Consider the following 57,671-nt stretch of genomic DNA (forward strand, 5'->3'; position numbering starts at 1 on the left):
CACCGGCAAGGGGCGGAGAAATCGGCTGATCCATGGTGTCATTCATCCTGAACGTTTTATTATTGATTTTAATCATCGGCGGCGAGTGTGCCGGAATACTCTGTGACGTTCATTGATCAGATCGACAGATTTCCATGTACCACCGACTACTGCCCGAAGCGGGAGCCACCTTTAAGATATTCTTTTTCTTCTTCCGTAGAGACACGACCCAACACTTTATTCCGGTGAGGAAATCGACCAAATCGCTGAACAATGTCACGGTGATCTTCAGCCGATTCCACAAAACTGGTAAGGAAGTCCGCTAACAACCCGCCTTGCGATGCCGCCAGCTGTTGATAGCACTTCATGGCAGTGTGTTGATCGGCAAGTTTCTCCGAGTGCTGCAACGGCATATACACAAATGCCCTCATAACCGCAGGCAGCTCTACATCCTGCCCGCGACGCATGGCCTGCCTGCAGAGCTTTCGGGCCAGCCGGTCCTGCTCGAATGCCAGCGACGTGCCCCGGAAAATATTCCTGGAAAACTGGTCCAGCAGAAGGATTTCCGCCAAGGCGCCACCAGGCTGATCGCGCCAGTGCTCCAGCCCGTCCTCGGAAGCGAACAGAACCAGCGATGAAAAACGTCGCCGAATTTCCTGATCAAACCTTCTGTCGGACCGGAACCATCGGTTCCGGTGATCGCTGTCCGGCAAACCCATTTCATCCAATTTGCCAAACCAGAAATCCAGAAGCTCTTTCCAATCGAACATTACTAAGCTCCCTGATACATTAATACCAACACTCAACTGACCATACCGGAGATTACATGAGCAATCCGCATCAGATCATTCTGCTGGCACACGGTAGCAGCGACAAACGTTGGTGCGAAACGTTCGAGAAGCTTGCCGAACCAACCCTGAGGTCTATCGAGAACTCAGCCATCGCCTACATGGAGCTGGCAGAACCCTCTATGGAAACAATCGTTGCCGAGGCCAAAGAACAAGGAACCGAGCAGTTTACCGTGGTACCACTGTTTTTAGCCGCTGGCAGGCATTTGCGCAAAGACGTTCCTGCCATGATTGAAGAGATCGTCAAACAACACGGTGTGAAGATGAGGCTTGCCGACCCAATCGGCTTCAATCCCCACCTGGGCGACGCGATAAGAGACGTGGTTCAGGAAGAGCTGGCAAAATCAATCGATTGAAATACAAACTTGCTGCGTATCGTCGGAGGCAGATATGTCACAAAGAATTCTTATCACCGGAGGTACCGGCTTTATAGGGCGAGCGCTGTGCAAGGAGCTTTTGGCGAAAGGCCATTCATTGACCGTGTATAGCCGTCAGAAACCAGAGGTGGTGACTGCCGTCTGCGGCGCGGTTGAAGCCACTGCTGACTTGAACCTGCTCAAAGCCCATGTCGGCTTTGATGTTGTGTTCAACCTTGCAGGGGAAGGCATAGCCGACAAACGCTGGAGTGATGCGCGCAAACAAGCCCTGCTCGACAGCCGGGTCGCGGTCACCCAGACACTGGTCAACGTCATAAGAACCTGGAGGAACCTGCCCGGCGTGCTGATTTCAGGATCAGCGGTAGGCTATTATGGCGACCAGGGCGAACGGCTTGTCACCGAGGACACGCCTCCGCATCCGGAATTCACACATAAGCTATGCGCAGACTGGGAGCAGGCAGCCCTGTCCCTTGAGGCTGACGCCGTCAGGACATGCCTCTCACGCACCGGCGTGGTGGTTGGCAAAGGGGGAGGTTTCCTGCAGCGAATGGTATTGCCATTCAAGCTTGGCCTGGGCGGAAGGCTTGGCTCCGGACGACAATACATGCCGTGGGTTCATCGGGATGACGTTGTGGCGTGCCTGATCTGGATGATGGAAAGCGAACAGGCCGAAGGCCCCTACAATGTGGTGAGCCCCGCCCCCGTGACAAATGCCGAGTTCACCCGCACCTTGGCCGAAGTGTTGCACCGACCCGCCTTGTTCCCGGCGCCCGCACCCGTGTTAAAGGCGGTGCTCGGCGAAATGGCCGGCTTGCTCCTGACGGGCCAGAATGCGGTGCCTGCAAGGCTTCAGGCCGAAGGATTCACATTTCGCTATCCAAACCTGAAGCCCGCATTACGGGAGAGCGTGTCACGCTAACTTTTTTTCTAAAAAGCGTTGACACCACCCCGGGCCTTACTTAATATACGCGCCACCTCGACGAGGCAAGCTTTTGAAAACGTTGCGTCCCCTTCGTCTAGTGGCCTAGGACTCCGCCCTTTCACGGCGGCAACAGGGGTTCGAACCCCCTAGGGGACGCCAATTTTCAAGCTGATCACGCTAGCCGCTATGACTACCGTGATTGATTTTCCTACCCTTATCGCTATGATTCTTCTGGTCTCTTACCACGAAGACACCCACACCGACAAAAAAACCGATCATCAGTAACACAGTCAGAATTCCCGCAATTACAACGACGTCCATATACATAACACACCTCCAACGCTTATCTAACTTGATTAAACTCAGGTTACGCCGACGTTGAATTTTCGGTATTGATCTGCATCAAGGCCGAGATCGCAACCCGTCAAACTCTCAAGTTGAGAAGCCGTGCTGTTTTTCCCGATTTTTCCTGCATTTGCAGCGCATTTGAAAAAGACTGCTGCTATAGTCAATTGCTAGGGAATTTCCAGAAAAGCACGACCCAGGAATTTCGACTATTCAGCGGTTATATCCGGTACTTCATGTGGTGGCCAAGTCAGAAACATGCCCGATATTACAAGTCGTCTGAAACGCTTTCGCAGCACCTCTCCCCTTTCTTTCAAGCTATTGGCGTGGATTCTCGTCTTCAGCTCCGCACTGACTCTGCTGGCATCCGGCGTACAAATCTACTCTGACTACCGCAAAGACCTCGATGATATAGAAGAACGCATGGCGGTGGTCGAATCCGGATATTCATCCAGCCTGGCCCGCAGTTTGTGGGCACTGGATCAGAAGCTTCTGCAAAGCCAGATGGAAGGCATACTCAGCCTTCCAGACATCGCACATCTACGCCTGCGCATAGAGCCTGACTCTGAACTGGTGATGGGAGAAATACCCCGAAACGCCGACACCCTGTCTCACAGCTTTCCGCTTGTTTACGATGAGGGTGAGCATTTTAACCTGGGGGAGTTGACCATCACGGCAAATTTACACCGCGTTTACAGTGACCTCCAGACCAAAGTCGGCGTAACCCTGGCCACCCAGTTCTTTACGATTTTCATTGCATCCATTCTAATCCTATGGATTTTCAGGCATCTGGTGACACGCCACCTCGCCGTCATGGCACAGTACACCCGCGACCTCTCACTGAAGAATCTTTCACGCCCGCTTCAGCTTGACCGACAAGAAACGCCATCCAATCAACGCGACGAACTGGGCATGGTGACCGATGCCATAAACCAGATGCGCGAACGGCTGAACGATGATGTCGACCGTCGAGAGCGAGATGCCGCAGAAATCCTCAAATTCTCCAAAGCCATTGACCAAAGCCCGTCATCGGTGCTGATCTGCGACCGACTTTGGCGCATCGAATATGCCAATCGTAAGTTCAGCCAGCTTACCGGGCACGACCCGTCGGACATCAAAGGCAAGCACCCTTCCACACTGATAGAACAAAGCATGGACTCTCAGGAGGCAAAACACCTCTGGCAGTCGATCCGGCTTCAGGTTCAAAGGGTCGGTGTATGGCAAGGCGAGGTAAACAGTGCACGCCGAAATGGCGAACGCTATTGGGAACAACTGGTCGTCACCCCCATTAAAGACAACAACGGCGAAACCACCGGCTACCTCATTCTGGGCGAAGACATCAGCATTCGTAAACGCTACGAACAACAGCTACTCAGGCAAGCCAACTACGATATTCTCACCGGGCTGCCCAACAGAATGCTGGCCCTGGATCGCCTGAAGCTTGCTTTGGCGCAAGCCCGCCGGGACGACACACAGGTCGGCGTCATGTTCCTCGACCTGGACAACTTCAAGCACATAAACGATACCCTCGGCCATGATGCGGGCGACACACTGCTGATCGAGGCTGCAAGGAGGGTGTCCAGCTGCCTGCGCGGAACCAGTACAGTGGCCAGACTGGGCGGCGACGAATTCCTGGTTATCCTGCCGGGCCTTACGGGCTCAGATGCAGCCTGCCAGGTTGCCGAGCGGATTCTGCAAACATTCTCAACCCCGTTCATGCTCAATGCCCAGGAGGTTTTCGTAACCACCAGCATTGGCATAGCCACCTTCCCGAATGATGCCGACAACAGCGGAACGCTGCTCCAGCATGCAGATGCCGCCATGTATGAAGCGAAGCACAAGGGTAAGAGTTCGTTTGCCCGCTTTACCCCCCAAATGACGGAAGTATCGCACGAGCGTCTGCATATGGAATCCCATATGCGCAAGGCCCTTGAGCTGAACGAATTTCAACTCTGCTTTCAGCCCATTGTCGACACCGCCGACGGTCGGCTGGTCGCAGCGGAAGCCCTGCTTCGCTGGAACAACCCGGCTCTGGGCCTGGTCATGCCGGATCGTTTCATACCATTGGCCGAAGAAACCGGAATGATCATCCCCATCGGCGAGTGGGTCATTCAGGAGGCCTGTAAGGCCGCTCAATGTTGGCAGGCGATGGCCGGTTACGATATCGGTATTGCGGTAAACGTATCCCCCCGACAGTTTCGCGACCCGGGCTTTACAGATATCGTCATGCGCGCCCTGAACGCCAGCAACCTTAAGCCTGAGCTATTGGAACTTGAGATTACAGAAAGGCTGATCCTGGACAACACCATAGAAACCGCCGACATCCTCCGGCAACTTGACCACGCCGGTATCAGGCTGTCCGTGGATGATTTCGGAACCGGTTACTCCGCGCTGAGCTACCTCAAGAGCTATCCTTTTGATACTCTTAAGATTGATAAATCCTTTATTCAGGACGTTATCAACGAATCCGAAGACGCCTCACTGGTCAGAGCCATCATCAACATGGCTCACAGCCTCGGCCTGAGAGTGATCGCCGAAGGTGTCGAAGAAGAAGCGCAAACCCATTTTCTGAAGATGGAGAACTGCGATTTTTCTCAGGGCTACTTCTACAGTCGCCCCCTGCCCGAGCAGGACTTTATTCACTGGCTTGAAACCAACGATCGGGCCACCGTTTAGCAATCAACACGGCATTACCCATGGATGAATCTATACTGGTCGTGAACTGCGGCAGTTCCTCCCTTAAACTCGCTCTGTTCGACAAACACCTTCAAAAAAAAGCCTCGGCTTTAGCTGAAAAACTGGGCAAGCAGGATGCAAGCGCCCGTATTTCCGGCGATCAACAGCCCGTTCAGCTCCCAGCCGATGCTAATTACAAACAAGCACTTCAGGCACTGATCGAAGCCTTCCGTAACAGGGACCTTCTCTCCGGTGAACCCATGGCGGTTGGTCACAGGGTTGTTCACGGAGGGGAAACCTTTCGGGAGGCAGCCTTAATCTCCCCGGCCACCATCTCTGCCATTCGCGGCTGTGCCGACCTTGCACCGCTGCACAATCCGGTAAACCTGGCTGGCATTGAAGCCATGCGGGCACTGTTCCCGACCACCCCCCAGGTTGCCGTATTCGATACCGCCTATCACCAAACATTGCCGCAAAGGGCCTATCGTTACGCGCTGCCGGAGCACTGCTACAAGGACTGGGGTATTCGTCGTTATGGCTTCCATGGCACCAGCCATTACTTCATGGCTCAGGAAGCGGCCAGGTTGCTGAACAAAACACCGGCAACCACGTCCATCATCTCGGCTCACCTGGGCAACGGCTGCAGTATCACCGCCATCAAAGACGGGCTGAGTGTCGATACCAGTATGGGGCTGACACCACTTGAAGGACTGGTGATGGGAACACGAAGTGGCGATGTTGACCCTGGCCTGTTTGACTATCTCGCAAGCCGGGGGGTCAGCGCGGACCAGGCACATCACATGCTGAACAACGACAGTGGTTTGCTGGGCCTGTCCGGACAAACCAACGACATGCGCTCACTGTGCGAGCTGGCAGACCATGGCCACGAACCCTCCAGCCTGGCCATCGATGTTTTCTGCTTCAGGCTCGCACGCTATCTAGGCGCTATGACCGCGTCACTCACTCACCTGGATGCCGTCGTATTCACTGGAGGCATTGGTGAAAACAGTGCCCGAATTCGCGCTGAAACCATCCGGCATATGCGCCTGATGGGGCTTGAGCTTGACCCGGAACTGAACCGTCATAACGGGAAGCTGAGTGATGGCCGAATCAATAGCCCCGATTCCCGTTTTCCCGTTCTCGTTATTCCAACCAACGAAGAATTGGTCATTGCCCGTGAAGCTGGCCGGATGGCCGCAATTTAAAACCCAAGGATGAATACTGGAACTAGCCATGGCAAAAAGTCTATTTATTGCGCCCACCTCAATGAACTCCGGCCTGACCTCCGTCTGTCTCGGCCTGCTTCGAGCACTTGAGCGGGAGGGTGTAAGTGTCGGTTTTTACAAACCCTTCAGCCAGTCCGTCCACCGGGGTGAAGCCCTCCATAATGATGGCAAAGATTCGTCGGTCGCATTTGTACGATCACACAGCCACCTTGAGCTACCGGACCCGATTCCACTCAAGCAGGCCCAGCAGCTGTTAAACCACGGCAAGGCTGACCTGCTAATGGAAACCGTTGTAGGGGAATACCAGAAAGTCTCCAGCGAAGTAGACGTGGTGATCATTGAGGGGCTGGTTCCTGACCGTAGCGAAGCCTACATCGCCCGGTTGAACGTCGAAGTGGCTCGTAACCTGGGCTCTGAGGTTATCCTGGTTAGCACGCCAGAAAGCTGCACCCCCGAGGAGTTGGACGAAGACCTGGACTTCTCCGCTCGCCTGTTTGCAGCGCCATCGGACCCGGATGTGATTGCGGTTATTCTCAACAAGGTAGGCGAACCCAAAAAATCTGGCATGGCGCTGGATTTCCAGACACAGGAAGATGTGCAAGCCATTGATTTCCAGTCTGCCTGCAAAGTATTTTCCTCTGGCCGATTTCACCTGCTGGGACAGATCCCCTGGCAACCGCAACTTCTGGCACCGCGTGTGTCAGACGTTGCCCGGGAGCTGGGTATCAAGGTTCTGCATGAAGGCCAGATGCACAGCCGTCGTGTTCAAAAGGTATCTGTGTGTGCCCGCACCATCCGCCACATGACCGACACCCTCAAACCCGGCACTCTGCTCGTTACGCCGGGCGACCGGGAAGATATTGTCGTCACCACCGCTGTTGCTGCCCTTAACGGCGTGCCGTTGGCCGGGCTGATGCTGACAGGCGGACTGATGCCGGATGACAAGGTTATTGAGCTGTGCCGCCGTGCACTGGATACCGGCCTTCCGGTTCTCAGCTCCGAGAACAATACCTACGAAACCGCACACATGCTGGCAAGCCTGTCTTCAGCCATTCCCATTGATGATCCGGAGCGGGTTGAACAGGCGATGGAATCGGTTGCCCGAACCATAGACACTGCCTGGCTCGAAGAGCACCTGAAAGTTCAGCGCCAGCGCCGGTTGTCTCCGCCGGCGTTCCGGTATCAGTTGTCGGAGCGTGCCCGAGCGGCCGACAAACGGATCGTGTTGCCCGAAGGCAGCGAGCCAAGAACGGTCCAGGCGGCCATCATCTGCCATCAGCGCCGACTGGCGCGCTGTGCGCTGATCGGCAATCCTCAGGAAATAGCATCTGTGGCGGCCTCTCTCGGTGTCGAAATACCCGACGACATGGAGATCATCGACCCCCCGACGGTCCGTGAGCGCTACATTGCGCCCATGGTGGAGTTGCGCAAGCACAAAGGGCTCACGGCTGATCAGGCAGAGGCCATGCTGGAAGACAACGTGGTACTCGGCACCATGATGGTTGCCATGGATGAAGCCGACGGGCTTGTATCAGGCGCGATTCATACAACCGCAAACACGGTGCGCCCTGCCCTTCAGCTGATTAAAACCCACGACAACGCCAAAGTTGTGTCGTCGGTGTTCTTCATGCTGCTGCCACAGCAGGTTCTAGTGTACGGCGACTGCGCCATCAACCCTGATCCGGATGCTGAAGCGCTGGCGGATATCGCGATACAAAGCGCGGAGTCTGCAGAAGCTTTCGGCATTGAGCCGGTGGTTGCGATGATCAGTTACAGCACGGGTGAATCCGGTACCGGCGAGGATGTGGATAAGGTTCGCGAGGCAACGCGTATAGCCCGGGAGCGCAGACCAGACCTGCTGATCGATGGTCCGTTACAGTACGATGCGGCCGTCATCGAAAGCGTGGGAAGATCAAAAGCGCCCGGCAGCAAGGTGGCAGGAAAGGCCACGGTCTTCGTGTTCCCTGATCTGAACACCGGCAACACCACCTACAAGGCCGTACAACGGAGCGCCAATGTCGTGAGTGTTGGTCCTATGCTTCAGGGCCTGCGGAAACCCGTCAATGATCTGTCCCGCGGTGCGCTGGTGGAGGATATTGTGTTCACCATTGCACTGACAGCCGTACAAGCCAAACAGGTGGCCGACGCCGGAGCGGCATAAGCTGCGCTCCGGCACCAGGCCAGCAACCCGGCTGATCAGCGTTTGACGCTTTTCTGCCGGGTTTTCTTTACCGTACGGCCTTTCTTGATATCGTTATCTTTTTTCACTTTCTGCCTGGGCGTAAGCCGATCGACCTTATGGGCGAACGGGTTTTCACCACCCCGGAATTCAAACCGGATAGGCGAACCAACCACCTTCAAAACTTTTCGGAACGTGTTCTCAAGATAGCGTTTGTAAGCCCCGGGCAAAGAATCCACCTGGTTGCCGTGAACCACCACGATAGGCGGATTGGAGCCGCCCTGGTGAGCATAGCGGAGCTTGATGCGCCGTCCGTGCACCATCGGCGGCTGATGTTGGGCCACCGCATCTTCAAGAATGGCGGTCAAACGATTGGTTGGCCACTTGGCCATCGCGGACTCATAGCAGGCCTGAACCGAATCATACATCGTGCCAACGCCCGTGCCGTGCAGCGCCGAAATATAGTATTTATCTGCGTAATCGAGAAAATCCAGGCGACGAGCAACCTGCTCTTTGACCTTGGCCCGGTCCTCCGGGTCCATGCCGTCCCACTTATTAACCGCAATCACCAATGAGCGGCCGGCGTCCAGAACAAAGCCAATCAGGTGAAGATCCTGATCCACCAGGCCTTCGCGAGCGTCGATAACCAATATGACAACATGTGCATCATCAATGGCCTGCAGCGTTTTGATGATGGAGAACTTTTCAACGGTTTCCCGCACATTCTTGCGCCGCCGGACACCCGCTGTATCAATCAGCGTGTATTGATGCCCATGCCGCTCATAGGGAATGTAAATGCTGTCCCTGGTAGTGCCCGGCATGTCATAAACAACAACCCGCTCTTCACCCAGCATCCGGTTAACCAGTGTGGATTTCCCGACATTCGGCCGGCCTACAATGCCAATGCGAATTCCGGGATAGCGGTCTGCCCTATCCTGCTCATCGAGGTCTTCAGGCGCAGGAAGTAACAGTTCCAACATCGATCGAATACCACGGTTATGGGCCGCAGCAATCATGAAGATGGATTCAAATCCCAACTTATAAAAATCGGCGGCGGCAACGTCCGGATCCTGCCCGTCGGTCTTGTTTACCACCAGGTGCGCCGGCTTGCCAGAGCGACGCAAGTGGTCGGCAATAACTTCGTCTCCGGCGGTCAGGCCTGCACGGCCATCCACCAGAAATAACACGATATCCGCCTCTTCGATGGCTTGAAGAGACTGGCGCGCCATCTCGGAATCCAGCCCTGCTTCCTGACCTGTCAGACCACCGGTGTCGATGACGATGAACTTGCGCTCCTCAGAGTGTCCCTCGCCGTACTTTCTGTCACGGGTCAGGCCCGGGAAATCGGCGACCAATGCATCACGGGAGCGGGTCATCTGATTGAACAGGGTGGACTTGCCTACGTTTGGGCGTCCTACAAGGGCAATAACTGGGGTCATAATTGTCTGCTATACAGAGAAACAGAAACCCGGCCGTAGCCGGGTAAATTCAGTGGGCGGTCAGTCGTTCTGTTCAAGTTTCAAAACCGACATTTTGCCGCCGTTGCCATAAACCAGAAGGTTACCATTACTCAGCACCTGAACGGGTACGCGGATACCGTCACTGTCAAATTTCGACTGCCCCACCAAGCTGCCATCTTCCATCGACAAAACGTGCAGGTAACCTTCAAAATCCCCAACCACGAGGTAATCGCCAGAGACCGCAGGCCTCGTGATCTGACGCCAGGCCAGATCACTCTGCACCCATAACTCCCGGCGGTCACTGCCTCTCAAGGCGACTACATCGCCGTTGGCAGCGGCCAGAAAAATATTGCCGTTGCCGATTGCCGGGGCGTAGAAACTTGAGGCGCTGCGGCTCCAGATTTCCTGACCGGTACGAATATCAATCAGTGCCAGCTTGCCCTGGTAACCAACCACCATAAGCGCGGAATCAAGTACCAGGGGCGTGCCACCGATATCCACCAGGCGCTCAAGCTCAGTACGCCCCTGGGGCTGACCTACTTCGTATTGCCAGACCGGTTGACCCGATGCCGCTGTCAGAGCAATCACACGGCCATTGGCGAAAGACGCAATTACGATGTCCCCGCCAACCAGGGGCGCCGCCGCTGCACGCACGGTAAGCACCGGAACCTGCGCTTCATACTGCCAGAGCCGTTCACCTTTGTTTGTGTCAAACCCGATCACACGACCGTCGGTTGTCTGAACCACCACCAACGACCCATTGGACTGTGGCGCCGCCAAAACTTCTGTTGGCAAACTCACACGCCAGGCTTCGCTGCCATCTTCACTGGATAACGCGATCAGCTCGGCATCTCGGGTCACCAGATAGAGCTGACGGGCATCAGCTCCCGGGCCGGCAAAAATCCGGTCATCCAGCTCCTTTTTCCAGACGGCCTTACCGTTGTCCGCGCCAACCGAAACCACCACGCCATCTGCCGATGCCGCATAGATCACATCGCCGGCATACAGGGGTGCCAGTTGCAGGAATTCATCATCGTGACCATCACCAACAGATAGGCTCCAGGCCCGATCAAAACCGACCGTCGCTTCAATCTCCGGCACCGGAACCGGCTGCTCAAACGTATCGTTTGTGCTGCACCCGGCAAGCACCAGCATCAGAACAGATACTGCCGAAAGAATGCCAAGCCGTCTGTTCAGCCTAAAAGGCATCAAGCGCCCTCCCCGACACCGAGGTCAGAAAGCTTGAGTTCAAGCAAACCGCCATTGCCTTGTTGCCCCTGTTCCCGGGCATCGAGATAGGCTTTCCGGGCACCTTCGGTATCACCCATGGCCATCAGTATGTCACCTCTGAGCTCAGAGAAAATGGCCGTGAAGGCATCCGCTTCGCCGGCACTCTCCAATGTCTTGAGAGCCACTTCGTTCTGACCAGCCGCAAACTGTGCTCTGGCGAGACGGTTACGGATAACCAATGACAAAGCCTGGTAATCCTTCGCCTGGTCCAACGCCCACTGCAAAGATTCCGCTGCAGCCTCCGGATCATTCTGTTCCGCCATCTGTTGGCGAGCCAGAACCAGATTTCCGTAGATCGCATAAGCACTGGTAGCATGCTCGTTTCGCAAGGTCTCAGCCACAAACGCCACGGTTTCATCGCTGGACTCATCACTCGCCGTGAATGCGCTCAACAACGTCGTAAACTGGTTTGCCGCTTCTGCACGCTGCTGGTCTTGATGGCTTTGCCAGCCCTGCCAGCCAAAGACAATCGCAAGGGCTGCACCGATACCAATCAGCAGCGAACTGCCGTTCTTTTTCCACCAATCTTTGATCGCCTGAACCTGTTCTTCTTCGGTGCGCAACTCAGCCATGAAAACTCCTGTTATTGATTTATAGTTGCCTGATAGCAGTTCGGTTAATCACACAAGCTCTGCAAGTACCCTGGCCAGGTCTGCCTGCGGCACGTCCTGCTGAGGTTGGTCATCCCGCAGTGGTTTGAGCCCTGCGGTTCCATTCGCCAATTCGTTTTCGCCAAGAATAACCGCGTAACGGGCTCCGCTGCGATCCGCTTTTTTCATCTGGCTTTTAAAACTGCCACCACCACAATGAGTGACTACAACTCTCCCCGGAAGCTCGTTACGAAGCCTGTCCGCCACGGCCATCGCCGATGCAATCACCGGGTCTCCCATGGCAGTAACATAGATATCCGCTGCGTTATTCACCTCGTCGGGCACCAGCCCCAGGGTTTCCAGCAGCAGAATCAACCGTTCCAGACCCATTGCAAATCCGACCGCCACTGTTGATTTTCCACCCAACTGCTCAACCAGGCCATCATAACGGCCACCGGCGCATATTGTGCCCTGCGCGCCGAGGCTTTGGGTGACCCACTCAAATACCGTTTTCCCGTAGTAGTCCAGGCCCCGAACCAACGCTGGATTGACCGTATAAGTCACGCCTGCGGCATCCAGCAGTGCTTTGAGCTGCTCAAAGTGACGTTGGGACTCATCGTCCGGATACTCGCTGAGACTGGGCGCGCCTTCGAGAAGTTTGCGGGTCTGAGGGTCTTTGCTGTCGAGAATTCGAAGCGGATTGGTGGTCAGCCGGCGCTTGCTGTCTTCATCCAGCTGGTCCCGGAATTGTTCAAGGTAGCTGACCAGCGCGTCCCGATAGACTTTGCGGGATTCACTGGTGCCAATGGAATTGATTTCCAGGCTCGCGTGGTCCTCAAGCCCGAACGCCGCCCACAGACGGGCCGTTAACACCAGCAGTTCGGCATCAATGTCCGGACCGGCCATGCCGAAGCATTCCACTCCGATTTGATGAAACTGACGGTACCGCCCTTTCTGTGGACGCTCATGACGAAACATCGGGCCGGTATACCAGAGCCGGCGCGTCTGATTGAACAGCAGACCGTGCTCTTCCGCAGCCCGGACACAACCTGCCGTGCCTTCAGGCCGCAAGGTAAGGCTGTCACCATTCCGGTCGTCGAAGGTATACATCTCTTTCTCGACGATGTCCGTCACTTCGCCAATGGAACGCTTGAACAGTTCGGTCTGTTCCACAATCGGCATGCGGATTTCCTGATAGCCGTACTGAGCGAGAACTTTTCGAACCGTTGATTCAACATACTGCCAGACGGGTGTCTGGTCCGGAAGGATATCGTTCATCCCCCGAATTGCCTGAATTTTAGCCAAAGTAAAACCCTGATTGCTTCTTGAATTAGTGTGGAGCGCTCAATCTGTCGACTTTGCGATAACCAACTCTTCCTGATCCTGTCGCCGCGAAACTTCTTCGCGAATCAGTCGCTCCAGGTCATCCGTCAGAGTGGCGTTGTCCAGCTTTTGGTTCGGCTTGCCCGCCAGATAGAACAGGTTCTTCGGAGTGCCACCGGTCAGGCCGATATCCGCTTCTCTTGCTTCGCCGGGCCCATTGACGATGCAGCCGATAATCGCAACATCCAGGGAGGTATTAACGTCTTCCAGGCGTGCTTCCAGATCATTCATGGTCTGGATCACATCAAAATTCTGCCGTGAACAGCTCGGGCAAGCGATAAAGTTGATACCGCGACTGCGCAACCGAAGGCTTTTCAGGATGTCAAAGCCGACTTTGATTTCCTGCACCGGGTCTGCCGCGAGAGACACCCGGATCGTGTCGCCAATACCGTCCATCAACAACATACCCAGACCAATAGACGACTTCACCGTGCCGGAACGAAAACCACCGGCTTCGGTAATGCCCAGGTGCAGAGGCTGCTCAATCTGGGCCGCAATCAACCGGTAGGCCGCCACTGTCATAAACACTTCCGAGGCTTTCAGGCTGACCTTGAAGTTCTGGAAATCGTGACGATCCAGGATATCAATGTGCCGCATGGCAGACTCTACAAGTGCTTCCGGTGTAGGTTCACCGTATTTTCGCTGCAACGCTTTTTCCAGGGAGCCGGCGTTCACACCGATTCGAATGGGAATATTGCGGTCCTTAGCGGCATTGATCACCGCACTTACCCGGTCATCCCGGCCGATGTTGCCAGGATTGATCCGCAGGCAGTCAACGCCCAGCTCCGCGACCCGCAATGCTATTTTATGATCGAAATGAATATCGGCCACCAAGGGCACAGAGACCTGCTGCCGGATTTTACCGAAAGCCTCAGCCGCATCCATGGAAGGAACCGATACCCGTACGATATCCGCTCCAGCTTCCTGGATTGCATTGATCTGGGCCACGGTTGCAGCGACATCGCAGGTATTTGTGTTGGTCATGCTCTGAACCGCGATGGGCGCATCACCACCTACCGGCACATCACCAACCATGATTTGCCGGGATTTACGTCTTTTGATCGGGGAATCTTGTTTCATTGACGGGAACCAACAATCTGTCCGGGCGTTAGGTTCAGGGTTCGAGCGTGAACTCTGATCTGTTATTCACTACACGAAAACTGTCCATTTCAAGGGGTTCTCCCTGAAACTGGATAGCTTCGACGGCGTTCATTGCTCCGACAACCACCTTGAGAGGCGGCACACCGGTTACATCCAGCCTGTCACCTTCTCGCCTCAGCGCACTGGCCAGACGCTGTCCGGTCGCATCGGTCACCTGAATCCAGCAATCCGCACTGAAGGTCATTTCCAGGCGCGCAGTGGATGACGAGGCTGATTGTGCGACTTCGGGCTCAGCAGGCACTGCTTCAGGCTCGATAGCGGACTGTTGCTCAGCGGTAACCGGCAAACCTGTTCCTTCCTGCAGGTCCACGTCATCACCGCTCACCATTGTAGGCTCAGGCTGTTCAAGTTGTTCTTCGCTCGGTGCACCATCAACAACCGGCGGCACTTGTTCAGAAACCTCGTTAGCCGATTCCTCTACCGAAACCGAAAACTCCGTCTCTTCAGCCGGGCCCGCTTCCTCTTCGGAGCCTTCGGTCAGGGGGCTACCGGCAACGGCCTGTTCGGAAGGCACTTCAACAGAGTCCGTGGCTTCTGCCGGCTCTTCGGCCAGGCCAGCGTCTTGCCCTGACAAAAAGTAAAATGCGCCATAGCCCGCCAAAGCAAGCAGAATAACAACCAGCAAAGCCTTGGCCAACTGCCGCTTTCTTTCTCTGCGGCGTTCAATATTAGCTAAAGGGTGAGCTTGTTGCTCCTCCTCCCTCTGCTGGCGGATGGGCGCCAATTCTGCATCCAGGTCACGAATCAGTGCGTCACCATCCAGATCAACCTGGCGAGCGTATGCTCTGATATAACCTTTCAGAAACAGTTCTGTATCTATCTTGCTGTAATCTCCGGCTTCAATCGCCTGGATAATTGACGACCGGAGATGCTGCTGGTCAGCAATCTCGGAGATACTCAGCCCTTTGAGCTCTCTCGCTCGCTGTAACTGCTGGCCGACGGGCCCTGCCGCTACCGATGTTTCCTGCTGTTCACTGCCCATTAGCAATCAGCACCTTATATTGTTGGAACTCCGACGACTCAGGAAATTCGTTTTTCAACAAAAGCACCAGGCTGGCCTCCTGGTCTCTGTCCTGAAAGTGGCGCGCTAGGCGAATACCCGTAAACAGGCTTTCGGCGGAATGTGTCAGCCTCGGATTCTTTTGAATCATGGTCTGAAGGCGGGCGTAGTAGCGTGAGGCGGCAGAATAATCCTCTTGCTCTACCAGAACGCGCGATAATGAAAGCACTGTGCGCGCCTCACCGCGGGTGAGCTCCACAGCCCTGCGGTATGCCTCTTCAGCCGGCTCCAGGTTACCCAGCCGTTCTTCGGTCATGCCCAGGTTATAGAAAACGCCGCCGCGATCTTTGTAACTGGTGTTTTCTGACGCAGCCCTGAACTGGCCACGGGCTTCTTCAAAACGGCTTTTACTGTAAAGGAAAGCGCCATAGTAAACACGACCGCGGGTGTAGCCGCCATCGGACGAGACCGACTTTTTGAAGCTTTCTTCCGCTAACCTGTCTTCCCCTTCCGAACTGTAAACCAGCCCCATGGCGGCATGGGCCGCCGCGTAGTCTTTGTCTAGCTCGAAAGCACGGTCCAGATGATGACGGGCCCGGCCAAGGTTACCCTGCCCTATGTAGGCTGTCGCCAGCTGTACATAATTCTCAAGGGCTTTATCCCGGTCGGCTTCCCGGGTGAAACGGCTGTCTGTTGTGGTCACGCAACCGGAAACCAGTAGCCCCAGCAGCACCAGAAACAGGGCGGTCAGTTTTACGGCTGTGTTCTTCACCATCAACAAACACCTTTATATTGCGACGTTGCACTGCCGTTCAATCAGGGGTTGACCTGCTGAACCGCAATATAGCGCTGGCTTCTGCGAGTACGATCTTCTACCCGACCCACCAACTGACCACAGGCGGCGTCGATATCGTCACCCCGGGTCGTGCGAATGGTTGCGACGTAGCCAGCCTCATTGAGTACAGTCTGAAATCTGCGCGTCGCATTCATGCTCGGCCGTTTAAAATCGCTCTCAGGGAACGGATTGAACGGTATCAGATTAATCTTGCAAGGCAAATCCTTGAGCAGAACCGCCAATTCCTGGGCGTGTTCCGGCTTATCGTTAACGCCTTCAATGACCGTGTACTCGATCGTTGCCTTTCGCTTCTCCGGCAATCTCGCAAAGTACCGCTTCGTGGCAGCCAACAACTCTGCGATCGGATACTTTTTATTCAATGGAACCAGCTTGTTGCGCAATTCATCATTGGGCGCATGGAGCGAGATGGCCAGTGAAACATCGGTAACCTCAGCAAGCTTGTCAATTGCCGGAACCACCCCTGAGGTACTGAGCGTCACCCGGCGCTTGGAGATCCCGTATGCGAGGTCTTCCATCATCAGGTTCATGGCATCGACAACATTGTCGAAGTTCATTAACGGCTCACCCATGCCCATCATCACCACGTTTGTGATCGGGCGGTCCTTGATATCAAACGGCATGAACGCCTTGCGAGCAACCCATACCTGACCAATCACTTCGGCAGCCGTCAGATTCCGATTAAACCCGCGTTTCCCGGTAGAGCAGAAAGTACAGTCGAGGGTGCAACCAATCTGTGAAGATACGCACAAAGTACCGCGCTCACCGTCCGGAATCAGTACGGTTTCAACACTGTTGCCGTTGTCCATCCGCATGACCCACTTACGCGTGCCATCCTTGGAGGTTTCATCAAACACCACCTCCGGACCACGCACCTCAGCCACTTCTTTGAGCTTTTCCCTGAGCGCTTTGCTCATATTGGTCATTTGATCGAAGTCATCGATGCCCCACTGATGAATCCACTGCAGCACCTGCTGGGCACGGAAGCGCTTTTCTCCCAGCGTTTCGAAGAAGGCCTCAAGTTTTTCCTTTGGCATTCCCAGAAGGTTGGTTTTTTCGGCAGGGGCAGTCATGGCATAACCTCGATCAGATAACCAATTCAGGGGCAACAGATGTCACCCCTGAACAGACAACATCAACCGCGCGGGCAGATTTCGTTGTCGTTAAAGAAATACGCTACTTCACGCTCTGCAGAAGCAGCAGAGTCGGAACCGTGAACGGCGTTGGCATCAATGGAAGAAGCGAAGTCTGCACGAATAGTACCCGCCTCGGCTTCTTTCGGGTTGGTAGCACCCATCAGTTCACGATTCTTCAGGATTGCGCCTTCGCCTTCCAGGGCCTGTACAACAACAGGGCCAGACGTCATGAACGCAACCAGATCGTTGAAGAAAGGACGCTCTTTGTGCTCGGCGTAGAAGCCTTCGGCCTGCTCCTGGGTCAGGTGCATCATCTTGGCAGCAACGATTTTCAGGCCCGCTTTCTCGAAACGGCTGTAAATTTCACCGATAACGTTCTTGGCGACCGCGTCGGGTTTGATGATTGAGAGCGTGCGCTCGTTTGCCATGCTATTTCTCCAGTCTGGTTAGGGTTAAAAATCAGGGGTTAGATTATACGCAGTCGGGGGCCTACTGCCTACCGCACCGTGCGAAGTCGCGTAACGACATCAACAATTTGCGCACTGGCAAACTCGATTTCGTCATGGGTACTGAAACGGCCAAACGAGAATCTCAGTGCACGATGCGCGAGCTCATCACTCAAGCCGATGCCTCTCAGTACAAACGACGGTTCAACCGTCGCCGATGCGCAAGCGGACCCAGAGGAAACCGCCAGATTTCGCAACCCCAACATCAATGATTCGGCCTCAACACCCTCAAAGGACAGGTTAACAATACCCGGCACCCGGCACTCCGGACTGCCATTAAAGTGGACGCCTTCCAGGCCGCCGAGCCCATCAAGAAACTTCGTCCGCAGCTGTTCCAGGCGTGTCATCTCAGCTTCAAAGGACTTGCCAGCCAACTCAAATGCCTTTCCCATACCGACAATCTGGTGAGTCGCCAGTGTGCCCGAGCGCATTCCTCGCTCATGCCCACCCCCGTGCATTTGCGCCTGCACCTGAACATCCGGTGACCGGCGCACATAAAGTGCACCAATGCCTTTGGGGCCGTATACCTTGTGGGCCGACAACGACAGCAAATCCACATTCAGGCTGGCAACATCCAGTGGCATCTTGCCGGCCGCCTGAGCCGCATCCACGTGAAACAGCACACCACGCTGACGAAGCAAAGCACCGATAGACTGAATGTCGGTAATACAGCCAAGTTCATTGTTGACCATCATCAGGCTGACCAGCCTGGTATTCTCTTTGAGCGCTGCGGCAACAGATTCCAGAGAAATCCGCCCATCCGCTTGCGGTGCCAGCCAGGTTACCTCAACGCCTCTTTGCTCGAGCCACTTGCAGGTGTCTACCACCGCCTTATGCTCTATGGTCGAGGTCACAATATGCGAACCCGAAGCTTCAACAACGCCTTTGATAGCCAGGTTGTCCGACTCGGTGGCACCAGACGTCCAGACAATTTCCCTTGGATCGGCATGGATCAGCTCAGCCACTTGACGCCGGGCATTCTCCACCGCAGCCTCAGCCTGCCAACCATAGCCGTGGGTGCGGGAAGCGGGGTTACCGAAAACACCATCGATCGTGAGGTGCCTGGCCATTTCTTCAGCAACAAGGGGATCAACGGGCGTCGTTGCCGCGTAGTCGAGGTATACAGGTTTTTTCATATGTAGGGAGAGTATGCTGTTGTCAGGCCGTAGCCTGGTCTTTCAGTTGGCGGGTGTTTATCGCATCCGCACCGGATTCTGACTGCTTACGATTTTGGCGATCGGCAACTAGCTGGATCTCACGCTTACGCATCAGATCTCCCAGGCTGATATCGCTCAGGAACTGGTGAATCTGATCCGTGAGATCAGACCAAAGATGGTGAGTAAGGCACTTTTCACCGTTCTGGCAATCGCCCTTGTTGCCACAGCGCGTGGTATCCAGCGACTCGCTGACAGCATCGACTACCTCGGCGATATACACGTGGTCGGCACTCCGGCTCAGCCTATAGCCGCCACCTGGCCCCCGAATACTTACCACCAGTTTCTGGCGCCGCAGTCGGGAGAAAAGCTGCTCAAGGTATGACAGGGAGATTTCCTGACGGGCTGAGATGTCCGCAAGGCTCACCGGCCCCTCACTGCCATGCAGAGCCAGATCCAGCATTGCTGTGACGGCATAGCGGCCTTTTGTGGTGAGTTTCATATTCTCAGCCCCGGTAATGGGATTGACTATCGATTCGCATCGCCGAGTATGGATTGACCTACCAAAACAGTCAAGTATTCAACCTTTACCTTCGGTATCCGTCTCATCGCGAACGCAATCGAAATCTTCCTCATGCAACGGCGGCAGCTCGCCATTCTGATACTCAGTATTAACCTTTCGGATCGCCTTGCACATGGTTTCAATACGCTCATCCACCGCGTGCATGTGGTCCAACAAAGAGCGCATAGCTCTGGCCACAGGGTCCGGCATTTCTTCGGTTACACCATAGGCGTCGAAGCCCATCCGCGCTTCCATTTCCTTGCGCCTGGCGTCGTCTTCTTCCGTTTTACGCTTCACTATAATCCGCCCAGGGATGCCAACCACGGTGGCTCCGGCCGGCACTGCTTTGGTCACCACGGAGTTGGAGCCTATCTTGGCCCCCTCACCCACCTCGAACGGCCCCAGAATCTTGGCTCCGGCGCCAACGACCACACCGTCGCCAATCGTCGGGTGCCGCTTGCCTTTATTCCAGCTTGTACCGCCCAGGGTAACCCCCTGATAAAGCGTTACATCATCGCCAATGATGGTTGTCTCACCAATAACCACGCCCATTCCGTGATCGATAAAGAAACGTCGACCGATGGTGGCACCGGGATGAATCTCAATACCGGTAAACCAGCGCGCCAGCGTCGACAGTGTTCGGGCCAGCCACTTAAGCCCCAGGCTCCACAACCAATGGGCCAGTCTGTGAAACAGCAAGGCATGCAGCCCGGGGTAATTGGTCAACACCTCAAAGGTGTTTCTCGCCGCAGGGTCCCTGTGAAAAACGCTTTTGATGTCTTCGCGCAAACGTTCAAGCATATTTATTCCCGCCCTTCATCTTTGGACCCAGCCGCCACCGGCTTTTGCTGGTCGCCACCCCTATGGGCTCCGGTTGCCTTTTGAATGGCAGCAAGAACGCCCCGGAGAATGTTCACTTCCATCTGATCCATTCGTGCTCTCTGGAACAACCTTCGCATACGGGCCATCAGGTGGCGCGGGTTATCCCTGCGATGAAAGTCCACATCCACCAGTACTTGTTCAAAATGCCCGAAAAAACCTTCCACCTCACCGACCGTTGCTGGCGGCACATCCCATCCCGGGTCTCCCGGCGCAACCATGGGCTCAAGGTGGGGGCTGGACTCACTGTCTTCAAGTCCTGCCAGATACCGCATTCGCAACTCATAGCACATGACCTGCACGGCCATAGCCAGGTTCAGCGAGCTGTAGTCCGGGTTTGAGGGAATATGAATGTGGTAATGACAGCGCTGCAGCTCATCGTTGGACAGTCCGTGGTTCTCGCGGCCAAATACCAGGGCCACATTCCCCTGAGCAGTATGCTCCGACGCGGTTTCGGCGGCCTGCGGCGGCGCAATGACCGGCCAGGGAACCTTCCGGCCCCGAGCGCTGGTACCCATCACCAAAACACAGTCGGCCAGTGCTTCGTCCAACGACTGCACAACATGTGCGCGGTCCAATACATCGGAAGCACCCGCTGAACGCGCATAGGAGGTTTCGTCAGGAAACGACGCAGGATTAACCAGCCAAAGATTCCCGAGCCCCATGTTCTTCATAGCCCGGGCAACCGCACCAATGTTGCCTGAATGAGAGGTTTCTACCAGAACGATACGAATCTGGTTATTAAAAGTATCGTTTCCTTCCGGCGACAGCGCGGGTTCGTGCATGGTTTTCAGGCCTGTTGCTCATCATTGATTTGAGAAATGAGCCGAATCATACCAGAAAGCGGAGGGTTTTAGCTCTCCGGATATGCCGCAACCCGGTGGTATCCGTGGATTTGCTGAGCCAAAAAACAGACAAGCACCATGAGTTTTTGCTATGCTGTGCGGCCTTCATACACCCGGATAATGAACACTCAGATGCAACCAGCAATTAAAATGGCCCTGCGCGTTGCCCGCCAGGGGTCTGACTACCTGAAAGCCCACTTCGAGCGACAGGAACCCAACGGCAAAGACGAATCCGAGCGATACCGACAGCTGGAACGGGTTGAACAATCCATCTACGACAACTTCGTAGAGCAGCTTGCCAAAGCCTACAAAGACCACACCATCGCGCCGATGGGTGAGGCAGATGCTAACGGCAGCGAAAGAAGCTGGCACATTTTCCCGGTTCTTGGCCGTGACAATTTTGTGCGGGGCATACCCGAGTTCGCAATGGCCCTGTCCCAAAAGAAGAACAACCGCACTGAAAACCTGCTGATCGTTAACCCGATCACCGGAGAAGAATATTCCGCAAGCCGGGGACATGGAGCGGCCCTGAACAGTCGTCGTGTTCGCGCATCAGAGGTGAAACTGCCCGCTCGATCGGCGCTCGCAACCAACCTGCTGGACCAGGCCCGTCAAGGTGACGACCCAATGATCTGGGGCGAAATGGCGGCAACCCTGGCCCGCGAAACCGGCATCTTTCGCACCTCAGGCTGCGTGGTACTGGACATCGCCCGGGTTTCTGCAGGACTGCTGGACGCTGCCATCATTTTCCGGCCTGAAGCCGTCGACCTTGACCTCGGCGTAACTCTGGCCATGGAATCTGGCGCACTGACCGGCGACTTTTCGGGCAACCCGTCTATCGGTAACGCACGTCAACTGATTGTGGCAAACCCGAAGCTGTTCAGAGAAGTCCTCAAAGTGCTGCACCCTTTCCGGGGGCGCCTGCCGCGTTAAACACTTAACGATGGCACAAAAAAAACCGCCACTCCCTGGGGATGGCGGTTTTTTTGTGCCGGACCATAACGCCCGGCAACCTGAAGGTTACATCCGGTTGAGCCACTCAGGTGGCTGCTCTTCCTCGGCTCCCTCGCCCGCGCCCTCTTTGGCAGGAACCATAAGATCTTCACGGGTAACCCCCATCACCATCAGCATGTTGGCAGACACGTAGATGGATGAGTAGGTACCCACAACCACGCCAATAATCAACGCAAGCGCGAAGTTATTGATGGCCTCCCCCCCCAGGAAGTACAAAGCGAGAAGCACAACCAGGGTCGTACCAGAGGTATTGATGGTCCGGGCGATCGTTTCATGGATCGACTGGTTAATGATATCCCAGGGTTCGCCTACCCGAACTTTTCGGAAGTTTTCCCGAATCCGGTCTGCCACAACGATGGTATCGTTCAGCGAATAACCAATAACCGCAAGCAAGGCCGCCAGGACCGTCAGATCAAACGTCCACTGGAACAGGGCGAACACGCCCAGCACGATCAAAACGTCGTGGGCCAGTGGAATCACCGAAGCGATACCGAATTTGAACTGAAAACGCATGCCGACATAGATTAACACCACAGCCAGCGCTATCAGAAGGCCGAGCCCACTGTCTTCCTTCAGTTCCTCACCGACCTGAGAGCCCACAAACTCTGAGCTCACCAGCTCGAGTTCCGCTCCCGATTGAGACAGAGTTGCCGTCACTTCCCTGGCCAGTTCATCGTTACCTGCTTCGGCCATGCGAATCAGCACTGTGGTATCGGCACCGAAGTTCTGTACCGAAAACTGCTCATAGCCGACGTCGGTAAGGGTGTTGCGGATCTCGTCCAGATTTGGAGCCTCAGCGTACTCAAACTCAACCGAGGTTCCGCCGGTAAAGTCCATACCGAAATTCAGACCACGAACTCCCAGCAGAGCAACCGAAGCAATGACAAGCAGGATGGAGAACACGGAGGCTATCTTCCGGAACCCCATAAAATCAAATGGTTGTTTTTCTATATCAGGCATTAGCGAGCCTCCCTCCGATCGACAATTTCTCGACCCTTCGGCCGCCATACACCAGGTTCACGATACTTCGGCTCACCATCAGACCACTGAACATGGACGTCAAAATGCCGATACAAAGTGTAATCGCGAAGCCCTTCACCGGCCCGGAGCCCATCGCAAAGAGAATCACGGCGACCAGCAACGTGGTGATGTTGGCATCAAAGATGGACACGAATGCACGGCCGTAACCTGCATTGATGGCACTCTGGGGCGGCGCACCGGCCCTGAGCTCTTCCTTTATACGCTCGAAGATCAGCACATTGGCATCAACCGCCATACCAACCGTCAGCACGATACCGGCGATACCTGGAAGGGTGAGAGTTGCGGACAGAATCGACATGCACGCCACCAGCAGCATCAGGTTCAGGGTCAGCGAAACGTTCGCTACGAGACCAAACCCACGGTAGTAGACCAACATGTACAGCAGCACCAGACCAAAGCCCAGCGCCACAGACATCATGCCTGCATCGATGTTTTTCTGACCAAGGCTAGGCCCGATTGTACGCTCCTGTACAAAGTACATGGGTGCCGCCAGCGCACCGGCCCGCAGCAACAGTGCCAGCTCCGCGGCTTCAGGAATCGAATCGAGACCGGTGATGCGGAAACTGCTACCCAGAGCCGACTGCACCGTTGCGAGACTGATCAGGCCTTTTTCGATAACACGGTTTTCTACCTGCTTCAGCTCGCCATCGACTTCCCGCGTTTCCATCTCGGTCCGGAATTCGATGAACAGAACCGCCATGCGCCGACCAACGTTGTTACGGGTGGCGCGATTCATCAGGTCTCCACCCACCGAATCCATGGTGATATTAACCTGTGGCTGGCCATTCTCATCAAACGCCTGCTGGGCATTTGCCACGTTGTTACCGGTGGCAATCACATCGCGCTCGAGACGCGCAGTACGTTGAGGTGTATCCCGGAAGCTGAACTGTTCGGTCTCAGCTGAAGGCGCATCCTGGCGCGCCTCCATACGAAACTCCAGATTGGCAGTCGCACCCAGAACCCGCTTGGCCTGTGCGGTGTCCTGCACACCCGGAAGCTCGACAATGATGCGATCGGCGCCCTGGCGCTGAACCAGAGGTTCTGCCACACCCAGCTCGTTAACACGGTTGCGGATGGTGGTGAGGTTCTGCTCCAGTGCGTATTCCTGGATGTTGCGGACCTCAGCTTCCGACAACGTCAACGTCAGCAGAAACTCGCCGCCCTCGGTGCTTTCATCCAGCAGGAATTCGTTGAACTGGTCGCGAACCAACTCGAAGGCCTTGGTTCTGGATTCGGAATCCCGGAAGCTGAAAACAATGTCCTGACCATTTTGAACATCGCCGCCCCGGTAACGAATTCTTTCATCGCGCATGTCTTGCTTGATCTGACCGGAAAGCGCCTCAAGCCTTTGATTAACTGCGGTTTCCATATCGACTTCAAGCAGAAAGTGAACACCGCCGCGAAGGTCAAGGCCCAGTTTCATAGGCCCAGCACCGAGGCTACGCAGCCAACCAGGAGTCGACGGGGCCATGTTCAACGCTACCAGATAATCGTTACCCAGTGCGGCCTGGACAGCCGGGCGCGCCCGGAGCTGATCATCAGAGCTGGTCAAACGAATCAACGCATCCCGCTCTTCTACGGCACTGGACTTGACTTCAATACCCTGAGCTTCCAGTGCTCCCAGAGCGCGGTCGAGAATTCGCTGATCCACTTCGGTACTGCCACGGGCACCGGTGATCTGGATCGCGTAATCGTCAGGGAAGAAATTCGGTAAGGCGTATATAAATCCGATGATCAGTGCAAACACAATCACCAGATTTTTCCAGAGAGGATACTTATTCAGCATGGGATCCCTTTGGGCCGGCAAGTCCGCCAGCCTTGGTGTTTCAGCCAGTGTGATTCAGCCGGCGCTATGTGCGCGCCGGCCAGGAATCAGCTCAGATGTCCTTGAGCGTGCCCTTCGGCAGAGCACCAGCAACAGCAACTTTCTGAACCTTGATTTCGATATTGTCGGCAACTTCCAGAACGATAAAATCGTCGGTGACCTTAGTAATGCGGCCAACAACACCGCCAGAGGTGACCACTTCATCGCCTTTGTTCAGGCCAGACATCAGGTTCTTGTGTTCCTTGGCACGCTTGGACTGCGGGCGCCAGATCAGGAAGTAGAAAATCAGGATAAAGCCGGCAAAGAAGATAACCTGGCCCATTATGCCCATGCTCTGTCCACCAGGCGCTGCAGCTTCTGCCATGGCCAATGCAGGCATAAGAGACAGCAGACCGGCGATAAGCAGTTTGATCGATTTCATTCAGGTTCTCCGTTTATTAACTAGTCTTGAGTAAAAGTGGTCAGGAATCGCCCAGCGGCGGCACGCTTTCGCCACGTAAGGCATAGAATTCGCTTATAAAGTCGGACAATGTACCTGCTTCAATGGCCCCACGCAATCCACTCATCAGGTTCTGATAGAAACGCAGATTGTGGATGGTATTCAGCTGGGATCCGAGCATTTCCCCACACTTATCCAGATGATGCAGATAACTTTTGGAAAAATGCTGGCAGGTGTAACAGTCGCAGCGATCGTCCAGTGGCCCTGTGTCGTGGCGGTTCTTGGCGTTACGGATTTTTACAATACCGGTGGACGTGAACAGATAGCCATTTCGGGCATTACGCGTTGGCATCACGCAGTCGAACATGTCTACACCGCGCCGCACAGCTTCTACAATATCTTCCGGCCGGCCAACACCCATCAGATACCGTGGTTTGTCTTCCGGCATTTTGGGTGGCAGATGGTCCAGGATTCGAATCATGTCCTCTTTCGGCTCACCTACTGACAGACCACCAATGGCGTAGCCGTCAAAACCGATGTCGGTCAGCCCCTGAAGCGAGCGATCCCTCAGGGACTCGTACATACCACCCTGCACGATACCAAAGAGCGCTGCGGGATTACCCTCATGGGCCTTTTTGCTGCGATCAGCCCAACGCAGGGAAAGCTCCATTGATTCTTTCGCCTGCTTTTCGGTGGCGGGATAGGGCGTACATTCGTCAAAGATCATGACGATGTCCGAGCCAAGATCACGCTGAACCTGAATCGCAATTTCCGGCGACAACTCCACCTTGGCACCATCTACCGGGGAACGAAAGGTAACGCCCTGCTCAGTAATCTTTCGCATTTCACCCAGACTGAACACCTGAAAACCGCCGGAGTCCGTGAGAATGGGCCCCTGCCACTGGGTAAAGTCATGCAGATCACCGTGCGCCTTCACGACTTCCGTGCCCGGGCGCAACATCAGGTGAAACGTGTTGCCCAGAATAATCTGTGCACCAATGGCCTCAATATCCCTCGGCAGCATGCCCTTAACCGTGCCGTACGTGCCCACCGGCATGAACGCAGGCGTCTCTACTGTCCCGCGCGGAAAGGTAAGCCGGCCTCGACGGGCCCTACCATCCTCTCCCAGCTTTTCAAACGACATAAAACAGGATTCACTCACAGTCAGTCTCCACTGGATTCGGTGTGGTTATCGCCGAACTGATCAGCGCCTGCCAGCATGCCGCGGCTAGGCTCCTGCGCAGTCAGGAACATGGCGTCACCGTAGCTGAAAAAGCGATAACGCTGCTCTACCGCTTCACGGTATGCAGACATAATGTTGGTATACCCGGCAAACGCACTGACCAGCATGATCAAGGTGGATTCAGGTAGATGAAAATTGGTGATCATGGCATCCACCGTCTGGAAACGATAACCCGGATAGATAAAGATGTCCGTTTCATCCCGAAACGTATGCAAGCGCCCTGCCCGACTGGCTGATTCCAGCGAACGAACGGAAGTGGTTCCCACCGCGACCACCCGGCCGCCTCTGGCACGAGCCTGATGAACGGCGTCGACCGTTTCCTGGGGCACATGGGCCACTTCACTGTGCATGACATGATCTTCCAGCTTGTCGACCCGGACCGGCTGAAAGGTGCCAGCCCCGACATGCAGAGTCACGTAGGCGAACTCAACGCCTTTTGCTTTCAGGGCCGCCAATAGTGCGTCATCAAAATGCAGGCCTGCCGTCGGCGCCGCTACTGCACCCGCTTCCCTGGCATACACGGTTTGATAACGCTCCCGGTCGGAAAGATCATCTTCACGCTCCATATAAGGAGGCAGCGGCATGTGACCGATGCGCTCCAGCACATCCAGTACCGCTTCAGCTCCATCGTAAACAAAACGGAACAGAGCATCCTCACGGCCAACCATGGTCAGCGAAGTGCCATCCTCCAGAATGACTTTCTGGCCTTCCTTCAGTGCTTTCGAGGCTCGGGCGTGGGCAAGAATTTCCCGCTCGCCCAGTAGGCGCTCAACCAGAACTTCAACACGGCCACCGGTCTCTTTCTGACCAAACAAGCGAGCCGGAATAACACGGGTATTGTTGAAGACCAGAAGGTCGCCTGGCTGCAGCAAATTTAGGAGGTCGGTGAACTGACGATGTTCGGTTTTGCCAGACAAGCCATCAAGGCTGAGCAAACGGGAGGCACTACGTTGTTTAAGCGGGTAACGAGCAATCAACTCGTCCGGCAGGTCAAAATGAAAATCGGAGACGTTCATGGGCCGGCTATTCACGATGCCGCAGGTTGCGGCCAATAAGTGGTAGCGGCGGGCGGACTCGAACCGCCACGGGTTTTACCCCAACGGATTTTGAATCCGTCGTGTCTACCAATTTCACCACGCCGCCATCGGAGAGTGGGAGGATTATACTGAGCCTGAATCTGAAAGCAACCGGGGCAGCATGCAAAAATCGCCTACTGCCTCAATAAATTACAAACGATCAAACAGTGAGAGTCGGGAAATCTGGGCAAAGGACTGCTGAGCCGCCTGCAACACAAAGCTTTGGAAGCTCAGATTACTGATGGCTTCTGCGTAGTCCACGTCCTGGAGCTGGGAGCGGATTTCCTTGGTGTAGAGCGCGGAGTCATCCAGGAATGCAGTGGTAGACTCAACTGCATTTAGGCGGCCGCCAAGCTCGGTTTGCGTCAGAATCAAAGACTCCTGAGCGTTATCGAGATTGGTCAGCGACTCCGCAATAAGGGCGTCGTATTCCGCATTGGTTTTCGGTGTGCCTTTGGCAAGCGTATCCAGACCACTGATCAGGTTCTCGATGGTTGCAAAGACCGACTGCTTGTCGCTGATGCCGATTGTAAACGAATCGGTCAGTGTTGGATCCGCGTCAAATACAGCATCATTAACGGTCAGCTCAATCCCGGCCACTTCAAAAGGCTCACCTACGGTAGGCGCAGGAACGGGGGTCAGGTTCAACGCTCCGCCGTTAGCGGTGATGGACAAAGTGCCGGCAGCATCTACCACCGTTACCGTCAGATCATTCGGCACAGCCGGTGCAAAATCACTTCGTAAGTCGCTCTCATTGACCAGCGCAAGATCGGATACGTAGCCATCAACAGAGTTGGTGCCGGTCATCGAAACAGCAGCTGGAACATTCTCGAAAATGCCTTTTCCATGATCACTGATGGGCACCGTTACGCCGTCATCGATCTCCAGCACCCGCTGCCCCTCATCCCCCTGGTAAACCCAAGCACCGGAGTCATCCTGAACGAACGCCTGAGTATTGCCCTGAAAGCCACTAAAAATGTACTCACCGGAGGCATCCCGAGTATTGGCTACGTTGGCCAACTGACCGAGGCGCTCCTTCAATTCGGCCGATATGGATTTCCTGTCATTGGCGGACAGCGACCCGTTACCGGCCTGAACCGTCAGTTCCCTCACCCGCTGGATGATGTCGACCGCACTGGCAAGAGAGCTCTCCTCCTGCTTGAGTCGGTTGTCAGCCAGGCTTGCGTTGCGGCCGTAGGTTTCTACCCGCTTGAGATCCTGGTCCAGCTTGAGAATACGGGCCGCCGCCACCGGATCATCCGAAGGTTTGTTAACCTTCTTACCGGTGGAAATCTGTTGTTGGGTATTCACCAGATTGCTGTTGAGATCCTGCAGCCGGTTGATACCGCCGGAAAAAATCTGCTGTGATGAAATTCGGATCATTTTACCTTACCTCACCTTACCGGAAGCTCTGCAGCAATGTATTGAACAGGTCCTGGGCTACTGACATAACCTGTGCAGACGCGTTGTAGGCAGCCTGATACTGGATCAGTTTGCCGGCTTCTTCATCCAGGTTGACCCCGGAAATGGACTCTCTCTGGTTGTTGGATTGCTCCAGCAGGGTTTGGCCAGCGTCTTTGTCGAGCTGGCTCTGGCGGGTTTTTACGCCAATATCCTCGACCAGACCGGCGTACCCTTCGGTAAAGTTCTGGCTGCCGCCATTCATGGTATTGGCAGTACCGAGCGCCGCAAGCAATTCGGCGTTTCGGTTGTCAGAAACACCGTTCTTATTGAAATCGATGGTGAAGGTATCGTTCACATTCGGCTCACCGGTCATTTCAAACTGGTAGCCCTGATAGGCACTGCCGGCATTCGGGTTATCACTGAAGAAGGTGTTGATCTTCTTGGGGTCGTATACGCCGGTTTCTAAAACATTCGCTCCAACCGGTGGCACCGGCGTATTGTCTGTAATCGTATAGCCATATGTGCCACTGGCGGCATCATAGCTGTCGAACTCGATCGTTATCGGCCCATTCGCCAATTCACCCCGGGTCTGAAAACCTGGCAACAACGCATTGGTATTGGGGTTACGGACATTCAGCATCTTGCCCTGATTGATGGTCGCCGTCCCCAGGTTATTCTCGCCCGCACTTGCCCTGATCGGGCTGGCAAATGCCAGATCTTCTTCCCGGCGAACATTCAAAGCAATGTTTTCAGCAGCGTTACGACTGGGTTGAATCAGGTACTTGTCACCCGCGTTGAATTCGCCACCTTCTACTCTAATGCTGAATCCCGGCATGGTGATTTCCGACTGGACCGGTTGAGGCAGGCGGCCCTGACTGGCGGTCTCGCCGGTGGCGGTATCGATCAGCTCATAGCTTCGTCCATCACCGCTGAACTGGAGCGACCAGGTACCGGCTGGCAACAAGGTGCTGTCCGTAATCTCAACTGCCAGCCTGGCATTTTTCGGCTCTGAGTTATTCGCGTTTGGCACCACCCGGCTGCGCTGAAGCTCCACACTGTTGATGTCAGTGAAGAAGTTACTCCCCAGATCACCCTCCAAATCCATACCAATTTCATTCTGGTGATTGATGGAGGCCGACAGGGTCACGGCCAGGCGGCCCAACTCATCAAACGCCGGCTTCAATGCCTGTTCATCAAAACGGCGCAGCCCCCCCAACTTCCCACCTTGAATCTGTTCGTCGACCAACAGGCTGCGCCCGCCGGTTGTCAGCGTGAATTCCATCCGGGTGGGGTCTTCGGCACTCGTGCGCGTACCAAACTCAGACGCGTTAGCGCCGGTTACCAGCGCCAATCCGTTGGCCAGAGACACGTTGACCTGACTGCCCTCGGTCTCTGTGACCCGGATTCCCACCAACTCAGACAACTGACGCAGTTTTTCATCGCGCTTGTCCAAAAGTTCCAGGGGCATCCGGCCCTGTGCCAGACCCGGCGATTCCGAAATGGCGAGATTGAGCTCCGCAATACTCTTCAACAGGGTATTGGCATCTTTTACGCCCTGCCCCATCTGGGTTTTGATGGATTCTCGCTGCTGTACGAATTCTTCATGGAGCGCCTGAAAACGGTTGACCACCTGCTGCGCTTCGCTCAACACCAGTTGGCGTTGCGGCAGAGATGTGGGATCTTCCGCTGCGTTCTGCAGTGACGCAAAGAAGTTGTTCAAGGCACTGTTCAGACCAGTACTTTCACCACCCAGAAGGTTATCCAGCCGGGTCAGTTCCGAGTTAAGCGCATTCTGCTCACCAAACAGCGTGCTGTCCTCGCGCACCTGCTGGGTCAGATACTCGTCAGCCAGGCGCCGGATGTTTTCAATGGAAACACCACTACCCACGGTACCGGCGCCGGTTCGGCGGCCTTCCTGGGTATCAAACTGAACTTCCTGCCGGCTGTACCCCGGTGTATTGGCGTTGGTGATGTTGTTGGCCGTGGTATTCAGGGCGCTCTGATAACTGAGAACACCGGTCAAGCCGATTCCGATCAATCCTGCCATGATCTGTTACTCCTTTATCCCGCCACTGCCCATAGACAGTGTCATCAGAGAATCACGGTTCATGATCCGGCGAATCTTGGAGCCGTATTCCGGATCGGTGGCATATCCGGCTTCCTGCAGTTTCTCTGCAAATACTTCAGGTTCGCCTGCCGAGGAGAGCACATCCCGATACCGGGGGTTGCCCTGGAGAAAATCGACGTAATCACGGAAGCTGGCCTCGTAATCCGGGTAGGCGCGGAAATCGGCACGCTCTTTCATGGCTACGCCGCCGCGGAATTCCGTGGTGGTGATCGTTACCGCGTCGCCGCCCCAGCGACCATCCGCCTTGATACCGAACAGATTGAAGCTGGGCTGACTGTCATCACCTTTGATCATGTGCTTACCCCAGCCGGTTTCGAGTGCGGCCTGAGCAATCATCAGGCGTGGGTCAATGCCACTTTCGCGGCCGATCTGCTCCGCAAAGGGCATCAGTTCACTGACGAAATGCTCCGGGGACTCAAATACCACAGGCTTTTCAGCCGAAGCGGCAGCAGCCACTTCCGGAACTTCACTCGCTACAGCCCGGGCAACTTTTTCCACGGCGTCGATCTGTTCTGGCAGCCTTGGAGAGATTGCAGGCATGCTGCGATCATAATCAGCCAGGGTTGCCTTGTGGGCCGCCAGCTTTTCACCGTTTGCGGCCATACCCGGCACGCTCTCTCCGAGCTGCCGCACCAGCGCCTCCGCCAGGCCGGTGCCGGACCCATTGGCCATGCTCAGACTGATTTGGCTATCGAACATATCGCGGTAGAACTCACTGTCATTACTGTTCAGGTAATTGCCTTCGGCAAACACTTCGCCGGCCTTACGCATGGACTTCAGCATTTCCGAGAGGAACAGACTTTCAAACTGCTTCGCCACCTGCTCCAGTGCCGCCTGCTTGTCGGTGCGGGCCTGGGATTTCAGCGCATTGAGGCCGCTGAAGTCGGTGTATACCTGAGCTTGTTGTACGCGATAGTCCTGCATGGCTACCCCTAGATCACAATCAGCTCGGCACGAAGTGCGCCAGCCTGTTTCAATGCTTCAAGAACGGCCATCACATCACCCGGGGCAGCACCCACCTGGTTCACCGCCTGCACAATTTCATTCAACGTGGTTGCCGGCCCAAACTGGAACATACGGGCCGGGTCTTCGGTAACGGCTATCTGGGTGTTCTGCTGCACCGCGGTGTCGCCGTCGGCGAACGGGTTCGGCTGCACCACTTCCGGATTCTCCTGAATGGTCACAGTCAGATTTCCGTGGGTGATCGCCGCCGGGCTGACTTTCACGTTCTGGCCCACAACGATGGTGCCGGTGCGGCTGTTGATCACGACCTTGGCAGATTCTTCCGCCGGGTCTACCTCAATGTTCTCGACAATCGAAAGAAAGCTTACCCGCTGGGACGGATCCCGCGGCGCACGCACGGAAACCGATGTCGCATCGTGAGCGTACGCCATGTCCGGGCCGAGGCGTGCATTCACAGCCTCGACCACACGGCGGGCCGTAGTGAAATCTGGGCGCAGAAGGTGGAAGGTAATGGTGTCGCCCTGACTAAAAGGCGAGACCACTTCCCGCTCGATAGTGGCACCGTTGGGAATCCGGCCGACGCTCGGTACGTTCACGGTAATTCTGGAGCCATCCTGCCCCTGGGCACCAAAACCGCCAACCACCAGACTGCCCTGAGCCATGGCGTAGACGTTGTTGTCAGCGCCCTTCAGCGGGGTCATCAGCAGGGTACCGCCGCGCAGGCTGTCGGCGTTGCCGATGGAGGAAACCGTGATATCAATCTCCTGCCCGGCCTTGGCAAACGGTGGCAATGTGGCACTCACGGTTACGGCGGCGACGTTGGTGAGTTTCGGGTTCACGCCTTCAGACAGAGTGATACCGAACTGGTTCATCATGTTCCGGAAGGTCTGATTGGTGAACGGTGCCTTGTCGCCGGTCCCGTCAAGGCCAACCACCAGTCCGTAGCCCACCAGCTGGTTGTTCCTTACCCCTTTGATGCGGGACAGGTCCTTCAGCCGGTCCGCCATCACCGGTGCCGCAACCGCCGCCAGAACAAGTACCCAGGCAAGAAAACGTCGCATGCTCATAGCGGCCACCACTCACTGTTAAAGAAGCGGGCAAGCCAGCCCATCTGGTTTGCCTGGTCGAAATCACCGGTACCGCCATAGGCAATACGCGCATCAGCAATACGGTTTGAGGCAACAGCGTTGTCCGGCTGGATATCCCGGGGGCGAACCAGCCCGGTCAGGCGGATGTACTCGTCGCCATTGGTCAGTGACAGCCATTTCTCACCCCGGATCCGCAGCACGCCGTTGGGCAGCACCTCTGTGACCGTGACGGTGATGCTGCCAGCAAGACTGTTGCTCTGATCAGCCTCAGCCGTGCCTTCAAAATCGCGCTCGTTGTTCAGTGAGGTGCCGATCCCGAAGTTGTTCTTACCCAGAATGTTCGGCTCCGGCAGCGTGATTTCGTTGTCCTTGGTGATGCTGGTTTCGGCATTCTTGCTGGCACGGGTGGATTCCTGGAGATTCACTGTCAGTACATCACCCACATTGAGCGCGATGGTATCCCCGTAAAAGTTATAGTTTCGCGAAACCTGGTAAATCGAACCAGACGCCCTGTCTCTCTGTGTCATGGCCTCAGGGCGTACCGGTGCAAACTCAGGATCATCCGGCATCGCCCGGGGCCGGCTCATGGCCGTGCAACCCTGTAGCAGGATCAGTACCACCAAGGTCGCCAGGGTACTGGCGCCCCGGGTTATCCGGCTGGATGTCATCGGATTCATGACGTCACCTCTGGCGGCATTAGCCAATGTTGTTGGTAATGAACTGGAGCATCTGGTCCGCGGTGGAGACCACTTTCGAGTTCATTTCGTAGGCGCGCTGGGTGGTAATCATGTTCACCAGTTCTTCCACCACTTCAACGTTGGAAGCCTCCACGGAACCCTGTTCGATGGTGCCAAGCCCGAGCAGACCCGCCTCCCCCTCAACGGGGTTGCCACTGGCAATGGTTTCCTTGAACAGGTTGTTTCCGATGGCCTGCAGGCCCTGGGGATTGATGAAATCCACCAGGGTGATCTGGCCAAGGTTTACCGGCGCCGCCTGGTCATCCGTTACCGCCGTTACCGTGCCGTCCTTGCCAATGGTGATATTGGTGGCGTTATCGGGAATATTGATGGCCGGCTCCAGGGGGTACCCGTCCGGATTCACCACATCGCCGTTGGAGTTCAACTGGAACTGACCGTCCCGAGTGTAGGCAATCTGGCCATCCGGCTGCAGAATCTGCAGAAAACCCCGGCCATTGATGGCCATGTCCAGCGGTTGCTCGGTAATCTGGAGATTGCCCTGGGAGAACTGCTTGACCGTGCCCACAACCCGGACACCTGTGCCCAGTTGCAGGCCAGAAGGCAGCTCAGTGTTTTCGGTGCTCATACCGCCAGGCTGCCGGTTGATCTGGTACAGAAGGTCCTGAAATACAGCCCGGTCCCTTTTGAAACCCGTGGTATTCACGTTTGCCAGGTTGTTGGAGATCGTTGACAGGTTGGTATCCTGTGCGCTTAACCCGGTTTTACTGACCCAAAGTGCTGGATGCATTGCGTTACTCCTTACCTTGCCGGCCACGGATGCGGCCATTGTTTGCCGTTTGCTGCCGGCCGGTGATGCTTAATTCAGCGTTATCAGAGGTTCTGCAACAGCCGTGCCGTTGCTTCAGAATTCTCGTTTGCGGTAGACATAACCTTCACCTGCATCTCGTACTGACGGGATAACTGCAGGTTGGAAATCATCTCCTGCACCGCATTCACGTTGGAGCTTTCCAGGAAACCAGTGGCCACGCGCATATTGGCGTCCGGCGGTTCAGGGCCGTCCAGAGCCTGATCCGGCTTTCTGTGAATAAGCCCATCCAGGCCCTTTTCCAGCGCCTCAGCCGGCGGGTTGACCAGTTTCAGGCGGTCCACCTCCACCAGCTGATCCGGCGGACCACCAACGGGAACAATAGAGATGGTGCCATCAGAGCCAACCAGCAGATTGTCGAACGGAGGCAAGGCCACCGGGCCGCCATTTCCCAGCACCAGCTCACCACTGGCGGTGCGAACCAGACCGTTGACATCAACCTGCAGGCTGCCGCTTCGGGTGAATACTTCTTCACCCAGGTTATTCTGTACCGCCAGCCAACCGTCTCCCTCTACGGCCACATCCAGTTGTCGGCCAGTGTCCATCAGAGCTCCGGCAGAAAGATCGGTGCCGGGCCTTTCGGTCATGGCATAAGCGCGGGTGGGGTGATGCTCACCAAAGACCGGCATGCTGCGGGCCTGGGCAAAATCCTTCTTGAACCCCGTGGTGTTCACGTTGGCGAGGTTGTTGGCGTGGGCACGCTGGGCCAGCATGTTCTGCTTGGCGCCAGACATTCCAATATAGAGGGCTTTGTCCATGGGCAAACTCCTGCCGGAATTTTGACTGTTTCCAGTCATCCTGCAGGAGTCATGCCATGTTTAGATGAAGGGGATTAACGCAGGTTGATAATGGTCTGGGTTACCGCGTCCGAGGTTTCAATGGTCTTGGCGTTTGCCTGATAGTTACGCTGGGCAATGATCAGGTTTACCAGCTCAGCAGACAAATCTACGTTGGATTCCTCTACTGAACTCGCCTTGATGGAACCCAGGGTGCCGGTATCGGGCGCACCAATGATCGGCTGTCCGGATTCAAACGTTTCAACCCAGGTGGTATCACCAACCGGTGACAGACCATCGGTATTGTTGAAGGCCGCCAGCGCAACCTGCCCCAGGGACTGGGACTGACCATTGGTGTAGCGCGCAAAAATCACACCCTGGTCAGACACATCCAGCCCGGATAAACGACCTGTGGTATAGCCGTTTTGCTGCTGATCATTGACACCAAATGCCGCACCATACTGAGTGGTACTGGCAAGGTTCAACACAAATGCAGAACTGTTGGCCGGCTCCGGAATCGGGCTGACCACATCACCAGGATTCGCTGGCGGGCCGTCCGCACCGTTAGGATCACCGTTCGGGTCTTTCGGCACCCAGTCGGTGATAATGATTTCACCGTTGGCATCCCCGTTGATCGATTCCAGCTGACCATCCTGATCAAACAGCGCCGTATAAGGCTGTTGGTCAGTCCCCGCTACCAGCTCGCCATCTATTTGCAGATAGACAGACCACTGGCTCTGGCCCACGCCGTTACCCGGCGAGGGGTCTTTGACAAAGAACTGGGTCATTTCGTGAGCATTACCCAGGCTGTCAAAGATCTCAGTAGACGTTGCGTGGTTATAGGTGCGCTGATCAATCGGATTGAATTCGTTGGTGATGGTAAACGGCGTCGCGTTGAACGCATCAACAAAGTTTGTACCCGTGCCCGGCGTAACATCCGAAACGGTACGATCCGTCGTAACCGCGACCTGGCCTTCGAACAGTGTGCCCGGAGGCAGGCTGCCGTCTCCATAAGCAACCGTCAGAGGCTCGCCATTACTGTGAATAATCCGAAGTCTCTCGACCGTGGGAGTCGCCGGGTCGTTGTCATCATCGTAGTCGATAACATTCGCAGACACGGAGTTGTCGCCAGAATCATTAATAGCCTGGGCCAGCCCACTCAGTGAGGTAACACCTTCAACGTTGACCGGAAGCGGCGCCGTGCCGACAGTAATGCTGAACCGAAAATCCGCCGCGCTTGAAATATAGCCATCGGTCAAACCCGCATCCATAACCGCAGGCGTGGTCGCCGTTGCGGTAACACCCGGAGCCGCATCAATGGCGTTGGCAGCCTCTCGGGCGGTGGCAGTGGCCGGAATGACGGGAACCGGATAATTACCCGAACCGTCAGCGTAGACGATGGAGAAACTCTCGCCTCTCAACTGCCCAACGTCAATCGGATCAAAATCACGAATTCGACGCTCCAGCACTGACTGACGGGAATCCAGATTCAAACTGGTTTCCAGACTGGTGGTTCTGCGCGGCGCCAGATTGTCGGTTTCTATCTGCAGATCGCCACGAATGCCGGACAGGTTGCCATCGTCGTCTGCAACATAGCCCTGGGCTCTCATGTTCTGACTATTGACGATGAAGCCTTCCTTATCAATCCCGAACTGCCCCGCCCGGGAGTAACGGATCTCACCGCCGTTGTTCAGGATGAAAAAGCCATCCCCGTTTATGGCCATATCGAGACCACTGTCGGTGAAGCTGATATTGCCCTGCCCGAACGACTGCTTGACGTCCTGAACCCGAACACCATCACCGACCGGGTTTGTACCTGAGCTGAGAAACCCACTGGCGTAGAGGTCGCCGAACTGAACCCGGCTGCTTTTGAAGCCGACGGTACTGGCGTTGGCAATGTTGTTGCCGGTTACGTCCAGATCCACCGATGCTGCCCGAAGGCCACTCAAACCTGTATTAAATGCCATGACTTATACCTCCTGGTCTGACACCGGATCAGTTAATTTGTTTGACGTCAGACAGGGCAATGGAGCCCATGCCGGCCAGGTTCAGAGTGATCGAGCCACCTTTACCCAACGAAACGCTGTCTACATTGGCACTGACCATCGTGCCGAGCTGTTCGGTACCGGATGGATAGCTACCCTGCGCAACAATCTGGTACGGGCCAGGCGGCAAAGGATTGCCGTTGCCGTCGGCACCGTCCCAGCGGAACGACACCACGCCGGCCTGACTGCTGCCCATATCAATCTGACGAACCAGCTCCCCGGACTGACTCATCACAGACAGCCGCAAACCACCAGTGGAAGCAGGAACTTCAACGGTTCCGGTTATTTCACCTTTACCACCAAGAATGCCAACACTGGAAGGAGCCAGTACCGTTTTACCCACCATCGCGGAGGCCTGCAGCGCCTGGCTGGAACGGAACTGCCCTGCCACATCATCAACCGTACCAGTCAGGTTCTGCATTTCTTCCAGCGAACTGAACTGAGCGAGCTGCGAGATAAAGTCGCCGTTGTCTTGGGGTTCCAGAGGGTTCTGGTTTTTCATCTGGGCCAGCATCAGCTCCATAAAGGCATCTTTGCCGAGCTCACTGCCGCCCTGGGCTTTGTCGTCCCGCTGAATCTGATACTGGCTCAGCACGTCTGAGGCAGACGCTGAATTCACTGCGTTCATGGTTATCTCCTCACCTTAATTACTGCTGACCCAGTGTCAGAATGCGCTGCATCATGGATTTAGCGGTGTTCATGATGTCGACATTCATCTGAAAACTGCGGGATGAAGACATCATGTCGGCCATTTCTTCCACTACGTTCACGTTGGGGTAAAACACATAACCGTCTTCATTGGCGGCAGGATGATTCGGCTCATAGCGCATCTGCAGCTCTGCATCGCTTTCAACGATGCCCTCAACCCTCACACCGGCACCTGGCCCCTCGGAAGACCCGGCGCCAAAACCTTGCTGATCAGGATTGAGCATGGATTGCTGAATCGCGGCGAACACCGGCTTGCGGGCACGATATGTGCCTTCTGTGCTGGAACTGGCGGTTTCAGCATTGGCAATATTCGATGCGGTGGTGTTTAGCCGCAGGGACTGCGCGGTCATGCCTGAACCTGCGATGTCAAAAATGTTACCCAGTGACATGACAATCTCCTTTAATCGTAATTGGTGCGGCTTACTCGCCCTTGATGGCTTTGGTCAGGCCTGAAAACTTGCTGCTGAGAAACTGAAAGCTGGCCTGATAATCCATGGCATTGCGCATAAAGCGGCTCTGCTCCTGCTGAGCATCCACCGTATTGCCGTCAACTGAAGGCTGATGCGGATTGCGGTATAGCAGCTCGCTGTCGCCACCGGCGCTGGAGGTGTCCATATGGGCGCTGTGGGTTGTCGCCATTCCGAAGCCGCTCATGGAATCCTGAGCCTTCTGCATCATTGCCTGGAAGTCCACATCCCGTGCTTTGTAGCCAGGGGTATCCGCATTCGCCAGGTTATTCGCCAGGACTTCTGCACGCTTAACACGACCTTGCAGAGCCTGCTCGTGAATGCCCAGTGCGCTATCAAATGAAATTGCCATTACTGCCTCCGGAAATCTGCACCGGCCGCTGAGACTGCTCTCGGATTTGCCGGTATTGCGTTCTGAAGGTGTTAAAGCAAGTGCAGTGCCAAAATTGAAAAAGCCTGCTGGGGCGCAGGCTGGAGAAGAGATTGGTTAAATTTCGGGCGGCAATGCCAGGCGCAGTTGAACCAGAGCGGCAAGCTGTTTCCTCACGCCGCCTTCAACTCACCAACACTTAAATGGGCCAGGGGTTCGACAGGCCGGGGCCGGCCCAGTCTTCGACATAATCCGAACATGCCGGGCGAGGCACTTCAGGTTTTGCCGAAGCCACGGTACCGGTATAAAGAAAGCCGACAATGGACTCCCCTTCCGCCAGGCCAAGCCCCTTGAGCACTGCCGGGTGATAAGCCACGGCACCGGTACGCCACATAGCGCCGTACCCTGCGTCTGAGAGAGCAAGCGATAACAGTGTCATGCCAGCCGCTGCAGACATGACCTGCTCGATCTCCGGCACTTTCGGATGAGGCCGCGGAGTGGCAATGCCAACAATAACCATGGGCGCCCTGAGTGGTGATTTTCTGGCTTTTTCCTGCTCCTGATCCGAAGCGCCCTCCGGGCACGTCGCCGCAAAGAGTTCACCCAGTTCCGCACGGGCGATGCCTTCTACAACCAGGTAGCGCCAGGGCCTCAACAAGGCATGATCCGGCGCGCGGGCGGCACATTTGAAGGCCAGATCAAGCACGGCTTTGGGTGGAGCTGGCGCCTCAAGCCTGGGCTCGGAAGAGCGGTCCAGAAGAAACCGGGTTATTGCATTCATAAACGCTCGCTGTTCATTCGCTTTAAAGAGTAACCACCACACTCCGGCCACTCTGATGAATTGTGGGTTCTACGTAATACTGTTAATCTTTGGTCTTAGTCGCAACCAACAATTAAAACACCCTGCAGCAGACCATGAGCGATCCGCACTATGTTTCACAACGCCGTTTCACAACGCCGTAATACGGAGTTCATCCCTGCTCGGAAATCCAGTAAGGGTCCGATTCTGAAATGATGAGCGCTCCGGCCGAACTACGCAATGCTACTGGCACCGCCGGTAAAGTAGTCCACAGTGACGCTTACGATCATACCGTTGCCATTCCGCCCATGCCGGATTATAACGGTCGCATCCTGGCCTACACGGCTACTGCTGCCATTATCGTCACCGGTGTTCTGCAAGATATTTTTGACCAATGGCTGCTCTGGATTGTGGCCGGCGCACTGATCTGGCCGCACATCACCCACCTGCTGACCCGCCGCACCTTTTTAAGCCGCTCTCCCCGTGTTCGGCAAAAAATGTTGTTGCTCGACTGCATAATCGGCGGCGGCTTCATTGGTTTGATCGGCCTGATTGCCATTCCTTCTGTGTCCATAGTGCTGATGCTGATGTTCAGTTGCCTGATTGTAGGCGGCGTCCGGCAATGGCTGTTTGGCACAGCACTGACGGCCGCATCACTGGCGGCCACCGTAGCCACCACCGGCACGGCAGAAAACTTCCAGTCTCCACTACTCACCAGCATTGTGTCCATTGGGGCCACCGGCATCTACATCTGCGTAACCGCCTATTATTCGCACGTACAGGCCCGCGCGCTGCTGTATGCCAAGACTCAGATTCAGAACCAACGTGAGCAGTCAATCGCGCTGTCCCACAAGCTTTCAAAGTACCTTTCGCCCCAGGTGTGGCAGTCTATTTTTACCGGGGAACGCGATGTCCGGCTGGAAACCCAACGCAAGAAGCTGGCGGTATTTTTCTCGGACATCAAAGGGTTTACCGAACTGTCTGAAGAGATGGAACCTGAAGCGCTGACCGAGCTGCTGAACCACTACTTCAACGAAATGTCGGAGGTCGCCTTAAGATACGGCGGCACCATCGACAAATTCGTCGGCGACTCGATCATGGTATTTTTCGGCGACCCCACCAGCCGCGGCCAACGCGAAGACGCCTTTGCCTGTGTATCCATGGCCATCGACATGCGCAAGCACATGAAGATCATGCGCCAGAAGTGGCGTAGCCAGGGCATTAAAACCCCGCTGGAAATACGCATGGGGATCAGTACCGGCTATACCACCGTGGGCAACTTCGGCGCGGAAAACCGCATGGATTACACCATTATCGGAAAAGAGGTGAATCTCGCCAGCCGCCTGGAGTCACTGGCCGAAGCCGGCGAGATTCTGGTGTCCTATGAGACCTTCTCTCTGATCAAAGACCGCATCATGTGTCGGGACAAAGGTGAAATCACCGTAAAAGGGTTCGCCAAACCCGTACCGATTTACGAGGTGGTGGACTTCCGCCGGGACATGGGGCCCAACCGAAGCTTCATGGAGCATGAGCACAGCGGCTTCGCCATGTACCTGGATTCGGACAAGATCACCGAGCGCGAGCGCAGAACCATTCTTTCCGCGCTTGAAGACGCCGCAGACCGCCTGCGACAGGAAGACGACGCCGAATAGGCTCGCCTTGCCTATCTACTGTCGAACCAGCCTGGGCCCCGGGCCATCCTCAGGACTGGTGCTGCGCCAGGGGTTGATATCCAGCCCACCTCGCCGGGTGTAGCGTGCACAAACCATCAGTTCTTTCGGGTGACAATGCGTCATCAGATCCGTAAACAGGGTTTCCACACAATGCTCGTGGAAATCCTGCTTCTGACGAAAACTCACGATGTAACGCAGCAGCCCTGCCCGGTCAATTGCGGGCCCGGTGTAGCGGATGAGCACCGTCGCCCAGTCAGGCTGCCCCGTCACCGGGCAATTACTTTTCAGCAAGTGTGAGCAAAGCTGCTCAGTGACTTCCGGGCCTTCAGCAACCAAAGACGTCGCAGAATACTCATACACCACATCAGCAACCGTCTCGTCATCGATCAACTGATAGCCTTCAGGCCGGCCGATTGCAGGTTCGGATTCATCGACACTCAGCAATCGCACATCCACCGCTGCGCCGCAAACGCTTGAGAGCTCCCCCGTTATGGTGCCCGCCACCTGTTCCCAGGAAGAGAAAACGGCCTGATTCAGCGAGTTCAAATACAGCTTCAGGGATTTACTTTCGATGATCGCCGGCGAGGCCGCCGGAAAACGGATTTCTGCCCAGGCAACCGCAGGCACGCCACCAGGCCGGAGCCAGGAGATTTCCCAGGCCTGCCACAGGTCTTCGCCAAACCAGGGCCACCGACCATCATCAAGCCCGATACGCCGGCGGTTTTCATCACGGGCCACCGGGAACAGCAGCGAGGGATCGTACTGATCCGGGTAGTCGCTGGACTTGCCCAGCGGAGCGTTATGCAAAGCCATAGAAATACCGGAACCCTGTTAGTGGCGAATACCCTTGCCCCGCGCCAACATGCGCAAGGCAATGGCCGTCAGCAGAACAATAAATATGACAATCATACCAAGCGAGACAAACGGGTTAACATCCGAAACACCTAGTATGCCGTAGCGGAAGCCGTTCACCATATAAAGAATGGGGTTGGCCAGCGAAACGCCCTGCCAGACGTCCGGCAGCAGATCGATGCTGTAGAACACCCCGCCCAGATACGTCAGCGGCGTGAGAACAAACGTAGGGACGATGGACACATCGTCAAACTTGGTGGCCAGCATGGCATTGATAAACCCGCCCAGCGAAAACAGCGCCGAGGTAAGGAACACCGTTACCACAACCATCGGCAGGTTATGTATCGAAAGCCGGGTAAACGCCAGGGACAACAGCGTAACAATCAGCCCGATCATCAGGCCCCTGGCCATACCGCCTACAACGTAGCCGGCCAGTATCGTCCAGTTGGGAACGGGCGACACCAGAAGCTCTTCAATGCTGCGCTGAAACTTCATGGAAAAGAACGATGACACCACATTGGAATAGGAGTTGGTAATCACCGCCATCATGATCAGGCCGGGAACGATAAACTGCATGTAGTCGAAGCCACCCATGTCACCAATACGGGAGCCAATCAGGCTACCGAAAATAATGAAATACAACGTCATGGTGACCGCAGGTGGCAACAGGGTCTGGGGCCATATACGGGTAAAGCGGCGAATTTCGCGCAACACAATGGTTTGAAAGGCTGTCCAGAGAGCCAGAGGCGTCATACCCTCACCTCCCCGGTTGCACCGGACACCCGGGCGTTATCTTCAACCATTCTCACGAACAGTTCCTCCAACCGGTTGGCCTTGGTGCGCATACTGATCACTTTGATCCCCTTACCTTCCAGTTCCACGAACAGAGCATTCAGGCCCTGCCCTTTGGCAACATCAACTTCCAACGCGCCATCCCCATTGATCACACACTGGAAACCCGGCAATTCGGGAACAGACTCCAGCGGCGTCTCAGTATCCAGAACAAAGGTCTCGACACTCAGCTGCTGCAACAGCTCACGCTTGCTGGTGTGACGGATAATTTCGCCGTGGTCAATAATGGCAATGTTGCGACACAGAGCTTCCGCTTCTTCCAGGTAATGGGTGGTCAGGATAATCGTCGTGCCATTGCGGTTGATCTCTTCCAGAAACTGCCACATTGAGCGCCGCAACTCGATATCCACACCGGCCGTGGGCTCGTCCAATATCAGCAGGCGGGGCTCATGCACAAGGGCACGGGCGATCATCAGACGGCGCTTCATGCCCCCGGATAACATCCGGGACGGCGTATCACGCTTGTCCCACAGCCCCAGCTTTTTCAGGTATTTCTCAGCAGACACCCGGGCCTGCTTCAATGGAATGCCGTAATAGCCTGCCTGGGTTGTGACAATATCAAAGACTTTTTCAAACTGATTGAAGTTGAATTCCTGCGGCACTACACCAAGGTTCAGTTTGGCGGCGGAAAGGTTGGTATCAATATCATTCCCGAACACCCTGACCGTGCCGCCGGATTTGTTCACCAGAGACGACACAATGCCCAGTGTAGTGGACTTCCCTGCGCCATTAGGGCCCAGCAGGGCAAAGAAGTCCCCCTCCCTGACGTGCAGATCAATCCCTTTCAGAGCCTGGAAGCCATCGCCATAGCGCTTCTCAAGGCCTTCGATTTCCAGTGCGTAGGTCATAAGCCGAACCGTTATCAGTGAATACGCCGCATTATGGGCAAAATACGTTAGAGAGCTATTTGATTGAGGCAATCGATGAAAATTCAAGGCAGAGCTGGTGGTCATGCCTTGCATGCCAAACACGCAAACTGCGACAGGTTTCCCGATATACCACCGCCGCCCTCCCTATAATGCGGTTACAACAACTTACAAAAGCCTGAATCCGGCTCCCGGGTAGATCAGGTAAACGCGAAGGGATTGTACGATACACCATGAAATTCGTTCATCTAAGCCGTCTGTTTCTGCCACTCTCCGCTGCACTCCTGTTTTCCGGCTGCCTGGACAGCGGTGGGTCGGGCTCCGATGACACCAGCGCCGGGCGCATCCACAGCCTGGGCGTCGGCGGTCTCAGCTACCAAACCGCCAGCCAGACCGGCACCACCGACGAACAAGGCACCTTTCGCTACTACCCCGGTGAAACCCTGACATTGAAAGTGGGCAACCTGCCCATCGCCGAGGGCGTTCCCGCCCAGGAGTTCGTCAGCTTTCTCGAGTTTCAGCCAGAATTACGGGAAGCCTTGAAAACGCCAAAAGTCGATACCGAGCAACTTAAAGATCATGCTCTGACTGAAGAAGAGCTTCTGAGCAACATAGAACTGCTGAACCGAACCCGTTTTCTGCTTGCACTGAACTGGACCGAGGTTATTGATGACGGAGAAGGTATTGATATCCGCACCCGGGTCATCGAACAGCTGAACGCAGCCCTGAGCGACCCCGGGCTTCCAGGTGCAGTTGACTTTACCGTTCCCCAGGACGAATTCACGGCTGAGCAATCTCCCGCCAACCAGTTACTGGCGTCTATCTGTTTTTACGAAGAAGAAAATCCCCTGTGCGACGAGCCACCCACACAAGCGGAAATCGACGCAGCGCCTGCAAGGCCTGAAAACGACGAAGATATTATTCCGGAGATTTTCTACAAAGAAGATCTGGAATCCCTGCGCGACCGCATAACACAATCCGTTCGCAGCCTGGAAGATGCGGACAACGAACGTGCCAGAGAATACCTGAAACGGGAACTGGCCGGCATTTCCAACGCCATCAGTCGGAAATACTTCCTCGCCAATCACGTTGCCGAACACGCAGCCAGCGACACCGGCCTGAAAGCGATAAATATCCAGAAGATTGGCGGCGACACCGAGCTCTCAGGGAACGGCCTGGAGGCCATCAGCAAACGCCCACAGGATGTGGTTGTTCAGACATGGAGCTGGCAGGAAGCGGAAGTAGAGTATTTTGTTGACGGTGCAGCCGGCGGAGAATCTGAAATTATCATCAACTTCACGCCGGAAGACAGCTATCGCTGGGTCAGGAAATCCCTTCGGGTCCGGATTACCGACTGATCAGCTTTCCCAGAGTCCAACGGGATTCCGCGCCGGTGACATCGAAACCGGCAGGATTCAGCCCTTCGGTACCGTGCGGCAAACAATCACGCACAGCCAAAGCTTCTCCTGCTGATCGTGATTCATTGAAGCGAGCCAGATCAATCACCTTCGCCGACTTCAATGGCTGACGATTGGCATCCTGCATGACCATCACCTTGGGCCAGAGCCTACGCTCAGGGCTGTGGGACACCACGATTCCCCGCTGCCCATCAGAGAGTTCGACCAGCGTGCCCGCCGGATAGACGCCAATCGCCTGAATAAACGCCTCGACCAGATCCACCTGGAACTCGATATTACGCATATCATAAAGCAAGGCGACGGCCTTGGCCGGCGTCATTGGCTCCTGGTCATCACGGGGCGCAATAAGCGACTCGAAAAACTCGGCGATACCGGCCACTTTTGCCAACAGCGGAATTCTGTCGCCACGAATGCCCGCAGGAAAACCAGAACCGTTGTGACGTTCCCGGTGACCCTGAACCACGCTCAAAACCGCCCGCGAAAGCCCGACCGGCTCCAGAGCCTCTACGCCAAGCTCGACATAGCGCCGGAAGGTTCCATAGTCTTCAGCAGACAACTGATGCTCGCGAGCAACCAGATCTTTTGGCAACGCGGTTTTACCCACCTGGGACAACAAACAGCCGGTGCCCAAGTGATTCAAGAGGCCTTCGTTAAGGCCGAGCTGGCGACCGCACACCAAAGCCCACACAGCGGTATTCAGTGCGTGGCGATAGATAAAGTCATCGTACTCGCGGGTTCTGCTCATCCACAGCAAGGCATTTGGCTGTCGCGCAACACTCTCCACCATCTTTTGGGTGATGGCCACCACGGGGCGAAAATCCGGAAGCTCCCCGGCCTGTAATGCATCAAACATACGGCTCAAGGCCAGCTCCGCGTCGTCCAGCAACTTCCTGGACGTTTTCACTTCTCGCTTGAGCGTCGTTTCCGTTTTGTAAACCACCGGCTCACGAATGCTGAGCGGCGGGAGTTGAAGCTCTTCACGTCCTTTGCCCCGGGCACTTGCCGAACGGCCAAACCCAACAACCTTGTCCGACTCCGCCTTCACAGAATCGCGTGTTTCGGCCACATCGACCATCACCCACTTGCAATGAGAGACAAGGGCCCGAATGTCACTTTGCGAGCGGATATAAAAGCCCTGAATAGGGAACGGCGTCTGATGCCACGGGCGGTCAAGATCCGACACGAACATGCCGATCTCGAGATCCTGAACCGCTACCTTATTTTGACGGACTCCCACCATGCACCTCTGCAAAGAGCAATTTTTGACAGCTCACAGTTTGACACGATGGCAGCAAGACACCATTACGAATTTGTAGACAAACGTCACCGAAAAGCCACAAATCGTAACCTGTCTTATCGATTGGCTACGAAATGTAATAGCGTGATCACATTCACACGAACGTTGTTAACTGATCAGTCTTCTTTACAGACAGATTCGTCAAATTCCGGAAGCCGAGCGTTCAGGGAACCTCTGGGGACCTTGCGAGCATAGATAGAGTAGGCCACGGCCGAAGGGCGAAGGTAATCCAGATTCACCTTCTCCTCGCCGTCGGTGACTTCGGCAGCAGCAGGACGACATGAAACCAGCAAAGAAAACATGCTACCAATACCCGCGATACGCTCCGGCCCGCTCACACTCATACAGGCAAAGCCGCTACCAGCAGCCACACCGCTCACAGCCTGTAAATCCAGCTTGCTGTCGCCACATGCTCGAATACCATCGGCACAGCGGCCTGCACTGTCATGACTGTCGTCGGCAATTCGCCAAACGCGATCGCTACACTGGGTTTCAAGCTTGATGGTGGTGGACTTGTCACTGACAAACCACCAGTCCGGATAATCCGCCGTTTGCCAGGACACCCTTACCTGCCTGGGCTCACCGGACGAGTTCTCCGCAGGAAACATCGCGTAATGGGTGTAGTAGCTGGCGCAACCACCAAGCAGTAAAGAGGGTGCAATAACCAGGAGTGACATCTTGCGAATAACAAAAAACAGTCGCATGACAACGGGCCTTTTCTGAGTGGTGGCAACTATTATCGCGATTCAGTCATCAATATCAGCGGACTGATCATCATAATGGTCAAACTGAAGCCCGAAACCATCAACCGTGCGGCGAACTACCACCATTTCAAGTATGGGTGCGGGAATAGGCAACCCCTGCACCTGTACCGTCACTTTGTCGCCAATGTCTGGCTCGAAGGTTTGCTCTCCCAAAACAATGAAGACGCCACCGTCCGAGATGTCACGGGTCGAAAAAACGAGCTCACCCCATTGCGGATGCACCACTTTTACTTTGGCACTCATCGCTGTGCGATTGTGCTCTCTGCGATCGCTGGCCGCCATTCACGGAATTCCTGTGATGTTCAGTGTTTTTATAGTGTTATGAAGCATAACACCATTTTCACATAAATATGCCAAAGGGGATATTGACTCAGCCAGAAATAGCAATGAGAATGGTTTCCGTTATGAAATGCCTGTGATACCCAATTACAGGAAAGCATTCACAAGTACCGCACTCAAAGGAAAGCACCCATGCGTATGAAACTTGCCGCAACCGCTGCCATCGCCCTGGCCGCCATGCCGCTCTCCGCATCAGCCGATGGTGAAGTAAACATCTATTCTTACCGCCAGGCTTACCTGCTGGAACCACTTCTGAATGCCTTTACCGATGAAACCGGCATCAAAACCAACGTTGTTTTCGCCAAACAGGGCCTGGCCGAGCGGCTCGAACGCGAAGGTCGCAACAGCCCGGCAGACGTTGTCATGACCGTAGACATCTCCCGCATCAGTGAACTGGTTGAGAAAGATCTGGTTGCCGGTATTGAATCTGACACCCTGAACAAGAACATTCCTGAAAACCTGCGCCACCCTGAAGGTAAATGGTACGCCCTGACCACCCGTGGCCGGTTGATTTTCGCGTCCAAAGAACGTGTTAAAGAAGGTGAGATCAGCACCTACGAAGATCTGGCTGATGACAAGTGGGAAGGTCGCATCTGCACGCGCAGCGGCAAACACCCTTACAACATCGCCCTGATCTCATCGATGATTGCCCATCACGGTGAAGCCGAGACCGAAGAATGGCTGAACGGCGTCAAAGACAACCTGGCGCGTAAGCCACAGGGTGGCGACCGTGATCAGATCAAAGCCATTGCTGAAGGCGTGTGCGACATCGCCATCGGCAACAGCTACTACTACGGCAACATGCTGATGGACGAAAACCAGCGCCCGATTGCCGAACAGGTGAATCTGGTGTTCCCGAACGCTGAAGGCCGGGGCACTCACGTAAACATCAGCGGCATTTCCCTTACCAAGAGCTCTCCGAACAAAGAGAACGCGGTAAAGTTGATGGAGTTCCTGTCTTCTCCTGAAGCACAACGCATTTATGCCGAAGCCAACACCGAATACCCGGCTAACCCGGCCGTCAAGCCATCCGGCCTGGTGGCTGAATGGGGTGACATCAATCCAGACGACCTGTCTCTGCAAGAAGTTGCCAACAACCGCAACGCGGCTGTGAAGCTGGTCGACCGTGTGGATTACGACGGCTAAGCAGCCACACAGGTTCGCTTCCCGAAAAGGGGTGCATGTAGGATGCACCCCTTTTCTTTTAAAGACGGACAATGATATGACTCGAATCATTGCAGGGAGCCTGCTCAGTATCTAAAATCGCAACACTTCTCATCACCACTATCAAAAACAGGAACGCCATGACTGAGGTTGTTAGCAGTGCCAACCCCGGGCTTTCACAACCGTTATTGGCAAAACGCACCTCAAAACGCTGGTTGGTCAGTGCTGCCATCACCACGGCAATCGTTGCGCTGCCCGTGCTTTCCGTTATTTTTCTGGCCCTGTTTCCCGAAGAAAACATCTGGCCACACCTGATCGACACCACCCTGCCCCGCTATCTTGTTACGACCATAAAGCTGATGATTGGTGTCGGCGTACTCACCCTGGCCATCGGGTTGTCTACTGCCTGGGCGGTCACCATGTGCGACTTCCCCGGGCGAAAATTCTTTGAATGGGCGCTGCTGCTGCCTTTCGCCGTACCGGCGTATGTCATTGCCTATGTGTACACCAGCCTTCTCGATTACGCCGGACCAGTGCAGCGGGCCTTGCGGGAATGGTTCGGTTGGCAGAATGCAAGCGACTACTGGTTTCCTGAAATCAGAAGTCTGGAGGGCGCCACCCTGATGATTGGCCTGGTGCTCTACCCCTACGTTTACCTGCTTGGCCGAGCCGCCTTTCTCGAGCAATCACCCTCACTGTTTGCCGTCAGCCGCAGCCTGGGCCACTCCGCACTAAGCACCTTCTTTAAGGTGGTCCTACCCATTGCCCGGCCGGCGATTGCCGTGGGCCTCTCCCTGGTGCTGATGGAGACCCTGAATGATTTCGGCACCGTGGACTTCTTCGCGGTTCAAACTCTCACAAGGGGTTTGTTCGACACCTGGATGAATCTCGGCAACCTCGGTGGCGCTGCACAAATCGCGACCACCATGCTGATATTTGTGGTCATTCTGGTCACCCTTGAGCGCTACTCCCGCCGAAGACAACAACAGTACGCCGCCCGAGACAATCGCGACCCCATTCACCGCTTCACCATGTCCTTCCCGAGACAAATGATTTGTGTGGTCGTCTGCGCCGTGCCATTGGTGCTGGGCTTCCTGATCCCGGGCGCCACCCTGGGCTACTACGCCTGGGAATACTTCGATGTCAGCTGGAACCCGGATTTCATACGCAACACGTTCAACAGTCTGTTTCTGTCCGGCGCCGCCGCATTGACCACTCTGTTCATTGGCGTAACGCTCGCGTACAGCCGTCGGCTCCACAACACCAAAGGCATGCAGGTGCTGATGCGCTTATCCAGCCTGGGCTACGCAATGCCCGGTGCAGTGTTAGCGGTTGGCGTTATTGTGCCACTGGCGGGCTTCGACAACTGGCTGGATTCCTTGACCCGCGAGCACCTTGGTGTGAGCACCGGGCTGTTATTAAGCGGCTCAGCCTTCGCACTGATCTTTGCCTATACCGTTCGTTTTCTGGCGGTATCCGCCGGTAGTGTTGAAAGTGCGCTGCAGAAGATAACGCCCAGTATGGACATGGCATCCCGGTCACTCGGGCACACGCCCGGCAAAACCCTGCTGAACGTTCACCTTCCCATGCTGCGTGGCACGCTGATTACCGCCGCCCTGGTGGTCTTTGTGGACTGCATGAAGGAGTTACCAGCCACACTGATACTGCGGCCGTTCAACTACGAGACCCTGGCCACCTATGTCTACCAATTTGCCTCAGATGAGCAGCTTTACCATAGTGCTCTGCCCGCCTTGATTATCGTGGTGGCAGGTATCATTCCCATTATTCTGATGAGCCGGTCTATATCCAACTCCCGAACCATGGGCTGATAACGGTGAGGCCATAACGACAAAGGCCCGGCAATTTGCCGGGCCTTTGTCGTTACCAGTCAGCGAAGCTTATTGCCAGATCACCGGCTGCTTCTGCGCGTACCAGGCATCAACCTTGGCCTCGTATGCATCTTCAACCACATTGCGCTTCAGCTTCAACGTCGGCGTCAGGAAGCTGTTTTCAATCGACCACTCATCACTCACGACAGTAATAAATGCCAGTTGCTCGTGGGGATCGACCGTTTTGTTCACGTCCTTAATCAACTGCTTGAAGCTTTCTTCCAGCTCTTTGCGGAAGTTGGCGTCCGCGGCCTTCGGGCGAATCTCCTCACCCAGTACCACCAGTGCATGAGGCTGGGTCTGATTGGCGCCGGATACGCACACCATTTCGATGGCATCGTGTGACATCAGGCGGTTTTCAATAGGCGCAGGTGCAATGTATTTGCCCTTGCTGCTCTTGAAGATTTCCTTGATACGACCGGTCAGTTTCAACCGACCCATCTCGTCAATCTCGCCCTTGTCGCCGGTTTTCAGGAAACCGTCTTCGGTAAAGGCCTCGGCGGTTTTCTCTTCATCCTTGTAGTAACCCATCATGGTAGCCGGGCTCTTCACCAACACCTCGCCCACCTCACTGATCTTCACTTCCACGCCGGGCAATGCCTCACCCACGTAGCCAGTGCGAGTGCGGCCAGGCTTGTTCATGTGTGAATAGGCAAAGTTTTCCGACATACCGTAGCCCTCAAGCAACTCCAGGCCCAGGTTTCGATACCAATCAAGGACATCGCTCGACAAAGGTGCAGAGCCAGATCCCGCCAGCTTTACCTTGCTCAGGCCAAGGCCCTTGAGAACTTTCTTCTTGATCAGCTTGTTCAGCAGAGGGATCTTGAGCATCCGCTCCAGCTTCTGTTTCGGTACTTTCTGCAATACACCGTGCTGGAACTTCACCCACAGGCGCGGTACAGAGAGGAACAGAGTGGGCTGCGCACGCTGAAGATCCTGCACGAAGGTATCCAGAGACTCGGCAAAATAAAGCTGGAAGCCGGCATAAAGAGAACCGAGTTCAACAAACGTGCGCTCGAAAACGTGAGCCAGCGGCAGATAAGACAAAATGCGCTCGCCCGGCCCAACGCTAAGTGTTTCGGTGCCGCCTGCGGCCGCGTAAGCCATATTTTCAAAACTGAGCATGACGCCTTTCGGCCGCCCCGTACTGCCGGAGGTGTAAACAATTGTCGCAAGCTCGCCCGCATCACGCTGGGTTTTACCCTCAAGCGGCGGGAACTTGGCGACGATGTCGTCCCAGGATTCGAAATCGTTGGGCGGGCTCAGGGGGTAGGAAATACAACGTATCGATTCCGGCACGCCAGACTTCATGCTATCCCAGTCATCCAGTTTGCCAACAAACAGCACATCGCATTCCGCGTGCTTCAGGATGTAGTTAACGGTATCGGCATTCAGTGTGGGGTAAAGCGGCACGGAAATATGACCAGCCATCCAGATGGCCCAGTCCGTCATGACCCAATGAGCACAATTCTTGGAAATCAGACCAATACGGCTCTTATCAGGAAGATTGAGAGACTTAAGGTACGCCGCCACCCGGCGAGCTTCATCAATAGCCCGGCCCCAGGTGTACTCAACAACCTTGCCATTGCCAATGGGCTGAGTCATGTACAGAGAGTCAGCTTTCGTCGCCTCCCAGTGGTAGACCATTTCAAGCGGGAGTTTTTTGGAGTTGTCCATGGACTTTCCTGTTTTATCTTTATAGTTGGATGACTAGCGTGTTATTAGACTTTAGTAGCTTATTTCAACACATCCGCGCTCGTCAAAACGTGATGCGTGCAAAATAATTTGCATCTGCAACCACATGCCACTTTAAACCCGAAAACTGTCCCTCGTCACTACCCTTAACCCCTCAAGCCTGTGGTAAACTTTCAGACTTTGATTTTTTCATCCCTGTACTCAGGGAAACCCCAAACAAACCCGGAGATGGGCATATGGCCAAAAAGACCCTGCGCACCCTGATAGGCGCCTCGTTGCTGGCGGCAGCGAGCCTTGTTCAGGCTGAAGATCCCCGTGTAGTCGCCATTACACAGATCGTTGAACATCCCGCACTGGATTCCGTTCACCAGGGCGTGAAAGACGAGCTGGCAGAGCGCGGCTATCGTGAAGGTGAAAACTTGCGCCTGATGCACGAAAGCGCCCAGGGTAATTCCGCGATCGCCTCCCAGATTGCCCGGAAGTTTGTTGGTGAGAGCCCGGATGTCATTGTCGCCATTGCCACACCCTCCGCCCAAACCGTTGCCGCAGCGGCCCGGGAAATCCCGGTTGTGTTCTCTGCTGTCACTGACCCACTGTCGGCCAAACTGGTGAAAAGCTGGGAAGAGCCGGGCGCCAACATCACCGGCGTCAGCGACATGCTGCCAATTGAAAAGCACCTGGATCTGCTGCAGCGCATCATGCCGGATGCCAAGCGCATCGGAACCGTTTACAACCCCGGCGAAGCCAATGCGGTTGCCCTGGTTGAACTGCTTGAAGAGCGCCTGGCGGCTCGCGGCATGGAACTTGTGAAAGGCGCAGCCACCAAGACCTCTGAAGTTCTGGGTGCAGCCCGCTCCCTGGTCGGTAAGGTCGACGCCATTTACCTGACCACCGACAACACCGTCATCAGTGCCGCTGAAGCTGTCGTGTCCGTTGGTGAGCGCTCCAGGATTCCGGTTTTTGCCGCCGACACCGCCACGGTTGAGCGTGGCGCCGTTGCCGCGCTGGGCTTTAACTACTACAACCACGGCCGCCAGACCGGCGCCATGGTAGCCCGCATTCTGGAAGGTGCGGATACCGCAACCATGCCGGTTGAAATCATGGAAGAACTGGACCTGTTTGTGAACCCGGCCGCTGGCGAGCGCATGGGGATCACCCTGTCTGAAGACCTCATCAAGGATGCCAAAGAAGTCGTCAAAAGCGACAAATAATGCCTGACCAACACGGGCGGACCCCAAAAGGGCCCGCCCGTTTCCTTTCACGGTGACCCATTACCCATGCTCAGTGAAATCGCATTCTACGGTGCTCTTGAAACCGGCCTTATCTATGGCCTGGTTGCTTTCGGTATTTACCTCTCCTTCCGTGTTCTGGATTTTCCGGACCTCACGGTAGACGGCAGCTTCCCCCTCGGTGCAGCGGTGGCAGCCGTCCTGATTCTTGCTGGCTGGAACCCCTGGTTTGCCACCGGCATGGCGGTCCTGGCCGGTATGGCCGCGGGTGCCGTTACGGCTATCCTGAATGTGAAGCTCAACATTCTGAACCTGCTGGCCTCCATCCTAACCATGATCGCCCTCTACTCCGTCAACCTGCGCATAATGGGTCGGCCTAATCTGGCCCTGCTGACCGAGGAAACGGTACTCACACCCTGGTACGACCTTGGCTTGTCGTTCCATCAGGTGCCCGTGGTGCTGTTCGTCATTGTGGTGTTGGTGGCACTGATTCTTTTGTGGCGGTTCATGAAATCGGAAACCGGCCTGGCCATGCGCGCCACCGGTGCTAACGCCCGAATGGCCCGCGCACAAGGGATTGCCACAGGTGGCATGATCATCCTTGGCGTGGCCTTGTCCAATGGCCTCGTTGGCCTCGCCGGCGCTCTATTTGCGCAAAGTCAGGGCGCGGCGGACGTCACCATGGGCGTTGGGGTAATCGTTATCGGCCTTGCTTCACTCATCGGGGGTGAGGCAGTCATCACGCCCACCTCCGTTGTACGTGCACTGATTGCCTGCGTCATTGGCGCCATCATGTACCGACTCGCTATTGCCTTCGCATTGAATGCCGACGTGCTGGGGCTGCAAGCCCAAGACCTGAATCTGATCACCGCGGTTCTCGTTACCCTGGCGATTGTGCTGCCAGGCGTACGCTCCAATCTCACCAGCCGTTTCAGCCGCAACAAAGCCTGAGGAGGCACTATGATCAGCGCAACCGATCTCACGCTCACCTTTGGCAAGGGTACTCCATTGGAAAACCCTGCTTTGCGAGGCATGAGCCTGACCGTAAACCAGGGCGAATTCGTCACGGTTATCGGCAGTAACGGCGCCGGCAAATCGACTTTCCTGAACGCCCTCGCCGGCGAGGTACTGGTAGACAGCGGACAGATTATTGTGGATGGCATGGACGTAACCCGTCTTTCTACCCACAAACGCGCCGGACAAGTTGCCCGGGTTTTTCAAGACCCACTAGCGGGCACTTGTGAAGGGCTCACCATTGAGGAAAACCTGGCCCTTGCGATCAAGCGTGGCCAACTCCGTGGATTGACCAGTGCGGTAAAAAAGCAGTACCTGGGGCAGTTCCGGGACAGCCTGTCGTCGCTGAAACTCGGGCTGGAAAATCGCTTGGGTGACAAAATGGGCCTGCTGTCCGGCGGTCAGCGCCAGGCGGTCAGCCTGCTGATGGCGAGCCTGACTCCGTCAAGCATCCTGTTGCTGGATGAACACACCGCTGCACTTGACCCAAAAACCGCCGCGTTCGTTCTCGATTTGACAGAGAAGATCATTGACGAGCGGAAACTGACCGCGCTCATGGTCACCCACAGCATGAAACAGGCGCTTGAGGTCGGCAGCCGCACCGTGATGCTGCACCAGGGCCAGGTGGTGTTTGATATTGCAGGTAAGGACCGGGAAGGTATGGAAGTGAAGGACCTGCTCGGGTTGTTCGAAAAGCAGCGCGGACTGGAAGTGGACGACGATAGCCTGCTGTTGGGTTAACGACACCGGCAATATGACCTACCATAAAAAACGGGGCCAACATGGCCCCGTTTTTTAGCCTACAACCGTCAGTGGCCGTAGATTCGCATCGTCGTATTGGTGATCGCCAGATTATCCAGCGCCACTGAGCCGATGGAAGTACCGCCAATCAGTACGCCCCCAATCCGGACATCCGCCTCAAAGGCGGCAAGATCAATGGCCAGCGCGTCGGCGCCCGCAGCATTAGCACCCTTGTAGATGCTCAGATCCACGTTTGCAAACACCCTCAGTGGCTGAGGGGCGTCCAGATCATAATCTGCACCGGTCAACTGAAGATCGCGAATGCCCACGGCCAGGAATGGCGCATCAAAATCCAGATCGTCAATGGCGATGTCCGTCTGAAAGCGCAATTTATCAGTAGCGGTATCCACACGGATCGTTCCGGAGCCTATCAGCATATCCATATTGAAGTTGTCCAGAACGGTAGTACTGCCACCCGTGCCGGTCAGGTTCCAGGCGCCAGTGCTCATTCTGAAATCAACCGCGTTGAAGCTGAGCGGCAGGAGGTTGATGATCGCATCCCCATCCCGGGCAATATCAATGTTGATCCGGATGTTATCCAGCCGGTCATTGGCATCGCCATTCAGGTTCAAACCCATTTCCGAGAACATGTCGGTACGGTTCGCACCACCAATGAAGATATCGTTTATCTCCAGTGACCCTTCATCGGTATAGATAAAGCGGTCGATATTCAGCTTTGTTTCCAGTTCAATTGTCACTCCCGCCTGACCGGTGATGTTCCCCATGGAACCATCATCCAGCGGCTGGAAGCCAGCCATTGCCAGGGACGGAGCCCCGCAAACGCACAGCGCAAATAACGTAGGTTTCAGGCCTTTCATTATTCTTTTCCTTTTATAGTAGTTATCACTTCCTGTGGGCCACTGCAGTCGTTCGACACCACGTTACTACTGTACCGACACGTCGCGAAAGGGTACGTGCAGAGATCACAAAACGTGCAGTTCCGAACTATTCTGGAGACTCCCCGAAAACCACAACATCTAGTAAAAATTTGGCGCAGCCCCACAAGAGCAGCAACCGTGCGGCATTGCGGACTTTCAAGGTTTTTTCCATTGATTTTCTTTGCTCAGCCGCCCCGATTCATAGTCCCTCTCTTATTCACAAAACACTATATCCTGTTATACTCCACCAAAATAAGCCCATATATAGGGTTAAAGACCAGAAGACAGACTATTAAGCAGAGGGTGGCAATGAACGCTAAGGCACAGGCAGTTATCACGACGATACCCATGCAGGAAGCTTCGCTCGATATCTGGGCCAGCAAATACCAGCTGAAGACCAAAACAGGCGAGCCCGTCGATAAGGACATCAACGCAACCTACGAACGGGTTGCCAGGGCTCTTGCCGAAGTCGAGAAAAAAAATGTACGCGACAAGTACATGAAGGAATTCCTGTGGGCCTTGCAAAACGGTGCCATCCCCGCTGGGCGGATTACCTCCAACGCCGGCGCTGAAGCCCACAAACCTGCCACCTCCACCATTAACTGCACGGTGTCGGGCAA

At 55.4% G+C, this 57,671-nt stretch carries 54 protein-coding genes, 2 tRNA genes and 1 pseudogene (2 of these 57 cut by a window edge); 15 read left to right on the top strand and 42 right to left on the bottom strand.

Going from position 1 to position 57,671, the window contains the following annotated elements:
• Together QPL95_RS16195 and QPL95_RS16200 are read right to left on the bottom strand one after the other, a co-directional pair.
• Positions 1-34: the 5' end (the start) of a TetR/AcrR family transcriptional regulator gene (locus QPL95_RS16195; RefSeq protein ID WP_303291972.1), read on the bottom strand. It extends 698 nt beyond the left edge of the window; 34 of the gene's 732 nt are visible here — the first part of the coding sequence; its start codon is at positions 32-34; the stop codon falls past the left edge of the window.
• Positions 35-146: 112 nt separating this feature from the next.
• Positions 147-749 carry a DUF924 family protein gene (locus QPL95_RS16200; protein WP_303291973.1) on the bottom strand — a complete coding sequence of 201 codons (603 nt, stop codon included), beginning with the start codon at positions 747-749 and terminating at the stop codon, positions 147-149.
• A 56-nt stretch (positions 750-805) separates the two neighbouring features.
• Between QPL95_RS16200 and QPL95_RS16205 the strand changes: the two genes are divergently transcribed.
• The 3 genes from QPL95_RS16205 (at position 806) to QPL95_RS16215 (ending at position 2,285) form a co-directional block, all read left to right on the top strand.
• Positions 806-1,183 (top strand): sirohydrochlorin chelatase, encoded by a 378-nt coding sequence (locus tag QPL95_RS16205; RefSeq protein WP_303291974.1) that lies wholly within the window; start codon positions 806-808, stop codon positions 1,181-1,183.
• Between the two features lie 34 nt (positions 1,184-1,217).
• Entirely contained in the window at positions 1,218-2,123 is a 906-nt protein-coding gene (locus QPL95_RS16210; protein ID WP_303291975.1) for a TIGR01777 family oxidoreductase, read from the top strand.
• A gap of 86 nt (positions 2,124-2,209) precedes the next feature.
• A tRNA-Glu gene (locus QPL95_RS16215) sits at positions 2,210-2,285 on the top strand.
• 69 nt (positions 2,286-2,354) lie between these two features.
• Here the strand turns inward: QPL95_RS16215 and ccoM are convergent.
• Positions 2,355-2,453: pseudogene (gene ccoM / locus QPL95_RS16220) on the bottom strand (cytochrome c oxidase subunit CcoM); the annotation flags it as partial.
• Between the two features lie 276 nt (positions 2,454-2,729).
• Here ccoM and QPL95_RS16225 point away from each other — a divergent pair.
• From QPL95_RS16225 to pta, 3 genes are read left to right on the top strand one after another with little or no spacing between them, the layout of a single operon-like run.
• Positions 2,730-5,147 (top strand): EAL domain-containing protein, encoded by a 2,418-nt coding sequence (locus tag QPL95_RS16225; protein ID WP_303291976.1) that lies wholly within the window; start codon positions 2,730-2,732, stop codon positions 5,145-5,147.
• A 20-nt stretch (positions 5,148-5,167) separates the two neighbouring features.
• Positions 5,168-6,352 (top strand): acetate/propionate family kinase, encoded by a 1,185-nt coding sequence (locus tag QPL95_RS16230; RefSeq protein WP_303291977.1) that lies wholly within the window; start codon positions 5,168-5,170, stop codon positions 6,350-6,352.
• 28 nt (positions 6,353-6,380) lie between these two features.
• Entirely contained in the window at positions 6,381-8,534 is a 2,154-nt protein-coding gene (gene pta / locus QPL95_RS16235) for a phosphate acetyltransferase (protein WP_303291978.1), read from the top strand.
• A 35-nt stretch (positions 8,535-8,569) separates the two neighbouring features.
• On the opposite strand, the gene der is transcribed toward pta, so the two are convergent.
• The 13 genes from der to trmJ all read right to left on the bottom strand — a co-directional run bounded on the left by der (position 8,570) and on the right by trmJ (position 21,311).
• Positions 8,570-9,991 (bottom strand): ribosome biogenesis GTPase Der, encoded by a 1,422-nt coding sequence (gene der / locus QPL95_RS16240; RefSeq protein ID WP_303291979.1) that lies wholly within the window; start codon positions 9,989-9,991, stop codon positions 8,570-8,572.
• 60 nt (positions 9,992-10,051) lie between these two features.
• The gene (gene bamB / locus QPL95_RS16245) at positions 10,052-11,221 is read right to left on the bottom strand and encodes an outer membrane protein assembly factor BamB (protein WP_303291980.1); all 1,170 of its coding nucleotides are present in this window, start codon (positions 11,219-11,221) and stop codon (positions 10,052-10,054) included.
• On the bottom strand, positions 11,221-11,874 hold the full coding sequence (locus QPL95_RS16250) for a tetratricopeptide repeat protein (RefSeq protein ID WP_303291981.1): 654 nt from the start codon (positions 11,872-11,874) through the stop codon (positions 11,221-11,223). Before QPL95_RS16250 ends, bamB begins: the two co-directional genes overlap by 1 nt.
• Before the next feature lie 48 nt (positions 11,875-11,922).
• The gene (gene hisS, locus QPL95_RS16255) at positions 11,923-13,197 is read right to left on the bottom strand and encodes a histidine--tRNA ligase (protein WP_303291982.1); all 1,275 of its coding nucleotides are present in this window, start codon (positions 13,195-13,197) and stop codon (positions 11,923-11,925) included.
• Between the two features lie 39 nt (positions 13,198-13,236).
• On the bottom strand, positions 13,237-14,355 hold the full coding sequence (gene ispG, locus QPL95_RS16260; RefSeq protein ID WP_303291983.1) for a flavodoxin-dependent (E)-4-hydroxy-3-methylbut-2-enyl-diphosphate synthase: 1,119 nt from the start codon (positions 14,353-14,355) through the stop codon (positions 13,237-13,239).
• A 34-nt stretch (positions 14,356-14,389) separates the two neighbouring features.
• Positions 14,390-15,418: a RodZ family helix-turn-helix domain-containing protein gene (locus QPL95_RS16265; protein WP_303291984.1), complete on the bottom strand. Its 1,029-nt coding sequence runs from the start codon at positions 15,416-15,418 to the stop codon at positions 14,390-14,392.
• On the bottom strand, positions 15,408-16,211 hold the full coding sequence (gene pilW, locus QPL95_RS16270) for a type IV pilus biogenesis/stability protein PilW (RefSeq protein WP_303291985.1): 804 nt from the start codon (positions 16,209-16,211) through the stop codon (positions 15,408-15,410). The genes QPL95_RS16265 and pilW overlap by 11 nt, the downstream gene beginning before the upstream one ends.
• A gap of 41 nt (positions 16,212-16,252) precedes the next feature.
• On the bottom strand, positions 16,253-17,362 hold the full coding sequence (gene rlmN / locus QPL95_RS16275; protein WP_303291986.1) for a 23S rRNA (adenine(2503)-C(2))-methyltransferase RlmN: 1,110 nt from the start codon (positions 17,360-17,362) through the stop codon (positions 16,253-16,255).
• 62 nt (positions 17,363-17,424) lie between these two features.
• Positions 17,425-17,853: a nucleoside-diphosphate kinase gene (gene ndk / locus QPL95_RS16280; RefSeq protein WP_247063391.1), complete on the bottom strand. Its 429-nt coding sequence runs from the start codon at positions 17,851-17,853 to the stop codon at positions 17,425-17,427.
• Positions 17,854-17,921: 68 nt separating this feature from the next.
• Positions 17,922-19,067, bottom strand: a complete 1,146-nt coding sequence (locus tag QPL95_RS16285) for an IscS subfamily cysteine desulfurase (RefSeq protein WP_303291987.1) — start codon at positions 19,065-19,067, stop codon at positions 17,922-17,924.
• Between the two features lie 22 nt (positions 19,068-19,089).
• On the bottom strand, positions 19,090-19,587 hold the full coding sequence (iscR, locus tag QPL95_RS16290; protein ID WP_303291988.1) for a Fe-S cluster assembly transcriptional regulator IscR: 498 nt from the start codon (positions 19,585-19,587) through the stop codon (positions 19,090-19,092).
• A gap of 78 nt (positions 19,588-19,665) precedes the next feature.
• Positions 19,666-20,448: a serine O-acetyltransferase gene (gene cysE / locus QPL95_RS16295; RefSeq protein ID WP_303291989.1), complete on the bottom strand. Its 783-nt coding sequence runs from the start codon at positions 20,446-20,448 to the stop codon at positions 19,666-19,668.
• A gap of 2 nt (positions 20,449-20,450) precedes the next feature.
• Entirely contained in the window at positions 20,451-21,311 is an 861-nt protein-coding gene (gene trmJ, locus QPL95_RS16300) for a tRNA (cytosine(32)/uridine(32)-2'-O)-methyltransferase TrmJ (protein ID WP_303291990.1), read from the bottom strand.
• A gap of 192 nt (positions 21,312-21,503) precedes the next feature.
• On the opposite strand from trmJ, the gene QPL95_RS16305 reads away from it, so the two are divergent.
• Positions 21,504-22,304, top strand: a complete 801-nt coding sequence (locus QPL95_RS16305; RefSeq protein ID WP_303291992.1) for an inositol monophosphatase family protein — start codon at positions 21,504-21,506, stop codon at positions 22,302-22,304.
• Positions 22,305-22,391: 87 nt separating this feature from the next.
• Here the strand turns inward: QPL95_RS16305 and secF are convergent, their stop codons facing one another.
• The 18 genes from secF to QPL95_RS16395 all read right to left on the bottom strand — a co-directional run bounded on the left by secF (position 22,392) and on the right by QPL95_RS16395 (position 40,302).
• On the bottom strand, positions 22,392-23,345 hold the full coding sequence (gene secF / locus QPL95_RS16310; protein WP_303291993.1) for a protein translocase subunit SecF: 954 nt from the start codon (positions 23,343-23,345) through the stop codon (positions 22,392-22,394).
• Positions 23,338-25,212: a protein translocase subunit SecD gene (gene secD, locus QPL95_RS16315; protein ID WP_303291994.1), complete on the bottom strand. Its 1,875-nt coding sequence runs from the start codon at positions 25,210-25,212 to the stop codon at positions 23,338-23,340. Before secD ends, secF begins: the two co-directional genes overlap by 8 nt.
• A gap of 91 nt (positions 25,213-25,303) precedes the next feature.
• Complete coding sequence (gene yajC, locus QPL95_RS16320; protein ID WP_303291995.1) at positions 25,304-25,672, bottom strand: preprotein translocase subunit YajC; 369 nt, start codon at positions 25,670-25,672, stop codon at positions 25,304-25,306.
• Between the two features lie 40 nt (positions 25,673-25,712).
• Positions 25,713-26,834, bottom strand: coding sequence for a tRNA guanosine(34) transglycosylase Tgt (gene tgt, locus QPL95_RS16325; protein WP_303292028.1), 1,122 nt, complete (start codon positions 26,832-26,834; stop codon positions 25,713-25,715).
• Between the two features lie 20 nt (positions 26,835-26,854).
• Entirely contained in the window at positions 26,855-27,949 is a 1,095-nt protein-coding gene (gene queA, locus QPL95_RS16330; protein WP_303291996.1) for a tRNA preQ1(34) S-adenosylmethionine ribosyltransferase-isomerase QueA, read from the bottom strand.
• Between the two features lie 40 nt (positions 27,950-27,989).
• A tRNA-Leu gene (locus tag QPL95_RS16335) sits at positions 27,990-28,076 on the bottom strand.
• An 83-nt stretch (positions 28,077-28,159) separates the two neighbouring features.
• Positions 28,160-29,392 carry a flagellar hook-associated protein FlgL gene (gene flgL / locus QPL95_RS16340; protein WP_303291997.1) on the bottom strand — a complete coding sequence of 411 codons (1,233 nt, stop codon included), beginning with the start codon at positions 29,390-29,392 and terminating at the stop codon, positions 28,160-28,162.
• Between the two features lie 16 nt (positions 29,393-29,408).
• Complete coding sequence (flgK, locus tag QPL95_RS16345) at positions 29,409-31,460, bottom strand: flagellar hook-associated protein FlgK (RefSeq protein ID WP_303291998.1); 2,052 nt, start codon at positions 31,458-31,460, stop codon at positions 29,409-29,411.
• 6 nt (positions 31,461-31,466) lie between these two features.
• Positions 31,467-32,465, bottom strand: coding sequence for a flagellar assembly peptidoglycan hydrolase FlgJ (gene flgJ, locus QPL95_RS16350; RefSeq protein ID WP_303291999.1), 999 nt, complete (start codon positions 32,463-32,465; stop codon positions 31,467-31,469).
• Between the two features lie 8 nt (positions 32,466-32,473).
• Positions 32,474-33,571: a flagellar basal body P-ring protein FlgI gene (locus QPL95_RS16355; RefSeq protein ID WP_303292000.1), complete on the bottom strand. Its 1,098-nt coding sequence runs from the start codon at positions 33,569-33,571 to the stop codon at positions 32,474-32,476.
• Positions 33,568-34,260 (bottom strand): flagellar basal body L-ring protein FlgH, encoded by a 693-nt coding sequence (flgH, locus tag QPL95_RS16360; RefSeq protein WP_039882045.1) that lies wholly within the window; start codon positions 34,258-34,260, stop codon positions 33,568-33,570. Before flgH ends, QPL95_RS16355 begins: the two co-directional genes overlap by 4 nt.
• A 28-nt stretch (positions 34,261-34,288) precedes the next feature.
• A complete protein-coding gene (gene flgG, locus QPL95_RS16365; RefSeq protein ID WP_303292001.1) occupies positions 34,289-35,077 on the bottom strand; it encodes a flagellar basal-body rod protein FlgG in 789 nt (262 codons plus the stop codon).
• A gap of 83 nt (positions 35,078-35,160) precedes the next feature.
• On the bottom strand, positions 35,161-35,913 hold the full coding sequence (locus QPL95_RS16370; protein WP_303292002.1) for a flagellar basal body rod protein FlgF: 753 nt from the start codon (positions 35,911-35,913) through the stop codon (positions 35,161-35,163).
• A 74-nt stretch (positions 35,914-35,987) separates the two neighbouring features.
• A complete protein-coding gene (locus tag QPL95_RS16375) occupies positions 35,988-37,898 on the bottom strand; it encodes a flagellar hook protein FlgE (protein WP_303292003.1) in 1,911 nt (636 codons plus the stop codon).
• Positions 37,899-37,926: 28 nt separating this feature from the next.
• Complete coding sequence (locus QPL95_RS16380) at positions 37,927-38,604, bottom strand: flagellar hook assembly protein FlgD (protein ID WP_303292004.1); 678 nt, start codon at positions 38,602-38,604, stop codon at positions 37,927-37,929.
• A gap of 19 nt (positions 38,605-38,623) precedes the next feature.
• The gene (gene flgC, locus QPL95_RS16385; RefSeq protein WP_303292005.1) at positions 38,624-39,073 is read right to left on the bottom strand and encodes a flagellar basal body rod protein FlgC; all 450 of its coding nucleotides are present in this window, start codon (positions 39,071-39,073) and stop codon (positions 38,624-38,626) included.
• 31 nt (positions 39,074-39,104) lie between these two features.
• Entirely contained in the window at positions 39,105-39,503 is a 399-nt protein-coding gene (flgB, locus tag QPL95_RS16390; protein WP_303292006.1) for a flagellar basal body rod protein FlgB, read from the bottom strand.
• Positions 39,504-39,720: 217 nt separating this feature from the next.
• A complete protein-coding gene (locus QPL95_RS16395) occupies positions 39,721-40,302 on the bottom strand; it encodes a nitroreductase (protein ID WP_303292007.1) in 582 nt (193 codons plus the stop codon).
• A 230-nt stretch (positions 40,303-40,532) separates the two neighbouring features.
• Here QPL95_RS16395 and QPL95_RS16400 point away from each other — a divergent pair, with 230 nt between their 5' ends.
• Positions 40,533-41,972 carry an adenylate/guanylate cyclase domain-containing protein gene (locus tag QPL95_RS16400; RefSeq protein WP_303292008.1) on the top strand — a complete coding sequence of 480 codons (1,440 nt, stop codon included), beginning with the start codon at positions 40,533-40,535 and terminating at the stop codon, positions 41,970-41,972.
• 15 nt (positions 41,973-41,987) lie between these two features.
• Here the strand turns inward: QPL95_RS16400 and queF are convergent, their stop codons facing one another.
• The 3 genes from queF to QPL95_RS16415 are packed head-to-tail and all read right to left on the bottom strand — an operon-like array spanning position 41,988 to position 44,545.
• Positions 41,988-42,806, bottom strand: a complete 819-nt coding sequence (queF, locus tag QPL95_RS16405; RefSeq protein ID WP_303292009.1) for an NADPH-dependent 7-cyano-7-deazaguanine reductase QueF — start codon at positions 42,804-42,806, stop codon at positions 41,988-41,990.
• A gap of 18 nt (positions 42,807-42,824) precedes the next feature.
• Positions 42,825-43,598 (bottom strand): ABC transporter permease, encoded by a 774-nt coding sequence (locus QPL95_RS16410; protein WP_303292010.1) that lies wholly within the window; start codon positions 43,596-43,598, stop codon positions 42,825-42,827.
• Positions 43,595-44,545 (bottom strand): ABC transporter ATP-binding protein, encoded by a 951-nt coding sequence (locus QPL95_RS16415; protein ID WP_303292011.1) that lies wholly within the window; start codon positions 44,543-44,545, stop codon positions 43,595-43,597. Before QPL95_RS16415 ends, QPL95_RS16410 begins: the two co-directional genes overlap by 4 nt.
• 251 nt (positions 44,546-44,796) lie before the next feature.
• Between QPL95_RS16415 and QPL95_RS16420 the strand changes: the two genes are divergently transcribed.
• Complete coding sequence (locus QPL95_RS16420; RefSeq protein ID WP_303292012.1) at positions 44,797-45,921, top strand: organic solvent ABC transporter permease; 1,125 nt, start codon at positions 44,797-44,799, stop codon at positions 45,919-45,921.
• Here QPL95_RS16420 and QPL95_RS16425 read toward each other — a convergent pair.
• The 3 genes from QPL95_RS16425 to QPL95_RS16435 form a co-directional block, all read right to left on the bottom strand.
• A complete protein-coding gene (locus tag QPL95_RS16425) occupies positions 45,911-47,221 on the bottom strand; it encodes an HD-GYP domain-containing protein (protein ID WP_303292013.1) in 1,311 nt (436 codons plus the stop codon). The genes QPL95_RS16420 and QPL95_RS16425 overlap by 11 nt on opposite strands.
• Before the next feature lie 173 nt (positions 47,222-47,394).
• A complete protein-coding gene (locus tag QPL95_RS16430; RefSeq protein ID WP_303292014.1) occupies positions 47,395-47,982 on the bottom strand; it encodes a hypothetical protein in 588 nt (195 codons plus the stop codon).
• A gap of 42 nt (positions 47,983-48,024) precedes the next feature.
• A complete protein-coding gene (locus QPL95_RS16435; protein WP_303292015.1) occupies positions 48,025-48,324 on the bottom strand; it encodes a PilZ domain-containing protein in 300 nt (99 codons plus the stop codon).
• 189 nt (positions 48,325-48,513) lie between these two features.
• Between QPL95_RS16435 and QPL95_RS16440 the strand changes: the two genes are divergently transcribed.
• Together QPL95_RS16440 and QPL95_RS16445 are read left to right on the top strand one after the other, a co-directional pair.
• Positions 48,514-49,527 carry a Fe(3+) ABC transporter substrate-binding protein gene (locus QPL95_RS16440; RefSeq protein WP_303292016.1) on the top strand — a complete coding sequence of 338 codons (1,014 nt, stop codon included), beginning with the start codon at positions 48,514-48,516 and terminating at the stop codon, positions 49,525-49,527.
• Positions 49,528-49,685: 158 nt separating this feature from the next.
• Entirely contained in the window at positions 49,686-51,374 is a 1,689-nt protein-coding gene (locus QPL95_RS16445; protein ID WP_303292017.1) for an iron ABC transporter permease, read from the top strand.
• 69 nt (positions 51,375-51,443) lie between these two features.
• Here the strand turns inward: QPL95_RS16445 and QPL95_RS16450 are convergent, their stop codons facing one another.
• Positions 51,444-53,111, bottom strand: a complete 1,668-nt coding sequence (locus QPL95_RS16450; protein ID WP_303292018.1) for an AMP-binding protein — start codon at positions 53,109-53,111, stop codon at positions 51,444-51,446.
• A 254-nt stretch (positions 53,112-53,365) separates the two neighbouring features.
• On the opposite strand from QPL95_RS16450, the gene QPL95_RS16455 reads away from it, so the two are divergent.
• The 3 genes from QPL95_RS16455 to QPL95_RS16465 all read left to right on the top strand — a co-directional run bounded on the left by QPL95_RS16455 (position 53,366) and on the right by QPL95_RS16465 (position 56,113).
• Positions 53,366-54,340, top strand: coding sequence for an ABC transporter substrate-binding protein (locus QPL95_RS16455; protein ID WP_303292019.1), 975 nt, complete (start codon positions 53,366-53,368; stop codon positions 54,338-54,340).
• A gap of 66 nt (positions 54,341-54,406) precedes the next feature.
• On the top strand, positions 54,407-55,309 hold the full coding sequence (locus tag QPL95_RS16460) for an ABC transporter permease (RefSeq protein ID WP_303292020.1): 903 nt from the start codon (positions 54,407-54,409) through the stop codon (positions 55,307-55,309).
• 9 nt (positions 55,310-55,318) lie between these two features.
• On the top strand, positions 55,319-56,113 hold the full coding sequence (locus QPL95_RS16465) for an ABC transporter ATP-binding protein (protein ID WP_303292021.1): 795 nt from the start codon (positions 55,319-55,321) through the stop codon (positions 56,111-56,113).
• A 68-nt stretch (positions 56,114-56,181) separates the two neighbouring features.
• On the opposite strand, the gene QPL95_RS16470 is transcribed toward QPL95_RS16465, so the two are convergent.
• The gene (locus QPL95_RS16470; RefSeq protein WP_303292022.1) at positions 56,182-56,991 is read right to left on the bottom strand and encodes a DUF6160 family protein; all 810 of its coding nucleotides are present in this window, start codon (positions 56,989-56,991) and stop codon (positions 56,182-56,184) included.
• 369 nt (positions 56,992-57,360) lie between these two features.
• Here QPL95_RS16470 and QPL95_RS16475 point away from each other — a divergent pair, with 369 nt between their 5' ends.
• Positions 57,361-57,671, top strand: the beginning of a protein-coding gene (locus QPL95_RS16475; RefSeq protein WP_303292023.1) for an adenosylcobalamin-dependent ribonucleoside-diphosphate reductase. Its footprint extends 1,828 nt past the window's final position; only the first 311 of its 2,139 coding nucleotides appear in the window; its start codon is at positions 57,361-57,363; its stop codon lies off the right edge, out of view.

It is taken from the genome of Marinobacter sp. SS5-14b (assembly GCF_030541005.1).
Taxonomy (GTDB): domain Bacteria; phylum Pseudomonadota; class Gammaproteobacteria; order Pseudomonadales; family Oleiphilaceae; genus Marinobacter.

Bases quoted from the DNA above. Each gene is read 5' to 3' on its own strand.
- QPL95_RS16400 (WP_303292008.1), top strand. From the start codon at position 40,533: ATGATGAGCGCTCCGGCCGAACTACGCAATGCTACTGGCACCGCCGGT.
- QPL95_RS16285 (WP_303291987.1), bottom strand. From the start codon at position 19,067: ATGAAAAAACCTGTATACCTCGACTACGCGGCAACGACGCCCGTTGAT.
- QPL95_RS16455 (WP_303292019.1), top strand. From the start codon at position 53,366: ATGGCCAAAAAGACCCTGCGCACCCTGATAGGCGCCTCGTTGCTGGCG.
- flgJ (WP_303291999.1), bottom strand. From the start codon at position 32,465: ATGCAGGACTATCGCGTACAACAAGCTCAGGTATACACCGACTTCAGC.
- QPL95_RS16410 (WP_303292010.1), bottom strand. From the start codon at position 43,598: ATGACGCCTCTGGCTCTCTGGACAGCCTTTCAAACCATTGTGTTGCGC.
- pta (WP_303291978.1), top strand. From the start codon at position 6,381: ATGGCAAAAAGTCTATTTATTGCGCCCACCTCAATGAACTCCGGCCTG.
- QPL95_RS16380 (WP_303292004.1), bottom strand. From the start codon at position 38,604: ATGAACGCAGTGAATTCAGCGTCTGCCTCAGACGTGCTGAGCCAGTAT.
- QPL95_RS16355 (WP_303292000.1), bottom strand. From the start codon at position 33,571: ATGAGCATGCGACGTTTTCTTGCCTGGGTACTTGTTCTGGCGGCGGTT.
- tgt (WP_303292028.1), bottom strand. From the start codon at position 26,834: ATGTCGTTTGAAAAGCTGGGAGAGGATGGTAGGGCCCGTCGAGGCCGG.
- QPL95_RS16205 (WP_303291974.1), top strand. From the start codon at position 806: ATGAGCAATCCGCATCAGATCATTCTGCTGGCACACGGTAGCAGCGAC.
- flgB (WP_303292006.1), bottom strand. From the start codon at position 39,503: ATGGCAATTTCATTTGATAGCGCACTGGGCATTCACGAGCAGGCTCTG.
- trmJ (WP_303291990.1), bottom strand. From the start codon at position 21,311: ATGCACGAACCCGCGCTGTCGCCGGAAGGAAACGATACTTTTAATAAC.
- QPL95_RS16460 (WP_303292020.1), top strand. From the start codon at position 54,407: ATGCTCAGTGAAATCGCATTCTACGGTGCTCTTGAAACCGGCCTTATC.
- yajC (WP_303291995.1), bottom strand. From the start codon at position 25,672: ATGAAATCGATCAAACTGCTTATCGCCGGTCTGCTGTCTCTTATGCCT.
- QPL95_RS16470 (WP_303292022.1), bottom strand. From the start codon at position 56,991: ATGAAAGGCCTGAAACCTACGTTATTTGCGCTGTGCGTTTGCGGGGCT.
- QPL95_RS16450 (WP_303292018.1), bottom strand. From the start codon at position 53,111: ATGGACAACTCCAAAAAACTCCCGCTTGAAATGGTCTACCACTGGGAG.
- flgL (WP_303291997.1), bottom strand. From the start codon at position 29,392: ATGATCCGAATTTCATCACAGCAGATTTTTTCCGGCGGTATCAACCGG.
- bamB (WP_303291980.1), bottom strand. From the start codon at position 11,221: ATGCCTTTTAGGCTGAACAGACGGCTTGGCATTCTTTCGGCAGTATCT.
- QPL95_RS16210 (WP_303291975.1), top strand. From the start codon at position 1,218: ATGTCACAAAGAATTCTTATCACCGGAGGTACCGGCTTTATAGGGCGA.
- ndk (WP_247063391.1), bottom strand. From the start codon at position 17,853: ATGGCAAACGAGCGCACGCTCTCAATCATCAAACCCGACGCGGTCGCC.
- QPL95_RS16230 (WP_303291977.1), top strand. From the start codon at position 5,168: ATGGATGAATCTATACTGGTCGTGAACTGCGGCAGTTCCTCCCTTAAA.
- rlmN (WP_303291986.1), bottom strand. From the start codon at position 17,362: ATGACTGCCCCTGCCGAAAAAACCAACCTTCTGGGAATGCCAAAGGAA.
- flgC (WP_303292005.1), bottom strand. From the start codon at position 39,073: ATGTCACTGGGTAACATTTTTGACATCGCAGGTTCAGGCATGACCGCG.
- QPL95_RS16465 (WP_303292021.1), top strand. From the start codon at position 55,319: ATGATCAGCGCAACCGATCTCACGCTCACCTTTGGCAAGGGTACTCCA.
- queA (WP_303291996.1), bottom strand. From the start codon at position 27,949: ATGAACGTCTCCGATTTTCATTTTGACCTGCCGGACGAGTTGATTGCT.
- QPL95_RS16225 (WP_303291976.1), top strand. From the start codon at position 2,730: ATGCCCGATATTACAAGTCGTCTGAAACGCTTTCGCAGCACCTCTCCC.
- QPL95_RS16370 (WP_303292002.1), bottom strand. From the start codon at position 35,913: ATGGACAAAGCCCTCTATATTGGAATGTCTGGCGCCAAGCAGAACATG.
- queF (WP_303292009.1), bottom strand. From the start codon at position 42,806: ATGGCTTTGCATAACGCTCCGCTGGGCAAGTCCAGCGACTACCCGGAT.
- cysE (WP_303291989.1), bottom strand. From the start codon at position 20,448: ATGCTTGAACGTTTGCGCGAAGACATCAAAAGCGTTTTTCACAGGGAC.
- QPL95_RS16440 (WP_303292016.1), top strand. From the start codon at position 48,514: ATGCGTATGAAACTTGCCGCAACCGCTGCCATCGCCCTGGCCGCCATG.
- QPL95_RS16420 (WP_303292012.1), top strand. From the start codon at position 44,797: ATGAAATTCGTTCATCTAAGCCGTCTGTTTCTGCCACTCTCCGCTGCA.
- QPL95_RS16200 (WP_303291973.1), bottom strand. From the start codon at position 749: ATGTTCGATTGGAAAGAGCTTCTGGATTTCTGGTTTGGCAAATTGGAT.
- secD (WP_303291994.1), bottom strand. From the start codon at position 25,212: ATGCTGAATAAGTATCCTCTCTGGAAAAATCTGGTGATTGTGTTTGCA.
- QPL95_RS16305 (WP_303291992.1), top strand. From the start codon at position 21,504: ATGCAACCAGCAATTAAAATGGCCCTGCGCGTTGCCCGCCAGGGGTCT.
- QPL95_RS16415 (WP_303292011.1), bottom strand. From the start codon at position 44,545: ATGACCTACGCACTGGAAATCGAAGGCCTTGAGAAGCGCTATGGCGAT.
- QPL95_RS16375 (WP_303292003.1), bottom strand. From the start codon at position 37,898: ATGGCATTTAATACAGGTTTGAGTGGCCTTCGGGCAGCATCGGTGGAT.
- der (WP_303291979.1), bottom strand. From the start codon at position 9,991: ATGACCCCAGTTATTGCCCTTGTAGGACGCCCAAACGTAGGCAAGTCC.
- secF (WP_303291993.1), bottom strand. From the start codon at position 23,345: ATGCCTGATATAGAAAAACAACCATTTGATTTTATGGGGTTCCGGAAG.
- QPL95_RS16430 (WP_303292014.1), bottom strand. From the start codon at position 47,982: ATGCGACTGTTTTTTGTTATTCGCAAGATGTCACTCCTGGTTATTGCA.
- flgH (WP_039882045.1), bottom strand. From the start codon at position 34,260: ATGACATCCAGCCGGATAACCCGGGGCGCCAGTACCCTGGCGACCTTG.
- QPL95_RS16395 (WP_303292007.1), bottom strand. From the start codon at position 40,302: ATGAATGCAATAACCCGGTTTCTTCTGGACCGCTCTTCCGAGCCCAGG.
- pilW (WP_303291985.1), bottom strand. From the start codon at position 16,211: ATGGTGAAGAACACAGCCGTAAAACTGACCGCCCTGTTTCTGGTGCTG.
- flgK (WP_303291998.1), bottom strand. From the start codon at position 31,460: ATGGCAGGATTGATCGGAATCGGCTTGACCGGTGTTCTCAGTTATCAG.
- flgG (WP_303292001.1), bottom strand. From the start codon at position 35,077: ATGCATCCAGCACTTTGGGTCAGTAAAACCGGGTTAAGCGCACAGGAT.
- ispG (WP_303291983.1), bottom strand. From the start codon at position 14,355: ATGAAACAAGATTCCCCGATCAAAAGACGTAAATCCCGGCAAATCATG.
- QPL95_RS16250 (WP_303291981.1), bottom strand. From the start codon at position 11,874: ATGGCTGAGTTGCGCACCGAAGAAGAACAGGTTCAGGCGATCAAAGAT.
- QPL95_RS16425 (WP_303292013.1), bottom strand. From the start codon at position 47,221: ATGGTGGGAGTCCGTCAAAATAAGGTAGCGGTTCAGGATCTCGAGATC.
- QPL95_RS16445 (WP_303292017.1), top strand. From the start codon at position 49,686: ATGACTGAGGTTGTTAGCAGTGCCAACCCCGGGCTTTCACAACCGTTA.
- iscR (WP_303291988.1), bottom strand. From the start codon at position 19,587: ATGAAACTCACCACAAAAGGCCGCTATGCCGTCACAGCAATGCTGGAT.
- QPL95_RS16435 (WP_303292015.1), bottom strand. From the start codon at position 48,324: ATGGCGGCCAGCGATCGCAGAGAGCACAATCGCACAGCGATGAGTGCC.
- QPL95_RS16265 (WP_303291984.1), bottom strand. From the start codon at position 15,418: ATGGGCAGTGAACAGCAGGAAACATCGGTAGCGGCAGGGCCCGTCGGC.